Origin of the sequence: Xanthomonas sp. LF06-19 (assembly GCF_034105425.1) — a bacterium.
GTDB classification, from domain to species: domain Bacteria; phylum Pseudomonadota; class Gammaproteobacteria; order Xanthomonadales; family Xanthomonadaceae; genus Xanthomonas_A; species Xanthomonas_A sontii.
Genome location: NZ_JAXGGH010000010.1, coordinates 55,750 through 109,486 on the forward strand (window position 1 = coordinate 55,750; position 53,737 = coordinate 109,486).

General features: G+C 69.6%; 38 protein-coding genes and 2 pseudogenes (1 of these 40 cut by a window edge). 21 read left to right on the top strand and 19 right to left on the bottom strand.

Annotation, left to right across the window (positions count from 1 at the left end; translation table 11 throughout):
- From SLW55_RS18435 to SLW55_RS18460, 6 genes are all read right to left on the bottom strand, one after another.
- Window positions 1-90, bottom strand: partial view of a VacJ family lipoprotein gene (locus SLW55_RS18435; RefSeq protein WP_267093233.1) — the beginning only. It extends 996 nt beyond the left edge of the window; 90 of the gene's 1,086 nt are visible here — the first part of the coding sequence; the start codon lies at window positions 88-90; its stop codon lies beyond the left edge, outside the window.
- 3 nt (window positions 91-93) lie between these two features.
- Window positions 94-411, bottom strand: coding sequence for an STAS domain-containing protein (locus SLW55_RS18440; RefSeq protein WP_320745524.1), 318 nt, complete (start codon window positions 409-411; stop codon window positions 94-96).
- On the bottom strand, window positions 401-1,069 hold the full coding sequence (locus tag SLW55_RS18445; protein WP_017909943.1) for an ABC transporter substrate-binding protein: 669 nt from the start codon (window positions 1,067-1,069) through the stop codon (window positions 401-403). Before SLW55_RS18445 ends, SLW55_RS18440 begins: the two co-directional genes overlap by 11 nt.
- The gene (gene mlaD, locus SLW55_RS18450; protein WP_017909944.1) at window positions 1,066-1,605 is read right to left on the bottom strand and encodes an outer membrane lipid asymmetry maintenance protein MlaD; all 540 of its coding nucleotides are present in this window, start codon (window positions 1,603-1,605) and stop codon (window positions 1,066-1,068) included. Before mlaD ends, SLW55_RS18445 begins: the two co-directional genes overlap by 4 nt.
- Before the next feature lie 103 nt (window positions 1,606-1,708).
- Window positions 1,709-2,458, bottom strand: coding sequence for an MlaE family lipid ABC transporter permease subunit (locus tag SLW55_RS18455; RefSeq protein WP_017909945.1), 750 nt, complete (start codon window positions 2,456-2,458; stop codon window positions 1,709-1,711).
- The gene (locus SLW55_RS18460; RefSeq protein ID WP_152237765.1) at window positions 2,458-3,249 is read right to left on the bottom strand and encodes an ATP-binding cassette domain-containing protein; all 792 of its coding nucleotides are present in this window, start codon (window positions 3,247-3,249) and stop codon (window positions 2,458-2,460) included. The genes SLW55_RS18455 and SLW55_RS18460 overlap by 1 nt, the downstream gene beginning before the upstream one ends.
- A gap of 329 nt (window positions 3,250-3,578) precedes the next feature.
- Here SLW55_RS18460 and SLW55_RS18465 point away from each other — a divergent pair, with 329 nt between their 5' ends.
- Window positions 3,579-3,866 (top strand): hypothetical protein, encoded by a 288-nt coding sequence (locus SLW55_RS18465; protein WP_017909947.1) that lies wholly within the window; start codon window positions 3,579-3,581, stop codon window positions 3,864-3,866.
- Here the strand turns inward: SLW55_RS18465 and SLW55_RS18470 are convergent.
- From SLW55_RS18470 to SLW55_RS18485, 4 genes are all read right to left on the bottom strand, one after another.
- Entirely contained in the window at window positions 3,859-4,428 is a 570-nt protein-coding gene (locus tag SLW55_RS18470; protein WP_267084931.1) for a GNAT family N-acetyltransferase, read from the bottom strand. The genes SLW55_RS18465 and SLW55_RS18470 overlap by 8 nt on opposite strands.
- 10 nt (window positions 4,429-4,438) lie before the next feature.
- On the bottom strand, window positions 4,439-4,975 hold the full coding sequence (locus SLW55_RS18475) for a tail fiber protein (protein WP_267098978.1): 537 nt from the start codon (window positions 4,973-4,975) through the stop codon (window positions 4,439-4,441).
- Window positions 4,976-5,034: 59 nt separating this feature from the next.
- Complete coding sequence (locus SLW55_RS18480; RefSeq protein ID WP_267098979.1) at window positions 5,035-5,562, bottom strand: tail fiber protein; 528 nt, start codon at window positions 5,560-5,562, stop codon at window positions 5,035-5,037.
- A gap of 68 nt (window positions 5,563-5,630) precedes the next feature.
- Window positions 5,631-6,176 (bottom strand): tail fiber protein, encoded by a 546-nt coding sequence (locus SLW55_RS18485; RefSeq protein WP_267098980.1) that lies wholly within the window; start codon window positions 6,174-6,176, stop codon window positions 5,631-5,633.
- Between the two features lie 266 nt (window positions 6,177-6,442).
- Between SLW55_RS18485 and SLW55_RS18490 the strand changes: the two genes are divergently transcribed.
- From SLW55_RS18490 to SLW55_RS18510, 5 genes are all read left to right on the top strand, one after another.
- The gene (locus tag SLW55_RS18490) at window positions 6,443-11,482 is read left to right on the top strand and encodes a putative Ig domain-containing protein (protein ID WP_320745525.1); all 5,040 of its coding nucleotides are present in this window, start codon (window positions 6,443-6,445) and stop codon (window positions 11,480-11,482) included.
- A gap of 406 nt (window positions 11,483-11,888) precedes the next feature.
- Window positions 11,889-15,296 carry an exodeoxyribonuclease V subunit gamma gene (gene recC, locus SLW55_RS18495; RefSeq protein WP_320745526.1) on the top strand — a complete coding sequence of 1,136 codons (3,408 nt, stop codon included), beginning with the start codon at window positions 11,889-11,891 and terminating at the stop codon, window positions 15,294-15,296.
- The gene (gene recB / locus SLW55_RS18500) at window positions 15,293-19,153 is read left to right on the top strand and encodes an exodeoxyribonuclease V subunit beta (protein WP_320745527.1); all 3,861 of its coding nucleotides are present in this window, start codon (window positions 15,293-15,295) and stop codon (window positions 19,151-19,153) included. The genes recC and recB overlap by 4 nt, the downstream gene beginning before the upstream one ends.
- Entirely contained in the window at window positions 19,150-21,141 is a 1,992-nt protein-coding gene (recD, locus tag SLW55_RS18505) for an exodeoxyribonuclease V subunit alpha (protein WP_320745528.1), read from the top strand. Before recB ends, recD begins: the two co-directional genes overlap by 4 nt.
- A 21-nt stretch (window positions 21,142-21,162) precedes the next feature.
- Complete coding sequence (locus tag SLW55_RS18510; protein WP_320745529.1) at window positions 21,163-22,221, top strand: virulence RhuM family protein; 1,059 nt, start codon at window positions 21,163-21,165, stop codon at window positions 22,219-22,221.
- 101 nt (window positions 22,222-22,322) lie between these two features.
- On the opposite strand, the gene SLW55_RS18515 is transcribed toward SLW55_RS18510, so the two are convergent.
- Complete coding sequence (locus SLW55_RS18515; protein ID WP_010341478.1) at window positions 22,323-22,655, bottom strand: hypothetical protein; 333 nt, start codon at window positions 22,653-22,655, stop codon at window positions 22,323-22,325.
- 254 nt (window positions 22,656-22,909) lie between these two features.
- Between SLW55_RS18515 and SLW55_RS18520 the strand changes: the two are divergent.
- The 3 genes and pseudogenes from SLW55_RS18520 to SLW55_RS18530 all read left to right on the top strand — a co-directional run.
- Window positions 22,910-23,191, top strand: a pseudogene (locus SLW55_RS18520) (HigA family addiction module antitoxin); the annotation flags it as partial.
- A gap of 27 nt (window positions 23,192-23,218) precedes the next feature.
- Complete coding sequence (locus tag SLW55_RS18525) at window positions 23,219-23,542, top strand: type II toxin-antitoxin system Phd/YefM family antitoxin (RefSeq protein WP_295911712.1); 324 nt, start codon at window positions 23,219-23,221, stop codon at window positions 23,540-23,542.
- Window positions 23,543-23,545: 3 nt separating this feature from the next.
- Window positions 23,546-23,917 (top strand): type II toxin-antitoxin system RelE/ParE family toxin, encoded by a 372-nt coding sequence (locus SLW55_RS18530; RefSeq protein ID WP_295911598.1) that lies wholly within the window; start codon window positions 23,546-23,548, stop codon window positions 23,915-23,917.
- Between the two features lie 100 nt (window positions 23,918-24,017).
- On the opposite strand, the gene SLW55_RS18535 is transcribed toward SLW55_RS18530, so the two are convergent.
- Both SLW55_RS18535 and SLW55_RS18540 read right to left on the bottom strand, forming a co-directional pair.
- Window positions 24,018-25,571: an AAA family ATPase gene (locus tag SLW55_RS18535; RefSeq protein WP_295911596.1), complete on the bottom strand. Its 1,554-nt coding sequence runs from the start codon at window positions 25,569-25,571 to the stop codon at window positions 24,018-24,020.
- A 173-nt stretch (window positions 25,572-25,744) separates the two neighbouring features.
- Complete coding sequence (locus tag SLW55_RS18540) at window positions 25,745-26,572, bottom strand: restriction endonuclease (RefSeq protein ID WP_320745530.1); 828 nt, start codon at window positions 26,570-26,572, stop codon at window positions 25,745-25,747.
- Window positions 26,573-26,845: 273 nt separating this feature from the next.
- Here SLW55_RS18540 and SLW55_RS18545 point away from each other — a divergent pair, with 273 nt between their 5' ends.
- Window positions 26,846-27,547, top strand: coding sequence for a DUF2306 domain-containing protein (locus SLW55_RS18545; protein WP_320745531.1), 702 nt, complete (start codon window positions 26,846-26,848; stop codon window positions 27,545-27,547).
- A gap of 300 nt (window positions 27,548-27,847) precedes the next feature.
- Here the strand turns inward: SLW55_RS18545 and SLW55_RS18550 are convergent, their stop codons facing one another.
- The 4 genes from SLW55_RS18550 to SLW55_RS18565 all read right to left on the bottom strand — a co-directional run bounded on the left by SLW55_RS18550 (window position 27,848) and on the right by SLW55_RS18565 (window position 34,115).
- Window positions 27,848-29,110, bottom strand: a complete 1,263-nt coding sequence (locus SLW55_RS18550; RefSeq protein WP_320695369.1) for a lipase family protein — start codon at window positions 29,108-29,110, stop codon at window positions 27,848-27,850.
- A gap of 598 nt (window positions 29,111-29,708) precedes the next feature.
- The gene (locus SLW55_RS18555; RefSeq protein ID WP_267096322.1) at window positions 29,709-30,164 is read right to left on the bottom strand and encodes a hypothetical protein; all 456 of its coding nucleotides are present in this window, start codon (window positions 30,162-30,164) and stop codon (window positions 29,709-29,711) included.
- A 713-nt stretch (window positions 30,165-30,877) separates the two neighbouring features.
- Window positions 30,878-31,783 carry a hypothetical protein gene (locus SLW55_RS18560; RefSeq protein WP_043094003.1) on the bottom strand — a complete coding sequence of 302 codons (906 nt, stop codon included), beginning with the start codon at window positions 31,781-31,783 and terminating at the stop codon, window positions 30,878-30,880.
- A 223-nt stretch (window positions 31,784-32,006) separates the two neighbouring features.
- Window positions 32,007-34,115: a methyl-accepting chemotaxis protein gene (locus SLW55_RS18565; RefSeq protein WP_320745532.1), complete on the bottom strand. Its 2,109-nt coding sequence runs from the start codon at window positions 34,113-34,115 to the stop codon at window positions 32,007-32,009.
- Between the two features lie 340 nt (window positions 34,116-34,455).
- Here SLW55_RS18565 and SLW55_RS18570 point away from each other — a divergent pair.
- The 6 genes and pseudogenes from SLW55_RS18570 to SLW55_RS18595 all read left to right on the top strand — a co-directional run.
- Window positions 34,456-35,000: pseudogene (locus tag SLW55_RS18570) on the top strand (DUF1905 domain-containing protein); the annotation flags it as partial.
- Window positions 35,001-35,115: 115 nt separating this feature from the next.
- The gene (locus tag SLW55_RS18575; RefSeq protein WP_320745533.1) at window positions 35,116-36,465 is read left to right on the top strand and encodes an MFS transporter; all 1,350 of its coding nucleotides are present in this window, start codon (window positions 35,116-35,118) and stop codon (window positions 36,463-36,465) included.
- Window positions 36,466-36,631: 166 nt separating this feature from the next.
- Window positions 36,632-37,231 (top strand): GTP cyclohydrolase I FolE, encoded by a 600-nt coding sequence (folE, locus tag SLW55_RS18580; RefSeq protein WP_152237055.1) that lies wholly within the window; start codon window positions 36,632-36,634, stop codon window positions 37,229-37,231.
- 31 nt (window positions 37,232-37,262) lie between these two features.
- On the top strand, window positions 37,263-38,732 hold the full coding sequence (locus SLW55_RS18585) for a DUF3375 domain-containing protein (protein WP_267124212.1): 1,470 nt from the start codon (window positions 37,263-37,265) through the stop codon (window positions 38,730-38,732).
- Window positions 38,719-39,408, top strand: coding sequence for a DUF4194 domain-containing protein (locus tag SLW55_RS18590; RefSeq protein ID WP_152237057.1), 690 nt, complete (start codon window positions 38,719-38,721; stop codon window positions 39,406-39,408). The genes SLW55_RS18585 and SLW55_RS18590 overlap by 14 nt, the downstream gene beginning before the upstream one ends.
- 95 nt (window positions 39,409-39,503) lie before the next feature.
- Window positions 39,504-43,328: an SbcC/MukB-like Walker B domain-containing protein gene (locus tag SLW55_RS18595; RefSeq protein WP_320745534.1), complete on the top strand. Its 3,825-nt coding sequence runs from the start codon at window positions 39,504-39,506 to the stop codon at window positions 43,326-43,328.
- A gap of 94 nt (window positions 43,329-43,422) precedes the next feature.
- Here the strand turns inward: SLW55_RS18595 and SLW55_RS18600 are convergent, their stop codons facing one another.
- A complete protein-coding gene (locus tag SLW55_RS18600) occupies window positions 43,423-44,196 on the bottom strand; it encodes a TSUP family transporter (protein WP_017912277.1) in 774 nt (257 codons plus the stop codon).
- 96 nt (window positions 44,197-44,292) lie between these two features.
- Between SLW55_RS18600 and SLW55_RS18605 the strand changes: the two genes are divergently transcribed.
- The 5 genes from SLW55_RS18605 (at window position 44,293) to bphP (ending at window position 51,975) form a co-directional block, all read left to right on the top strand.
- Window positions 44,293-44,685, top strand: coding sequence for a YchJ family metal-binding protein (locus SLW55_RS18605; RefSeq protein WP_320745535.1), 393 nt, complete (start codon window positions 44,293-44,295; stop codon window positions 44,683-44,685).
- Window positions 44,686-44,955: 270 nt separating this feature from the next.
- The gene (locus SLW55_RS18610) at window positions 44,956-47,235 is read left to right on the top strand and encodes a lytic murein transglycosylase (RefSeq protein ID WP_320745536.1); all 2,280 of its coding nucleotides are present in this window, start codon (window positions 44,956-44,958) and stop codon (window positions 47,233-47,235) included.
- A gap of 831 nt (window positions 47,236-48,066) precedes the next feature.
- Window positions 48,067-49,317 (top strand): TCR/Tet family MFS transporter, encoded by a 1,251-nt coding sequence (locus SLW55_RS18615; RefSeq protein WP_209248015.1) that lies wholly within the window; start codon window positions 48,067-48,069, stop codon window positions 49,315-49,317.
- A 157-nt stretch (window positions 49,318-49,474) separates the two neighbouring features.
- Window positions 49,475-50,074 (top strand): biliverdin-producing heme oxygenase, encoded by a 600-nt coding sequence (locus SLW55_RS18620; RefSeq protein WP_295911578.1) that lies wholly within the window; start codon window positions 49,475-49,477, stop codon window positions 50,072-50,074.
- The gene (bphP, locus tag SLW55_RS18625; protein ID WP_267112390.1) at window positions 50,071-51,975 is read left to right on the top strand and encodes a bacteriophytochrome BphP; all 1,905 of its coding nucleotides are present in this window, start codon (window positions 50,071-50,073) and stop codon (window positions 51,973-51,975) included. Before SLW55_RS18620 ends, bphP begins: the two co-directional genes overlap by 4 nt.
- 21 nt (window positions 51,976-51,996) lie before the next feature.
- Here bphP and SLW55_RS18630 read toward each other — a convergent pair whose 3' ends face one another.
- Window positions 51,997-53,175, bottom strand: coding sequence for a benzoate/H(+) symporter BenE family transporter (locus SLW55_RS18630; RefSeq protein WP_295929006.1), 1,179 nt, complete (start codon window positions 53,173-53,175; stop codon window positions 51,997-51,999).
- Window positions 53,176-53,737: the final 562 nt, after the last annotated feature.

A 53,737-nucleotide genomic window follows, 5' to 3' on the forward strand; every position in this document is an offset into this window, starting at 1 on the left:
CGGCGGCGGTGGCGTGCGCTTGGGCGCGCCAGCGCAGGCACCCAGGGCGGCGGCCAGGGTCAGGGAGGTGAGGATACGCAGCACGTTCATGTGTCAGCTCGCCGCAGGGGGAGAGTGGAAGTCCAGGGTCGAGGCCAGCCGGTAGGCGGCGCTCAGGTCGGTCAGGCCGGCCGGGGCGCCATGGATGGCGACCTCGGCCTGGCCCTGGGCGCGCAGGCGCGCGGCAAGTTCGGCGAGCAGCGCCAGGCCGGCGCTGTCCACCCGCGAGACGGCCTGCAGGTCCAGCGCGCGTGCGCCCGGCAGCACGCGCAGCGCTGCCGGCCACAGCGCGGTGGCCGCCGTACGGTCGAGCACGCCGCTCAGCGCGAGCGTGTCGCCGTCGCGGCGCAGCTGCGGCGCATCACTTGCCACTGTTGCCCGCCGGTGCCGCCTGCAGCGTGCCGTTGCGCAGCTCGGCCGCAACCTCGGGGATCGACTTGTTGCGCAGCGGGGTGTCGAACTGGTTGCGGAAGGTCTGCACGTAGGACACGCCCTCCACCATCACGTCGAAGATCTTCCAGCCCGCGCCGGTGTTGCGCAGCAGGTAGTCCACCGGCACCGGGTCGCCGCCGCTGCGCAGCAGTTCCGTGGAGACCTTGACGCCGCGGCCGCCGGGCAGCGGGGTTTCCGACTTCACCCGCACCTGCGGCTTGCCTTCGAAGGTCAGCAGCGAGGTGCCGTAGCGCTGCATCAGGTTGTCGGCCATCGCGTCGCCGAACAGCTTGACGTCGGCGTCGGAGGCGCCGCGGCCGTGCACGCCCAGCACCAGGCGGGCGGCGTAGTCGCGGTCGAAGGACTTGTTCATCTCGCTGTCGATGAACTGGCGCAGCGCGGTCGGGTTGCTCTTGAACTCGCTGCGGCGCTGTTCCAGCGTGGTCAGGATGCGCGTGCTGTTCTCCAGCACCACCTTGCTGGCCGAACCGGCCTGGGTGGCGGCGGCGGCCGGCGCGGCGGCCTGGGCCAGGGCGGCGGAGGGCGCGGCCACGGCCAGCGCGGCGGCGAGAGCGGCGGAAAGCAGTTTGATCGTCATGGCTTGGGTTCCGTTGCGGGCGTGGTGGGGTCGGCAGAGGGTGCGGCAGCGGGTGTTGCGTTCTTGTCGCCGCCGGCGCTGCCGCCGCCGAACATGTACTTGCCGACCAGCTGGATCAGGTCCACCGCCGGCTGGGTGAAGGCGATTTCCTGGCCGGGCTTGAGCGTGTCGGGGTCGCCGCCGGGCTGCAGGCCGACATAGCTCTCGCCCAGCAGACCGCTGGTCAGGATCGCCGCCGAAGTGTCGGCCGGCAGGTCCTTGTACTTGTCGTCGATGGACAGGGTCACCACCGAGTCGAACTTGGTCGGGTCCAGGTCGATCTTGGCGACCTGGCCGATGATGACGCCGCCGATCTTCACCGGCGCCTGCGCACGCAGCTGGCCGATCTGCGAGAAGCGCGCGACCAGATCGTAGCGGTGGCCGCCGAAGCCCCACTGGCGGTTGGTGGAAGCCAGCGCCAGCACCAGCAGCGAGGCCAGGCCCAGCAGCAGGAAGGCGCCGACGGCGAACTCGAGACGGGGACCACGGAGAGCCATAACGTGTCTACCTTGTTGATTCAGCGTGGCCGCGGCGCCAGTGCCGCGACCGGGATGTTGCCGCGGAGCCTGCCGTCGCCGGCCGGTCCCGCGTTGGCGCCGCTCAGCGGAACAGCAGCGCCGACATGACGAAGTTGAACATCAGCACCAGCAGCGAGGCGTTGACCACGGCGCGGGTGGTGGCCACCGAAGTGCCCTCGATGGTCGGCTCGGCATGGAAGCCGACATAGGCCGCCACCAGCGCCGCCGTGCCGCCGAACACCGCCGACTTCAGCATCGCCACGCCGAAGTCGTCCCAGAAATCCACGCTGCTCGACAGCGCCGACCAGAACGTGCCGCGGTCAAGGCCGAGCGCCGCCACCGCCTCGAAATAGCTGGCGCTGATCGCCAGCGAGCAGAAGATGCCGGTCAGCAGCGGCACGGTCAGCACCGCCGCCCAGAAGCGCGGCGCCACCGCCTTGGCCACCGGGTCGATCGCCATCAGCTCCAGCGCCTTGATCTGGTCGGTCGCACGCATCAGGCCGAGCTCGGCGGCGATGGAACTGCCGGCGCGGCCGATGAACAGCAGCGCGGTCAGCACCGGCGCCAGCTCGCGGTACAGCGACAGGCCGAGCAGCGTGGACAGCGCATCGGAGGCGCCATAGGTCTGCAGCGTGCGGTAGCCCTGCAGGGTCAGCACCAGGCCGACGAAGGCGCCGCCCACGGCGATGATCGGCAGCGAACGCGCGCCGACCTTGTAGATCTCGCGGATCAGCTCGGCCAGCAGGTCCCGGGTCGGCAGCGAGCCGCGCAGCACGGTCAGGAAGAACAGCCCGGCACGGCCCAGGGAACGGATCGGGGCAACGATGGCCATCAGGCGGCGCTCCGCGCGCGCTGCGGCGCATCGAACGGGATCGGGCCGTCGGGACGGCCGTGCAGGAACTGCTGCAGCAACGGATCGCTGCTGGCCTGCAGGTCCTGCGGGGTGCCGGCGAAGACCACGCCGCCGTTGGCGATGGCCACGGCCTGGTCGCAGATCGGCAGGGTCTCGTGGACGTGGTGGCTGACGATGATGCTGGTCAGGCCCAGGGTGTGGTTGAGGCGCTGGATCAGGCTCATGATCACGCCGGAGGCGATCGGGTCCAGCCCGGTCAGGGGTTCGTCGTAGATCATCAGCGGCGGGTCCAGGGCCAGTGCCCGCGCCAGCGCCACGCGCCGCGCCATGCCGCCGGACAGCTCGCGCGGCCAGGCGTCGGCAGCGGCCAGCAGGCCCACCGCGTGCAGCTTCAATGCGACCAGCCGCTGCAGCACCGGTTCGGGCAGGCGGGTGTGGGCGCGCAATGGCAGCGCCACGTTCTCGGCCACGCTCAGGTCGGTCAGCAGGCCGTTGCCCTGCAGCAGCACGCCGATGCTCTTGCGCGTCTCGCGCAGCGCACGGCTGCCGCGCGGCAGCGGCTTGCCGAACACCTGCAGCGTCCCCGCGGCCGGCTCCAGTTCGCCGGTCAGCGCCGCCAGCAGCGTGGACTTGCCGCTGCCGGAGGGGCCGAGCACCGCGGTGATGCTGCCGCGCGGCACGCTCAGCGAGACGTCGCGCAGGATCGCCCGGCCGCCGCGGTCGATGCGCACGCCCGACAACTGCACCAGATTGGATTCGGAAGACGCCATCGCGACCTTTAACGAAAATACAACATAGGATCGATCCGTTCGGCTGAACTTAACCGAACTGGCCCGTGCAGTATTGTGGCACCGCGCGGGCCGGTGTGCGCGCCCGCTTCACCCCGTTCATGCAACAGCGTGTCATGCGGCCGCGCATTGGTCGTCGGCGACGCCGCATCGCCTCGGGATGGCCGCCACCGCGCCAGCGCCTCGCAGCTGCACTTGAGGGGTGGACAAAAGGCGGTGTGGACAAATGCCCGCACAGCGCTTGTGCGCGTCGCGACGGCACGCGACGATGCCGGCATGGCGACCGTGCCGAACCACACCTGGAGTCAAGGATGGAGCTGTTGAGCTTGGAACACTTCGCTGGAAGCGTGAACGAGACGTTCTCGGCGCAGTTGAACGAAGGCGAGGTCGCATTCGTGCTGGTCGAAGCGCGGCCGCTGCCGACGCCGCCCGCGGCGCGGCGCGCCCCGTTCTCGCTGCTGTTCCGCAACGGCTCGGCGTTTCTGTTTCCGCAGCAGACCTACCAGATGCGCCATCCGCGCCTGGGCGAGATCGGCATCTTCCTGGTGCCGGTCGCGCGCGAACGCGACGGCTTCCTGTATCAGGCGGTGTTCAACTGACGCGCGCGTCCGGCTTCGTGCCGGCGCCATCCCAGCGCATGGCCAGATGGGTCTGGCCGGCCTCGCCGGCAACGAAGCCCAGCCGCGCGTAGAGCCGCTGCGCTGCGGGATTGGCATGCAGCACGTGCAGCGTCAGTGCGCGCCCATCCGCATGCGCGAGCGCCTGTGCCTGCGCGATCAGCGCGCCGCCGATGCCGTGGCTGCGGCAGTCCGGCAGCAGGCTGATATCGACCAGGACGTGCGGATCCGTGCTGCGGTCCAGATACAGCCGGCCCAGCCGCGCGTGCGCGTCTTCCACGATCAGGAAGTCCGCGCCGGGAAAGTGCTGCAGATAGTGCGCATGCTGCAAGGCGAACTGCTGGTCGAGAAAGGCGCGCTTGGTTTGTTCCGGCCACGGCACCGCGGCCAGTTCGTCGCGCCGCGTGCTGGCGTACAGGTCGCGCAGCCAGGGTAGATCTTCCGCCCGCGCCGGACGCAAGACGATGCCGCGAGCCCGCAGCGCCGCGGGCGCTGCGAGCCCGGCGTCCCGCGGCGGGAAGCCGGGCGACGCGGCGATCGACATCGCGCCTGCCTCAGTTGAAGGCCGGATAGTCGCCCTGCAGCGCGATGCAGAAGTTCACCGCCAGATACGGCTGGCGGTTCTCGTGCGGCTGGCCGGTGCCGGTGGGCAACAGCATGGTCGGGGAGAACTGCTTGTCCGGCGCGACGGCAAGAAAAGGGCGCTCGGTATTAACGTTCAGCGAAGACAAGCCCACACCGCTTGCTGGCGTGCCGGTCTTCTTGGTTGCGTCGGACTGCGAGAACGCATTGACACCATGCTGATGCAGTGGAATTTGCGTGCTCTGCAGACTTACCGAGGCCGAGCCGAAGTTGCTCCCCAGCGTGTGCGGGGTCAGGCCCGGCCCCGCACCTTGCTGACAGCCGGCGCGTGCCGAGAAATTCGGCAACTGGAAGGTGGTGGTGCCATTGCCGCCATAGGCCGCGCCCAGCAGCGAGAACAAGGCGGTGTTCTGGGCGACCGGCAGGACGGCGCCATTACAAAAGGCCCAGCCATAGGGGTTGTAGTCGAAGCCGAACAGCTGGATTTCGCCGAGATAGGGTTCGGTCATGAGCGGAGTCCTCCGATGGAGCGGATGCGGGCCGCAGCCACGTCGGCGCGGCGCTGGGGTCAGGCCTGTTGCGGGAAGATGCCGGTGGTGGCGATGCAGTACTGCACCGTCAGTGTCGGCATGGTGTTGTCGTGTGGCTGGTTGCCGCCGGCGTACGAAGTGCTCTCCCCGGACATCGCCAGCGTGGTGGCGCCGGTGAGGTCGCTGGCATAGAAGAGACTGCCGTTGACCGCACCCGGCAGTAGGCCTGCGGGTGCTGTGGCGGTCGCTGCGGCGGTGGTGGCCTGAGCGGTGTGCGTATGCGCCGGCATCTGCAGGTCGGTCAACGTCACCGTCTCGGTGCCGGCCTTCTGGGCGAGGGCATAGTTGCTGAGTCCCGGTCCCTGGCCCTGATGGATCGGCAGGCGTCCGCGCAGATCCGGCACCGCGAAGGTGCTGGTGCCATTGCCGCCGTAGGCGGTGCCGAGCAGCACGTACAACGGTTCGTATTCGGAGATCTGCAGCAGCGTGCCGTCGCACGCCTGCCAGCCCAGAGGGGTGCGGCCGAAGCCGAACATGCGGATTTCGCCGATGAAGGGAGTACCCATGAGATGCTTCCTGGTCGATGAGACGCCACGCGCACCAATGCGCGCTGTGCGCCCGAATGCGGATGCGCCTAGCTGCGCGAAGGGAAGATGCCGGACAGCGCGATGCAGAAATTGAGCGTGGTGTACGGCTGCACGTTCGGATGCGCCTGGCCCCCGCCACTGTTGGCGATGGTGGACTGCGCCAGCGGCACCATCGCGCCGGGGGCGGCATACAACGCGTGCGGTGTCCCGGTATTCACGCTGTTGTTTGCGAAGAGGCGACCGGTTGGCGTGCGGTTGTCACCTTTGACGCTGCTGCAATCCATCAGGTGAGTATGCGCGGGCAGGTTGTTGCCCACCAGCGTCACAGTCTCCGCACCGGCGGCCTGGCCCATCGGCATCGCAGCCGGCTGCCACGCCGGATCGGCCGACGGTCCATAGCCCATCGGCGTGCGCCCGCGCATGTCGGGCAAGCCGAACGTGATCTTGCCGTCGCCGCCGAAGCGGGTGCTGAGCAGGCTGAACAGGGCCTGGTTCTGATTGATCGGCAGCAATTGCCCGTTGCACTGCGCAAAATACTTCGGCGCAAACGCGAAACCGGTCAGCATTATCTGACCGATGAAGAACTCGCTCATGCGGATCTCCCCCCGGAGTGGATAGCGCCAGACCTCGTGTCTGGCACCGGACTACTTAATCACGACTTCGGCGACTTGCAAGAGACGATTTCGCTGAACCAGACAGACGTGACGCATTTGTTGCTTTACGCAGCGCCGAATTTGTTGTTCCAATAGCGGCGCGACGCGCATGGCCGATGCTTGCTGGGCCGATGTTCCGCGAAGTCCGAGGCACCAGGATGGCTGCCAGCGCCCATGGGGTGGCGCGTTTTGGGGGGAATCAAAATATGTCTACGAATTGCACCGCTTCGAGCGGTATGCGACTGACGTTGCGTTGGCTGATGGCGCTGCTTTGGCTGGCGATCTCGCCAGTATGTCTGGCCGCCTACTGCCCGACTCCGCAGACCGCTACAGTGAACTCTGGAGGGTCGACGACATTCGACGTCACCAATTGCGACGGTCCGTCCAATACCGGTATGACCGATGACGGCGTGCCGCCTGCGCATGGCAGCTATGTCCTTAGCGCTCAGTCTGGTCCTGGTACCCAAACAGTGACCTATACCAACAACGGTGATGGCGCGACCTCGGACTCGTTCTATCTCCTGGACGAGGACAACAACCAAGTCGTCTTCAACATCACCATCAACCCCTCGCGCACCGCCAGCATCACGGTCTCCCCGTCCAGCGCCAACGAGGACAGCGGCACGCCCTTCGTCTACACGGTGACGCTGAGCTCGACCAACAGTTCGGCGACCACGGTGAACCTGACCCGTAGCGGCACGGCGGGCAGCGGAACCGACTACACCGGCGCGGTCAGCAGCATCGTGGTGCCGGCCAACGCCACCTCCGCCAGCTTCAACATCACCCCGATCGCCGACACCACGGTGGAAGCGGACGAGACGGTGACCTTCAACGTCGCCAACGGCACCGGCTATTCCATCGGCAACCCCTCCAGCGCCACCGCCACCATCGTCAATGACGACTATCCCTCGGCAAGCATCGCGGTGTCGCCGGCCAGCGTCGCCGAAGATGGCAGCGCCAACCTTGTCTACACCGTCACCCTGAGCCAGGCGTCGCCGTCGGCGCTCTCGATCGGCTTCAGCGTGGGCGGCACCGCGACGTCCGGTACCGACTACGCAGCGGTCAACTCGCCGCTGGTGATTGCGGCCGGCCAGACCAGCGGCACCATCACCGTCGATCCCACCCCCGACACCACGGTGGAACCGGACGAGACCGTGGTGATCAGCCTCAATGCGGGCAGCGGTTACACCGTCGGCTCGCCGTCCAGCGCCACCGGCACCATCCTCAACGACGACCAGCCGGCGCTGTCGGTCAACGACGTGTCGCAGAACGAGGGCAATTCCGGCAACACCGCGTTCACCTTCACCGTCTCGCTCAGCCAGCCGGCCGGCAGTGGCGGGGTCAGCTTCGACATCGCCACCGCCAACGGCACCGCGACCGCGGGCACCGACTACATCTCCTCCAGCGTGAACGGGCTGACCATTCCGGCCGGCAGCAGCAGTGCCACCTTCACCGTGCAGGTGATCGGCGACACGCTCAACGAACCCGACGAAACCTTCTTCGTCAACGTCAGCAACGTCAGCGGCGCCACCGTCGCCGACGGACAGGGCCAGGGCACCATCGTCAACGACGATGCGCAGCCGTCGCTCTCGATCGGCGATGTCAGCGTCATCGAAGGCAACAGCGGCAACACCACGGCGACGTTCACGGTTACCCTCAGCGCCGCCAGCGGCCAAACCGTCATGGTCAACTACGGGACCGCCGACGGCACCGCCACTGCCGGCAGCGACTATGTCGCCACCTCGGGTCCGCTGGCCTTCGCGCCCGGCACCACCGTGCAGAGCATCGCAGTGACGATCATCGGCGACACCACCGTCGAGCCGGACGAGACGTTCACGGTGACCCTGTCCGCTGCCAGCAACGCCACCATCGCCCGCGCCACCGCCACCGGCACGATCCTCAACGACGATGCGGTGGTGACGATCTCGCCGACGTCGCTACCGGCGGCCACCGCCGGCACCAGCTACAGCCAGACCTTGACGGCAAGTGGTGGGACGGCGCCATATGGCTTCGCGATCACCACCGGCACATTGCCGGTGGGCATGCTGCTGAGTTCCGCCGGCGTGCTGACCGGCACGCCCAGCGGCAGCGGCAGCTTCAATTTCACCGTGTCCGCGACCGACAGCGGCGCGTCGCCCATCAGTGGTAGCCGTGCCTATACGTTGACGGTGGCTGCGCCAACCGTGACGCTGCCGGCGACGACCCTGCCAAACGGCACCGCCGGCCAGGCCTACAGCGCGGCGATCACCCAGGCCAGCGGCGGCATCGCGCCGTACACCTATGCCGTCACGGCCGGCGCCTTGCCGGCAGGCGTGACCGTCAACAGTGCGACCGGTGCGCTCAGCGGCACGCCCACCGTGACCGGCAATTTCAGCTTCACCCTGGTCGCGACCGACAGTACCTCCGGAACGCCGGGCCAGGCGTCGCGCAGCTATACGCTGGCGATCGTGGCGCCGACCTTGACCGTCGCCCCGTCCACCCTGCCGTCCGGGACCGCGGGCACCGCCTACAGCCAGACGTTGAGCACCAGCGGCGGGACGGCGCCCTACACCTACGCGCTCAGCTCCGGTGCCTTGCCTGCGGGCCTGAGCCTGAGCAGTGCCGGTGTCCTATCCGGCACCCCGACCGTGGCCGGCAGTTTCACCTTCGTCGTCGGCGTCACCGATGCCGGCAGTTTCGGCGGCTCGCACGCCTACACCCTGTCCATCGCCTCGCCGACCCTGGCCATCACCCCGCCGACGTTGCCGGCAGCGGCGATCAACGCCAGCTACAGCCAGGCGCTGAGCACCAGCGGCGGCACCGCACCGTACAGCTATGTGCTCAATGCCGGCGCCTTGCCGAGCGGGATGAGCCTGAGCGCGGGCGGCGTGCTGTCCGGTACGCCGACCACGGCCGGCAACTTCGCGTTCACCGTGGGCGTTACCGACGCCAACGCCTTCACTGCGGCGCAGGCGTTCACCCTGACGGTGGCCTCTCCGACGCTGACGCTGTCGCCGCCGGCGCTGCCGGCCGGCACCGCGGGCAGCGCCTACAGTCAGGCGCTCAGCGCCACCGGCGGTACCGCGCCCTACAGTTACAGCCTCGCTACCGGCGCGTTGCCGGCCGGGCTGAGCCTGAGCGCGGCCGGCGTGCTGTCCGGTACCCCGACCCAGGCGGGCAGTTTCGTCTTCACCGCCACCGTCACCGACAGCACCGCCGGCGTCCCCGGCCAGGCCAGCCGCAGCTACACGCTGAGCATCGCGGCGCCGACCCTGACTCCGGGGCAGCCGACCTTGCCTGCCGGCACCGCGGGCACCGCGTACAACCAGACCCTGAGCACCAGCGGCGGCACCGCACCGTACAGCTACAGCGTGGTCAGCGGCGCGCTGCCGACCGGGCTGAGCCTGACCCCGGCGGGCGTGCTGTCCGGCACGCCCGGCGCGGCCGGCAGTTTCGCCTTCAGCATCAAGGTGAGCGACGCCAACGGCTTCTCGGCCACGCAGCCCTACACCGTGACCATCGCCTCGGCGGTGCCGGCACCGGTGGCGGCGAACGACACCGGCGCCACGCTGGTGGATACCCCGCTGACCCTGGAGGTGACCGGCAACGACACCGGCAGCATCGACAGCATCGCCATCGCCACGGCCCCCAGCCATGGCACTGCGACGGTCGAAGGCCGGCGCCTGGTGTACACGCCGGCGGCCGGCTACGTGGGTGTGGACAGCGTCGCCTACACCGCCGTCGGCGCGGGCGGCAGTTCGGCCCCGGCGACCGTCACCATCACCGTCAACGCCCGCCCCATCGCGGTGTCGGTGACGGTCCAGGCAGTGATCGGGCAGGCCGAGACCCTGGACGTCACCCGCAATGCCACCGGCGGCCCGTTCGTGGCCGCCGCCGTGGTCGCGGTGTTGCCGGCCAATGCCGGCACCGCGACGATCACCCGCGCGGCCGCCAAGGCCGCCGGCGTGCCGACCGCGGCCGCGGACGAGGGCCCGGGCTTCCTGCTGACCTTCGTGCCGAACCCGGCCTTCTCCGGCAACGCCACGGTGCGCTTCACCCTGTCTAATGCATACGCGACCTCGGCCGCGGCGGACATCGTGTTCGTGATCGCGCCGCGCCGGGATCCGACCCAGGATGCGCAGGTGCGCGGCCTGATCGACGCGCAGGCCGAGTCGACCCGGCGCTTCGCCAAGGCGCAGATCGACAACTTCCAGCGCCGCCTGGAGGCGACCCACCGTGGTGCGCGCGGCTTCGACAACGGCGTGAGCTTCCAGGCCACTTCGCATTGCCGCCAGCGAGACCGCACGCTGCAGAGCGACCGTAACCTGGACGCGCAAGCGTGCGACCCGGCCAATCGCGACCTGCGCGACAGTGCCATGGACGGCGGCGCCGACACCGCAGCGGCAGCGCAGCGCGATACCGGCACGGCGGCGGGCGACCTCGGCCTGTGGGTGGGCGGTGCGATCCGCTCCGGCAGCCTGGACAAGCAGTCGCAGCGTGCCGGCGTGGACTTCCAGACCGATGGCCTGAGCCTGGGCGCCGACTATCGCGTGTCCCCGGTCTTTGCGCTGGGCGCGGGCGTGGGCTTCGGCCGCGACGACAGCGACGTCGGCCGCGACGGCAGCCACAGCAAGTCCACCGCGTACACGCTGGCGCTGTATGCCAGCTACCACCCGGGCCAGACCCTGTTCTTCGACACCTTGGTCGGCTACCAGTTGCTGTCCTACGACCTGCGCCGCTACGTCACCGACAACGGCGCGCTGGCCGAAGGCGACCGCAGCGGCCACCAGTGGATCGCGTCGCTGTCGGCCGGTGCCGACCTGCAGCGCGGCGATTGGCAGATCACCCCGTACGCGCGGGTGGATGCCGCGCGCGCCACGCTCGACGCCTACAGCGAAGCGGCGATGGCGCCGTATGCGCTGCGCTACGAGGACATGGACGTGGCCACCACCACCGGCAACCTCGGCTTGCGTCTGGAATGGCGCAGGCAGACGTCCTGGGGACGGCTGACGCCGCAGTTCCGGCTGGAGTACCAGCACGACTTCCAGGGCCGTGGCGACGCCACGCTGGGCTATGCCGACATCGTCGGCGGCACCCTGTACCGCACCGGGCAGAGTGTCTACGACCGCAACCGGCTGATGCTGGGCGTCGGCGTGGTGTTCAGCACCGACCAGGGCTTGTCCACGCGCGTGGAATACCGCGGCGTGACCGACGGCGACAGCGGCAGCGACCAGACCTGGATGTTCAACGTCGAGAAGAAGTACTGACGCTTTGAGCCCCTCTCCCCCGGGAGAGGGGGTGGGGTGAGGGTCCGACGCGCAGCGACTCGCGATGTTTGGGTGCACGAGGCTGCGCCCGTACCCTCATCCGGCCCTTCGGGCCACTTTCTCCCGGCGGGAGAAGGGAGCGGCTAGCCCCTCTCCCCCCGGGAGAGGGGGTGGGGTGAGGGTCCGGCGCGCAGCGACTCGCGATGTTTGGGTGCACGAGCTGCGCCCGTACCCTCATCCGCCCCTACGGGGCACCTTCTCCCGAGGGGAGAAGGAACAGCTAGCCCCTCTCCCATCGGGAGAGGGGTTGGGGTGAGGGTCCGGCGCGAAGCGACCCGCGATGTTTGGGTGCACAAGGCTGTGCCCGACAGCGCCGCCTGCCCGCATCCGGCACAATGCCCGGCACATGCCTGCCCCGTCCGCGCCCGATTTCCGGCTATATCCCTCCAACGCGCTGGATACCCTGGCCGCCCTGCTCGCCGAAGAACTGCGCCGGCCGCCGCCGGGGCAGCCCTTGCTGGCGCCGGAGGTGGTGCTGATCCCGCAGGTGGCGATGCGGCGCTGGCTGCAGTCGACCCTGGCCGCGGTGCACGGGGTGGCGGCGAACCTGGAATTCCTCACCCCAGGCGAGTTCGTCGCGCGCGCGCTGGAGCGCAATCTCGGTGCCGCGGCCGACGACCTGGACATGGCGACCATGCACTGGCGCCTGTACGCGGCACTGCAGGGCGACCTGGGCAGCGATGCGGCGCTGGCGCCGCTGGCCGGCTATCTGGCCGATGGCGATGCGCTCAAGCCGTGGAGCCTGGCCGGCGAGCTGAGCAACGTGTTCGAGAAGTACCAGGCCTGGCGTCGCGACTGGCTGCTGCGCTGGGAAGGCGGCGCCGACCCGGACGATCCGCAGGCGCGGCTGTGGCGGCGCATCGCCACGGGCCGCGCCTACCGCGCACGCCGCATCGGCCAGTACCTGGACCGCTACGCGCGCCCGGACGGGCCGTTACCGCAGGGCCTGCCGCGGCGCTTGTTCGCCTTCGCCGTGCTCAACATCTCTCCGGATGTGCTGCGCGTGCTGGCCACGCAGGCGCGCGCCGGCACGCTGCACTTTTACCTGCCGACGCCGGCGCAAGGCTACTGGGGCGATCTGCAGACGCTGTGGCAGCGCCGCCGCGAGGGTGGGGCGGTGGAGCTGTTCGCCGAGCAGGTGCAGGAGAACCCGCTGCTGCAGGCCTGGGGCGCTGCCGGGCGCGATTTCATGGCGCTGATCGGCGACTACGAGGTGGTGCATCCGCTGGCCGAGATCGCGGTCTATGCCGATCCGCTGGAGTCGGGCCGGCGCGCGCTGGCCGATGGCGGCCTCGGCGACAGCCTGCTGCGGCGCATGCAGAGCGATCTGTTCCATCGCCGCGCGCCGGCGCGGCCGGCGCCGCTGGCCGCGGTGGACCCGCACGATCCCAGCCTGCAGGTGCATGCCTGCCACACCCGCCTGCGCGAACTGCAGGTACTGCACGACCAACTGCGGGCGCTGCTGGACGACCCGCGCTTCGAACCGCCGTTGCAGCCGCGCGAGATCGCGGTGCTGTCGCCGGACATCGATCCCTACGTGCCGTATCTGGACGCGGTGTTCGGCGGCCACGCCGGCGACGACGCCTTGCCCTATGCGCTGGCCGACGCCAGCCCGCTGGCCAGCGAGCCGCTGGCCGAGGTGTTCCTCGCGCTGCTCGGCCTGCCGATCGCACGCTTCGGCCTGCACGAGATCCTGGACCTGCTCGCCAGCGCGCCGATCGCCGAGGCCGCCGGGCTGGACGAGGCCGGGCTGGAACGTCTGCGCGCCTGGCTGCACGCCGCCGGCGCGCGCTGGGGCCTGGACGCAGCGCACCGGCAGCGCCACCAGGCGCCGGCCGACGACGCCTACACCTGGCGCTTCGCCCTGGACCGGCTGCTGCTCGGCCACGCCAGCGGCGCCGAGGACGACATCGACGGCGTGGCGCCGTGGCCGCAGCTGGAAGGCAGCGCGCTGGCCGCGCTGGACACGCTGCTGCGCCTGCTGCGCGTGCTCGATCGCCACCAGGCCGCGCTGGCCGAGCCGATGCCGCCGGCGCAGTGGCGCGAAGTGCTGCTGGGCCTGCTCGAGGCGCTGCTGCCGCAGAGTCCGTCGGCACCGCGCCAGCAGCGCGCGCTGGAGCGGCTACGCGCGCTGATCGACCAGTTCGCGCGCGACGCTGCCCGCGCCGACTACACCGAGGCGGTACCGGCCGAGGTGGTGCGTGCGCACTTTGCTGCGGTGCTGGGCGAATCGGACACGCGCGCGCCGCTGCTCACCGGCGGCATCAGCTTCGGCCGCATGGTGCCGATGCGGCTGCTGCCGTTCCGGGTCATCTGCCTGCTGGGCATGAACGACGGCGATTTCCCGCGCCGCGATCCGGCCGCCGGGCTCAACCGCCTCACCGCCGAACTGGGCACCATGCGCCGCCGCCACGGCGACCGTTCGACGCGCGAGGACGATCGCTTCCTGTTCCTGCAGCTGTTCGCCTCGGCGCAGGAGGTGTTCTACCTGAGCTACCTGGGCGCCGACGCGCGCGACGGCAGCGTGCGCGAACCCTCGCCGCTGGTCGGCGAACTGCTGGCCTGCGCCGCCCAGTACCACGCCGACCTGGCTGCGGCCGCAGCGCTGGTGGTGCGGCATCCGCTGCAGCCGTTCGCCGCCGCCGCGTTCGGCGCCACCGGTGCCGAGGATGCCGACCCGCGCCGGTTCAGCTACCGCCGGCAATGGCGGCCGGCGGTGGACAGCCTGGTCGGCCAGCGCCAGCCGCTGGCGCCGTGGATCGACGCGCTGCCCGCCGCGGCCGACGACGCGCTGCCGGCGCAGCTGTCGATCGACGATCTGCGCCGGCTGCTGGTCGATCCGGCCGGGCAGTTCCTGCGCCAGCGCCTGGGCCTGCGCCTGCCCGATCCGGCGCAGGCCGACAGCGATCTGGAACCGCTGCTGGCGCCCAGCCGCGGGATCGACCAGTACGGGCTGCAGCAACAGGTGTTCGAGGCGGTGCTGCGCGAGGACACCGAGGCCCTGTACGAACGCCTGCGCGCCCGCGCGTTGCTGCCGTCCGGGCCGCTGGGCCGGCGCCAGCTCGACGAGCGCGTGCGCCAGTTGCGCCCGTACGCCGAGGCGTTCCGGCAGTGGCGTGGCGGCGACGCCGCGCCGCTGGCGCCGCGGCTGCAGGTGGACCTCGACGGCACTGCGCTGCATGGCCGCCTGCCGGGTTGGTACGCGCCCGGCGTGGCACGCGTGCAGGTGGGCGCCTTGAGCGGGCGCAGCGCGATCCGCCACGGCCTGGAATGGCTGCTGCTGCGCGCCGCCGGCGAACGCGCGCCCTACGTGCGTTTCTTCGACCACGACGACAGCCTCGGCCCGCATCCGATGGACCGCGAGCCGCTGCCCGCCGCGCAGGCGCAGCAGGCGCTGGGCGAACTGCTGCAGCTGTACCGGCATGGCCGGCAGGCGCCGTTGGCGTTCGCGCCGTACAGCAGTTGGAAGTACTACCAGGCCGCGCGCGCCGGCGATCTCGACAAGGCGATCAAGGAGGCTGCCGCGCAATGGCAGGCCAGCTTCGGCTGGAGCGAGGCGGACAGCCCGGAACTGCGCCTGGTCGGCCGCGGCCGCGACCCCTTCGCCGATGCGCAGCGCTTCGCCGACTTCGCCGCCACCAGCCAACGCGTGTTCGGCCTGCTCGAACAGGGCGACGCCGGCCCCGCACTCGATCCCGACCGACTGAGCGAGAGCTGGCAGCGCTGGCGCGGCACCCAGGAAGACGCCGAATGAACGCCGCACCCGACCGCGACCCCTACCTGCAGCTGCCGCTGCACGGCGTGCGCCTGATCGAGGCCAGCGCCGGCACCGGCAAGACCTTCACCCTGGCCACCTTGTTCACCCGCCTGGTGGTCGAACGCGGCTTGCGCCTGGGCCAACTCCTCGCCGTCACCTTCACCGAGGCCGCCACCCAGGAACTGCGCCGGCGCATCCGCGAGCGCCTGGCGTTGGCGGCCAGCCTGGTCCCCAACCCTGATCAGGACCTCGTAGGAGCGGCTTTAGCCGCGACCGACCTCGCGACCGACCCATCGCAGTCAACCCCGCAACAAGACCCACCCGACGTCGCCCTCACCCGCGCCATCCTCGCCGCGCACCTGGCCGCCAGCACCGAAACCCCAGCGGCCCTGCGCCGCCGCCTGCAGCAGGCCGCTGAGGACATCGACCTCGCCGCCATCTTCACCATCCACGGCTTCTGCGCGCGCGTGCTGCGCGAGCATGCGCTGGAAAGCGGCCAGGCCTTCGCCGCACCGCAACTGCTCACCGACGATCGCGAACTGCTGCGCGACGTCGCCGCCGACCTGTGGCGGCAACGCGCCGCCGATCCGGCGATGGCCGAGGACCTGGTGGCACTGTGGCCGGGCGGTCCGGACGGCATGGCGATCGATCTGCGCGAACTGGTGCGGCATCCGACGCTGTTGCCGGCCGCGCCGGTCTTTTCCGCCGAGGACGGCGCCGTGTTGCAGCAGGCCGCGCAGCGCGCCGGCGTGGCGCTGGCCGAGGCGTTCCGCACGCACGGCACCGCCTGTTTCGAGGCGATCGCCGCGGCGATGGATGCCGGCGTGCTGAGCAAGGTCAGCTACAAGCCCGACTGGCTGACCGCGCTGTGGCACTGGCTGGACGCCTTCGCCGCGGCACCGACCGCGGACGCGCCGCCGCATCCGAAGCTGGTCAAGCTCACCGCCGCCGAACTGGCCGCCGGCACCAACAAGAAGCACGCCGAGCGCACCCCGGCCTCGCCGCTGGGCCACGCCATCGACGGTTACCTGGCCGCATTGGCGCAACTGTCGCAGTGGCGCACGCAACGCCGCATCTGCCTGCTGCACGAGTTGCGCGCCGACGCGGGGGAGCGGCTGGCCTATCTCAAGCGGCAGCGCCGCGTGCAGACCTACGACGACCTGGTCGAGGGCGTGGCGCGCGCGCTGGAAGGCCCGCACGGCGCCGCCCTGGCGCAGCGGCTGCGCGCGCAGTACGCGGTCGCCCTGGTCGACGAATTCCAGGACACCGACGACCGCCAGTGGACGATCTTCCGCAAGGTGTTCGCCCCGGCGACGGCCGATGCCAACCTGGCGCAGGACGATGCGGCGATCGCGCCATCGCTGTCGGCGCCGGACGACACGCCGCCGCTGCTCGCCCTGATCGGCGATCCCAAGCAGGCTATCTACGGCTTCCGCGGCGGCGACGTGCGCACCTACCTGGCCGCTGCCGCGGACGCCGAACGCGCGCCGCCGCTGGCGCACAACTTCCGCTCGCGCCCCGCGCTGCTGGCGGCGATCGACGCGCTGTACGCGCAGGCCGGCTACGCCGATGCGTTCCTCACCGACGGCATCGCCTTCCACCCGGTGCAGCCGGGCAGCAAGCGCGTCGATGCCGACCTGCAACGCGGCGGCGTGCCGGCCCCGGCGCTGACCGTGTGGCGCGCACCGGAACCGCCGCCGCCACCGGCCACCGCCAAGGCACCGGGCAAGCCCAAGCCGTGGAGCGCCGGTCGCGCCCGCGAGTTGTGCACCGCCGCCTGCGTGGCGGCGATCCGCGGCTGGCTGGCCGATGCGCGCGACGGCCGCGCGAGCTTGCTCGGCCGCCCTGTGCAGGCCGGCGACATCGCCGTGCTGGTGCGCAGCCATGGCGAGGCCACGCGCATCCAGCAGGCGCTTGCCGCCGCCGGCATTCCCGCGGTCGCCGCCGGTCGCCGCAGCCTGTTCGCCACCGACGAGGCGCTGGAGCTGTTGGCCCTGCTGCAGGCGCTGCTCGATCCCGGCGACGACGGCCGTTTGCGCGCGGCACTGGCCACCGTGCTGATCGGCGAGGACGCCGCGGCCATCGCCGCACTCGACCACGACGGCGAGCGCCACCGCCGCTGGCAGCAACAGGCGCTGGACTGGCGCGAGCGCTGGCAGCGCGGCGGACCGCTAGCCCTGATCGGCGACCTCGGCGCCGCACACGGGCAGCGCCTGCTGGCATTGGTCGATGGCGAGCGCCGCCTCACCAACTACCTGCAACTGGCCGAACTGCTGCAGGAAGCCGACACCCGCGCGCTCGGCCCGCATGGCCTGGTCGACTGGCTGGCGCGGCGCATCGCCAATGCCGACGACAGCGACGAAGCGCAGCAACTGCGGCTGGAGTCGGACGCACGCCGCGTGCAGATCGTCACCCTGCACAAGAGCAAGGGCCTGGAGTATCCGCTGGTGTTCCTGCCGTACGCCGGCATCGGCCGCAGCGAGCGCAGCCCCGGGCGCCACTGCGTGGTGCCGGCGCCGCAGGGTGGGCGCCAGTTGCAGTGGAACACCAGCCGCAGCGGCGGCGAGTCCGACCCGGCCTGGGACACCGCTGAGGCCGCGTGGAAACAAGAGCAGCGCGCCGAGGACGCGCGCCTGCTCTACGTCGGCCTGACCCGCGCCGAACACGCACTGTGGACCGCCACCGGCGCCTTCCCGCAGCACGAGCGCACCGCGTTGGCACCGATGCTGCGCGATCTCGATGCCTTGCAGGCCGCCGCTGCTCCCGGCGCCATCGCCATCGACAGCACCCCGCCGCCGGCGCAGTTGCCGCGCCTGCCGCCCGAGCCGGCGCCGCCGGTGCCGCCGGCGCGCGTGCCGCAGCGGCGCGTGCTGCCGGAGTGGTGGGTGTACAGCTTCACCCAGCTCGCCAATGCCGATGCCGGCAGCGACCCGATGGCCAGCGCCACCGTGCCCAGCAGCGGCGGCAGCGACGAACCCGCCGCCAGCGAGCCGGTCAGCGCCGCGGTGGAAGTGGACATGGTCGACCGTCGCTTCGTCGGCAACCGCTTCGGCGTGGCCATGCACGACGTGTTCGAGCGCTGCGACTTCGCCGCCTGGCGCGACTGGCACCCGGGGCAGCCGGCGCCAGCGGGGCAGGCCACCGCCATCGTCGAAGCGCTGCAACGCGGCGGCTATGCCGAGGACGAACTGGAAGACGGCACCGCCATGCTCACCGCCCTGGTCGGCAACACCCTCACCGTGGCGTTACCCGAAGGTACCTGCCTGGCTGCGGTGCCGGAAGAGCAGCGGCGCAACGAAATGGAATTCCACTTCGCCATGCGCCCGACGCGCGTGGACGCATTGCTGGCGCTGCTGCACCGCTTCGGCGTGGCCGGCGAGCGCCAGGCGTTCGGCGCGCGGCAGCGCCTGGAGGGACTGATGACCGGCCTGATCGACCTCACCTACCAGCACGACGGCCGCTGGTACGTGCTCGACTACAAGTCCAACCGCCTGCCGGGCTACGACCCCGACGCCCTGGCGCGGGCGATGGCGCACAGCGAATACACCTTGCAGGCGCTGATCTACACCGTGGCGCTGCACCGCTGGCTGCGCTTCCGCCTGGGCGGTGCCTACGACTACGCCCGCGACTTCGGCGGCGTGCGCTACCTGTTCTGCCGCGGCCTGGACGCCGCCCGCGACCCGTCGCCGGGCGTGCACGCCTGGCGCTTCGACCCGGACCTGATCGAAGGCGTCGACGCCCTCTTCGCCGGCGCTCCGCTTGAGCCCCTCTCCCCCCGGCGACCGCAGGAAGTCCCCGTGGGAGAGAGGGGTTGGGGTGAGGGTACGTCCGCCCACGGAGCCCCCACCCCGTGAGCCAATCCAACCTCCTCGCCACCCTCTACCGCACCGGCACCTTGCGCACGCTGGACCACGCCTTCGCGCACAGCCTGAGCCGCCTCGACCCGAACACCCCCGACCTGGTCCTGGCCGGCGCCGCCCTGGCCTCGCTGGCAGTGGCCAGCGGCCACGCCGGCCTCGACCCGGCACGCGCCAGCCTCCTGCTCGACAGCCGCGACGGCGCTGCCCCCACGCTGCCCACCGCAGACGACTGGACCCGCGCCCTGGCCGCCTCGCGCTGGGTCGCACAACCTGCTGCCGAAGACCCGGCCAGCCCCGACTGCCCACTCGTACTCGAACACGGCCTGCTCTACCTGCGCCGCTACCGCGAATACGAACGACGCCTGGCCCTGGGCCTGCGCCGCCTCGCCGCACAGCCGCTGCCGCATAGCGACCTCGCCGCCCTCGCACCCCTGTTCGCCCAGCTCTTCCCTCTCCCCCCGGGAGAGGGTGCCCGCAGGGCGGGTGAGGGTACGACTGCTAACGATCCATCCGACCGCCAAGCCCAAGCCGCCGCCCTCGCCCTGCGCCGCGCCCTGCTGCTGGTCACCGGCGGCCCCGGCACCGGCAAGACCACCACCATCGCCCGCCTGCTGCTGCTGCGCCTCGCCCAGGCCCGCGCCGCCGGCCTGCCGCCGCCGCGCATCGCCCTGGCTGCGCCCACCGGCCGCGCCGCCGAGCGCATGGCCGAGAGCCTGCGCGCCGCGGTGGCGCGCGCACTCGCCGACGGCGTCGACCCGACCCTGGCCGAGGCCCTGCCGGCCGGCGCCAGCACCCTGCATCGCCTGCTCGGCGTCATTCCCGACCTGCCGCGCTTCCGACACGACGCCGACAACCCGCTGCCGTTCGACCTGATCGTGATCGACGAAGCGTCCATGGTCGACCTGCCGCTGATGTGCAAGCTGGTCGAAGCCGTGGCCGACGGCGCGCAACTGATCCTGCTCGGCGACGCCGACCAGTTGCCCTCGGTGGAAGCCGGCGACGTGCTTGCCGCGATCCTGCAGGCCGCCGGCCCCGGCGACGCGCTGCAGCCCGACGACGCCAAGGCGCTGCAGCCGCTGCTCGGCCACAGCGCGGTCGCGCACGACCATGGCGGCCTGGCCGGGCACCGCGTGCACCTGCTGCGCGGTTACCGCCAGGCCCAGGACTTCGCCCTGGCGCCGCTGGCCGACGCCGTGCGCAGCGGCGATGCCGACGGCGCCCTGCGCCTGCTGCGCGACGGCCAGCTCGCCGGCGTGCACTTCCATGACGGCGTCGACGACGCGCTCGCCGCCGGCGGCGACGCCCTGCTCGCGCACTGGCGCGCCCTCGGCGACACCGACGATCCGGCGCAAGCCCTGCGCGCCGCCGCGCGCCTGCGCCTGCTCACCGCCGTGCGCGCCGGTCCGCAGGGCGCGCGCGGACTCAACGCGCGCATCGAACAACTGCTGGCCGAGACCGCCAGCGGCGCGCGCCGCCTCGGCGCCGCCGCGCCCTGGTTCCACGGCCGCCTGCTGCTCATCACCGAGAACAGCTACCGCCACGGCCTGTTCAACGGCGACGTCGGCATCTGCCTGAAGGACGCACAGGGCACCCTGGTCGCCTGGTTCGACGGCGCCGGCGACGGCCAAGTCCGCGGCTTCCACCCGGCCGCACTGCCCGCGCACGAAAGCGCCTTCGCCATGACCGTGCACAAGGCCCAGGGCAGCGAATTCGAGGAAGTCTGGCTGCAGTTGCCGGCCCGCGACGCCCGCGTGCTCAGCCGCGAACTGGTCTACACCGGCATCACCCGCGCCCGCCGCGCGCTGCACATCGCCGCCAGCGAACCGGTGCTGCGCGCCGCGCTCGCCCGGCACGCGGCGCGGATCTCGGGGTTGGCGTGGCGGTTGGGTGGGGCGCAGCAGCCACAGTCGCAGCCGATGCGGCCTGCAGCCGATATCCTTCCCGCACCCTCCGGCACGCCGATCCAGGGCGCGCTGTTTTGACGAACCGCATCAGGAGCCGGCATGCGTAGCGACGACAAGGACGCCCCCACCTCGGAATTGATCCTGTATCGCAGCGAGGATGCGCAGACGCGGATCCAGGTGCGGCTGGAAGGCGAGTCGGTGTGGTTGACGCAGGCGCAGATCGCGGAGCTGTATCAGACGACCCCGCAGAACGTCACCCAGCACCTCAGAACGATCTACGAGGAGGGCGAACTGCGTGAAGAGGCAACATGTAAGGATTACTTACAAGTTCGCCAGGAGGGGACGCGTGAGGTACGCCGGAACCTCAGGCACTACAACCTCGACGCCATCCTCGCCGTCGGCTACCGGGTCCGCTCCGCGCGCGGCACCCAGTTCCGCCAGTGGGCGACGGCGCGGCTGTCCGAGTACCTGGTCAAGGGCTTCGCGCTGGACGACGAGCGGCTCAAGCGCGGGCCTGACGATGGCTATTTCGAAGAACTGCTGGGCCGCATCCGCGACATCCGCTCGTCGGAGAAGCTGTTCTGGCGCAAGGTGCTGGACATCTACGCCACCAGCGTGGATTACGACCCGTCGGCCGAGGCCAGCCAGCGTTTCTTCGCCACCGTGCAGAACAAGATGCACTGGGCAGCCCATGGCCACACCGCCGCCGAACTGCTCATGGAGCGCGCCGATGCCAGCAAGCCGCACAGCGGCATGACCAACTGGGTGGGCGCCGCGCCGCGCGCGTCCGATGCGGTCGTCGCCAAGAGCTACTTGAATGCGGAGGAACTGGAGGCACTGAACCGCATCGTCACCGCCTACCTGGAGTTCGCCGAGCTGCAGGCCATGAACCGCAGGCCGATGACCATGGACGCTTGGATCGCCAAGCTGGACGATTTCCTGCGCCTGAGCGACCGCGAGGTGTTGACGCATGCCGGCCGCATCGGCCGCGAACAGGCGCTGGAATTTTCCAAGGTCGAGTTCGCTCGTTACAGACAGCGCACGTTGGAAGAACCGTCGCCGGTAGAGCGCGATTTCGAAGAGGCAACGCGCAAGCTGAAAGCGCTCGAGAGCGATAAGCGCCGATCCACGCGGACCAAGGGTCCCACTGGCGAGTAAGCGAAGCGGCGTCCCGGGAACCGGCGAACTGCCGGGCCCGCAGCAACCTTCCGATGCGCGCAGGCCAGGCGAGCCCGGGGTCCGGGCTCGACGTCGCAGGACTACTTGGCCGGAACCCGCTGGTACTCGTCGCTGCCGGTGTTGAGGTGCCCATCGGCCTCGTCGATGGCGAAGTTCACCGTCTCGCCGTCGTTGGTCACCTGCAGCACGCCGTCCTTGTAGATGGCCGGGTAGCTCTCGGTCTTGGGCTTGCGGGTGAAGAAGCGCGGGGTGGTGTTGCGCACCATGAACGACTCCCCGTTGCGCTCGATGTCGATCGTGTCGTCCTTCGACTCCACGTTGACCCAGTGGCCGACGAACTTCTCGCCCTCCACCCGGGCGCAGCCGGTCACCAGCATCGCCGCGGCCAGCGCCGCCCCCATCCACTTCGTCATGTCCCCGCCTCCGGTGTTGGAATCGGGGCGAGGATGCGATGGGTTGGATGTATGGGAGGTCAAGAATGGGGAGGAGTTCCCCATCGTGCGCAGGCTCGCCCCAATCCGCCGCCGCGTCGCGTTATTGGCGTGCTTCCAACACTTGAGCAGAGGGGCCTTGCGCAACGCCGTAACGGATTGCGTCGTATGACGGGCGCCGTTATGGTCGCTGGATGAGGTCGCCATCGCCGACCCACCAATTCAGGCATCCTGTCATGGCCTCCTTGCCCAACATCCATCCTGGCGACGTGCTGCGCGACGAGTTCCTCGTCCCGCTGGGCATTAGTCAGAACGCACTTGCCCGCGTCACCGGCGTGCCGCCGCGCCGGATCAACGAAATCGTGCTGGGCAAGCGAGGCATCACCGCCGACACCGCCGTGCGCCTGGCTGCGGCGTTGGGCACGACCGAACGCTTTTGGCTGAGTCTGCAGGCGGACTACGAACTGGAAGAGGCGCGTCGCTTGCTTGGTGACTTTCCGGAGCGGATCAAGCGGCTGGTACCAACGGGTTTTTCCGTTACCAACGTGGAGTCTGTCACCCTGGCGCGCGCCAATCTCTCCGAACTGGCCGACCAGGCGAAGGCCGGCGCCGAGAAGATCATCACCAAGAACGGCGAGAGCTACGTCGCGCTGATCGACGCCGACCGGCTGGACTACTACCACCGGCTCGAGCGCGAGCGCATCCATCTGCTGTTGCTCGACGATGCGAAGCGCAGCTTGGCCGACGTCGCCGCCTGCCGCACGGTCGATGCCGATGGCGCAATCGATCAACTGCAGCAGCGGCGCGCGGCGATCAAGACACCCGATGGGGTTAGCCCAGGCAAGCGCGCGACCAAGAAGTTGGGTTGACCATTGCATCGCGTCGAACTGACGGAGAGCTTCATCGCGTGCCTCGACGCGATCGAAGCGTTTCTGCTGGACGCTGATGCTGCTGCGGCCTTCGATGACCTGCTCGCCGAATCGCGGGCGGCCGTGATCCCGAACCTGCGGCGTTTCCCGCGCATCGGCCGGCCCTACCTGGACACTCCGCCGCAATCAGCCGAGGCGCTGGCGCAACTGGCCGCATTGCCGGCGGGAGCGCCGGATGCGTTGAGCATCCACCAGCACGGCGACTACGTGATGCTGTACACGGTGACGGAGGCATCCACCACCGTGTATCTGCTCTCCATCCGCCACGACCGGCAGCTTTCGTTCGATTTCGCTGGGCTGTGGAGCCGAGGGTGAAGATGCAATTATTGAACTCCCACCCCGATTTCCGAACACGTCCTCAACCAGATAGTTGCCCCTTCAGAAAACGTGGGGATACCTCAGGCTCTGATCCCTGTTAAAATAAGTTAATTATTTTATCTCTCAGTTCATCAAATTCATTTGAGAAATGATGAGAAATTACGCTGCAAATTCTATCCATGCACTGATCCTTAGGCAATCCTACGTGCGTGGATATTTCATAAAATTCTTTATGCTTTCCAGCTTGTAGCGCATATTCCATGATTTCAGGTATTTCTCCCTCTTCAGTGTTCAGCGCGATGGCGACTGCGGCTGGAATATCTTTACACTTTTGAATCATCCATGACTCTGGCCATATAGCCCCGGGCAAGTAAGATATATGTTCGCCGAACCATTTAGAGATGGTCTGAATTTTAGTTTCAGCCATCTTGGCGGCGTGATTTAAATTGTCCTTCTCTTTCATGCGTTGATCGCCATCAAATATTGCAATTACCGGCGTGGCTTCCTTTCTTAGATATGATGCCGCGAGTTGGCGCGAAAGGGCTGAGGCGGAACCTATTACACAGATCTCAATTCGTGATCGTATGTTGGCAGGTAGGATTGCTTGTACTATTGATCGTGCAATTTCATCTTCCGCAAAAATGATGGCGCCAGGGGGCGTTTTGTTCCCCATTTTGGAGAACGCAAATTCGGCCGACATTCCTGACGTAACCTTGGTTTTTCCGGAGACTGATTCAACAAAAAATCGTGCGTCGTCCGGCAACGATTCAAATATCTCTTTGGAATGAGTTGTGCATAACACCTGTGTCTTTGTTTCTTTGCACACTTCTTTGAGCTTATTCATAAAAAGTTTTTGGGCACGAGCGTGTAGTCCAAGTTCTATTTCATCCATTACTAAAAGCGCGCCTTCTCCTGCCGAGTACATGTTTGAAAATATTTCGAAAAGCGCATTCTCACCAGCTCCCATGTTGAAGCCAGAATAAGTAACGCCGTTGCATTGAACAATTGGGAGGCTATATTTCGTATGTTCCAAATACCTGAACTGATCATAATTTTTTCCAAGGACATAGCCTACCGCATCTTTGACTTTAGATTCCCACCCTTTTTGAGGAACGTCTTTGAATGACCTTGAATATGATCTGGATTGACTGCGCTCGCTATGAGGGACTATTCTTTCAATTCCAAGAAAAACGACGTTTCTAAATACCCTGTCGGAATAATTATTCCATTTTCCACCTTTGGCTTTCCATCTTTTCTGCCAAGCTAAGCCTTTACCCTCTGGAAGATGAGGTGTGGGCTTCCACTTGTCATAAGCTATCTGATATCGGATGTCTACGCCTTGTGGAGCAATTTCATTTACATGTTGAACAAAAAAATCAGAAAAAGTGTAATAGGTTGTTTTCCGACGAGGCGGCTTAAAGCCTTTGCTGCGGTTATGATATGCGCAACACGCCATTGCTAGGATTGTTGACTTCCCTGCACCATTCACTCCGGCGATTGCTGTTATGGGGTAATCAAAGTTAAGGTCTAACGAGCTTATTCCGCGAAGTTTTCCTGCTTGCAGGTATATTTTTCGTAGAAGTGCCTTGCTGAGATCATTTGCAAACCATGACCTAAGTTCTTTGTCTGTTTGGCTTTCTCGATATTTCATTTATCACGCCATTGAAAATTATGTTTAAAAAGATTCGATAAAATTGTATTTTTGGAAGATTTCAAAAAGTAGATTTTACATTTAGCATGAAATCACTTTGCGAAAGTTTGTTGAATCCACTTTTGAATTCGCCCAAATTTTTGTTTTACAAAAGAGCGGTGGTCCAGTTTCATCTAAGCGGATCCTCTGCATTTTGGAAATTCATTACAATCAAGAAAGCCCTTGCCTGTACGCCTATTGATTCGACGTACCATTGCGCTTCCCCATCGGTGGCATATAGGCGCAGTTGGATTGGCGGTAACCCCCATCTTCACAAGATCGGGTTCTATCTGTGATTTGGCATAGCTTTGCGCAGCGCTAACGCGTTGCGTTGCCTGGATCATTCTCAGGAGATTCTCTGCGCCGATCAGTTCAAGAAGCTTTCCTTGTGCAAACTGGGTGGCATCTGATGTAAAGCTACCAACACAAACAATCTTCACCGCATCGGCCTGGTGATGTGCCAGCAATCCATACATCTCGCGCACGACGCAGACGCCGACCTGCTGCCGCTTCCATTGCTTGCATTGCACTATCGTGCGGCGGCCGTCCTTGCGCAGGATTAGGTCGATGCCGCCGTCGGCGCCGCCGAGGCCGGTTTCTTCTACCGCGTAGCCCTGGCGGTGGAAGGCTTCGCCGACCAGGCGTTCGAACTGGTGCCAGCCGCCGGCGGCCAGACTTTCCAGGGTCGTGCGGGTGTCCAGCAGGCGGCGGCGGTGCCGCGCCTTGAGGAATGAGGCGAGCGCTGCGATCCAGCAGAGCAGCAGCAGGATCCACGCCAGGGGCGCGAATGCGCCTTGCGCTTGCTGGGCGATGGCCTGCGACAGCGCGCCGTCGTGGCGGGAGAACCACCAGGGGATGCCGTCGCGCACGGCGAGGAAGCCGGCGATGCCGGCCATGATTCCCACTGGCCACGGCAGTGCCGCCAGCGCGTCGAATCCGGTTTTCCCCTGTCTGCGTCCCATGCGACCCCCGTCCCCGGATCGACCATAGACCTGTGTGCGGCAGATGTCTGTACTGTTAACTGTGTCGTCTACAAAACGAGACGCGATTTGCATTTAAGGCTGGGTGGCGGCGTCGCGATCGGTAGCCGGATCGCCTGTGCCGATCGGCGAAGCGACGTGTGCGGCAGTGTTCTCGGACGCGCCTGTCCGCCGCCCGTCGCCGCCTTCCGTGGCGCCGAGACGTCCATGTTAGTGTCGCGCTGCCGATGGTCCGGCGCAGCGTTGGGGCAGGGAATGAATAGCGAGCCGACGCGCCGCCAACTGGCGCCACCACGCACCACGCCGGTCGTGCGTTTGGCGTGGTGGCTGCTCTGGCTGGCCCTTGCCCTGAGCGCCACCGAGTTCGTGCATTCGGTCTATCTGAAGTACGCCTCGCTGCAGTCGCCGGCCTATGCGATGTTCCTGACCCGGCGCGGCTGGCTGTGGTGCCATTTCGGTGGCGGGGCGGTCGGTCTGTTGCTGGGGGCGCTGCAGTTCGCGACGCAGCGGTGGCGGCGCTGGCCGCGGTTGCATCGTTGGGTGGGGCGGGCGTATTTCGCGGGGATGGTGGTGGCGATGGTCGGGGCGGTCGGGCTGATCGCGACCTCGCCGGCGCCGTTTGCGATCCGGGTGGCGTTCGCGGCGACGGCGCTGGCGTGGCTGGTGACCGGGTCGGTCGGACTGATGGCGATCCGGCGCGGGCAGGTGCTGCGGCACCAGCGCTGGATGGTGCGGGCCTATCTGACGACGCTGGCGCCGGTGGTGTTCCGGGTGTCGTTGCCGTCGGCGATCGGTCTGGGCATGACGCCGTCGCCGGGCTTGATCGCGCTGTTGCTGTGGGCCAGTTGGGTGGTGCCGCTGTCGGTGTATGGCGTGGGCCGCGCGCTCGCCGATGCGCGGGGCCGACGAAAGCAGGTGTCGATGTCGCCGCGTGGTGCCGATCTGGGCGCGGGATGATGTCAGGCGTTCGGGAATGTGTGGCGGCGTGCGAATGCCGCTGCGGCATCGCCACGCTGCTCTGCCGTCAGCCCGCTACCTGAGCCCGTTGTCGGCAACGTCCGCTTGCCCACGGTCGCGTCGCTGCGTACAACGCGCGGTCGTCCTCGTCGCCGATCGGCGACGGCCTCGCACAGCAGGCCGTGTCCGCACCGCACGGAAAAACGCTGCCACGCCTGCGCCCAGGCGTGGCAGCCAGCGGGACGGACGATCGCAGGCGCCGGGGGAGGGAGTGCGCCTGCGTTGTCGTCCGCCGCGACCTCAGCGAAGTGTGTCGAACAGTTGCTGGCGTACGGCCACGGCGCAGGCGTCTTCGGTCGCCAGGTGCTCCAGCGCGCTGTTGTCGCTGGGCTTGCCGGTGCCCAGGTCGAGTACGGTCGCCTGGTGGCTGCCGCGGGCCTTGAACGCGGCGATGGCGGTGGTGGCGTTCTTCAGCGGCACGGTGGCGTCGTTGTCCGAGCCGCACAGCAGGGTCGGGGTGCGCGGCGCCCAGTCGAGCAGGTCGTTGCGCTCCAGGTCGCGCAGGAACGGGTCGTTGGCGTTGCTGGCGAAGTCCTTGTAGAAGCCCGGCTGGAAGTACTGGCGGATCTTGTCCACGCCCGGCAGGGTGTCGCCGAGCACCAGGTCGGTCAGGCTCTGGTTGCCGGGGAACAGCTTCTCCACCTTCTTCGCCCACGGATCCTGGAACACCTGCGACGGGTCGAGGTAGAGGTTCTTGTAGGTGTGCTGCATGCCGACGATGGCGTAGCTGGCCAGCACGATGCCGAAGGTGTTCTCGCCCACGGCGTTGCGGCCGCTCCAGCTGTCGCGGAACGTCTGGCTGAGCGCATACGGGCCGGAGATCGGTGCGCTGGCGACCAGGTTGAATTCGTTGGACAGGTGCGCTTCGATCTCGCGCTGGGTGGCCATGGCGGCATGCCCGCCCTGCGAGAAGCCGGTCAGCATGACCTTGCCCGACAGCGGGGTGTTGAGGCGCTGCAGCACCTGGCGCGCGGCGCGCATCGCATCGATGGTGGCACTGGCCTCGGACGCGGCGTGCAGGTAGGGGTGGAACGCGTAGGTGGACTGGCCGATGCCGAGGTAGTCGCTGCTCACCACCACGTAGCCCTGGGTGGCGAGGTGGGTGACCATGGTGTCGTCGCCCTTGTCGTCGCGGATCTCCTTGGCCTGCTCGGCGCGGCGTTGCGACTCGGTGCCCTGGCTGTAGCTCACCAGCGGGAACGGACCGGGGCACTGGCTGCCGCCCGGCACCAGCAGCGCGGCCGACGCCGTGGTGGGTTCGCCATCGACGCCGATGGTGGCGTAGGTGAACTCGGCCACGCGTACGTCGCACTTGGCCTGGTCAGGGGATTGGTCGTTGGCCAGCAGCGTGGCGATCGCCTGACGGGTGTAGCTGGTCAGGACACTGCTCTTGAGCACGGTGCCACGCGCCGGTGCCGCCGTGGCGGCGATGGGCAACAACGCGCCCGCGATGCCGATGAGGGAAAGTGCGCGCAGCGCCAGCCGATTCCGCTGTGTGGCCATGGAAACATCCTCGTGTCGAATCCCGGTCGCCCGGGGGGTGGGGGAGGGCGCAAACGCTACTATGTCGTCCGCATTATTTTTGCGACACGCCGAGATAATATTTAGCTGCGGTATTGATTCGCATCGCGCCTGACGGAATTTCACGACACATCGCGTTGGATAATGCCGAGATCCGTCGATGCTGCGGCGTGCGCTGCGCCACAGTGGCGCCGAGGAAAGGATGAAAGATCCGCATGGTTTCGCGCGAATCCAGCCGAACTCCGCTGTTTCGGCTGGCTGCGTGCACGTCACAGGAATTTGTCTACGTTTCTGAAGCGGACTTTTCAGAAGTCAATAATCTTGATTTCAAGATAATCGGAGGTTGGCGATAGATAATCGCGCCAGATGATCCGGATATTGTCCGCCGCCACGAAACGCGTGGGCGGCGCAAGGACAGGAGCAGGACATCATCGACGTCGTGCGCGTCACGGCGTGTCTTGTCTGTCGCCGTGCGCGGTCGCGATGGAATTCGCACTGCGGCATAAAAAAGCCGGCGGACCTTGCGGGCCGCCGGCTGCGATCGACGTTGCTGGCCCGCGCGCGAGCCAGCGGAACGGGGTCAGCGCACCTGGTACAGCACGGTGGCGCCGGGCTTGGGTTCGAACGCGGGCACCGTTTGCTGCTTCAGCGCGGTGCCCTTGGCATCCCACACCAGGGTGTCGGACGGATACTCGTCCTTGCGGGTCATCGCATCGATCTGCTTGACGATCACGCTCGCGCCGGCGGGAACCTCGGGGTTCCAGGCGAACACGCCGAGCCTGCCGTAGAACACGGCCGGGGCGGTGGCGTCCAGGCGACGGTCGGGGCACATCACCAGGCCGCGATCGAGCATCACCCGCAGCGCGCCCACCGGCACGGCCTTCACCGCCGGCGATGTGCGGTCGGTGCTATGGCCCGGGCAGACGTTGGCCGAGCGGGTCAGCATGTCCTCGACCACCTGCCGGTCGGACTGGGCCAGCGCGGGCAGCGCGACGGCGGCGAGGGCGAGCGTTGCGAGAGGGAATTTCCAGGGCATGTCGAGACTCCTTCAATGGAGGAAAGACGCCGGGTTTTGCGGGACCTGCAAATCGGGGGGCAGGCGGCCGCGGCGGCGCGGGCCGACTCTAGCAACGGTGCCGGCGGCGAATGCAAAGCGGGCGTGAGGGCGCTGGCTGGGCAGCCGCTTCGGGCGTCGGGCGCTGCGCCGCGTTCGCTCCGCGTTGCCGCAGGGTCGCGGATGGAACCGCTCCGACGGTAGCGGCGCCGCTCGCTGTGTTGTCCAGCATGCCGCCAGCGCGGAAAGCGGGCAATCGCGTGGCAAGGGATTCAGTCCGATCGCAATGGAACCCCGCATGTGCCGATGGCTTCACTCGTCGCGGCTGAAGCCGCTCCCACAGGTGCGGCGCCCGCCTCGCTGGAGGATCACGGTGGGAGGGACTTCAGTCCCCACGCATTGCGCCATCCGACAGCACACCACTCCACGCGTCGCGGCTGCATGACAGTTGACTCCCACAGGTGCGGCGCCCGCCTCGTCGGAGGATTACGGTGGGAGGGACTTCAGTCCCGACCGCAGGGATGTCGGATCGGCCGACGGCTTCGCTCGTCGCGGCTGAAGCCATTCCGCAGGGATGAAGCCTGCGTCTCCAACGAATGCTGACCACCGCGCTGAAGGCTCGCCGCTCCTTGTGGGAGGGACTTCAGTCCCGACTGCAGCGAGGGTGGACGCACCGATCGCCCGCTCACAGCAACTCAGCGATACGGCCCCGGCCCGCGCCAGACCAGTTCGCCCTGGTGGTAGACCTGCAGCATGGTGATGACCTGGCGGGCGTCGCCGATGCTCTTCAGCTCCGGCGAGTCCGGCGGCAGGGCGCGGCACTTGCCGGAGCCGCGGGTCAGGGCGATTTCCAGCGGGCAGACCATGCGGTACTCGGTGCCGGGCAGCAGGATGAACATCTCTTTCATGCCCTGCTGCTGCCAGGTGCGCAGCTGGCTCTCGCTGCCCAGGTCGTAATAGACCAGGTAGCCGCCGACTTCGAGGCTGGGCTGGGCCGCGTCCATGTCGTGGCGGTTGCCGCGGCTGCCGGGGCCGGCGGCCAGGCCGCTGTTGTCCGGCGCGGTGTCGGTGTCGAGCGCGCCGGGCGGGCGCCCGGTCCAGGTCTGCGGACGGCGCTCGGTCGGCGGCGGCGGATTGCTGTCGGCGGTCTGCGCCGGACTCGGCGCCGGGGCGTCCGCGGGCGGGGTGGGCGCCGGCGGTGCCGGACGCGGTTGCGGCACCGGGGCGGGCGTGGGCGTGTCCGCCGCTTTCGGGGTGTCGACGCGATCGGGCGGCGGCACCGGGTCGTCGGACTGGGCGACCAGGGTGGATTGCACGGTGGTGGTGGCGCGCGTGCGCTTGGGCGCGGCGGACGCCGGCGGCGGGCTGGGCTTGGGCGGCAGCGGCTTCGCCGGCTTGTCGCTGTCGCCGAGGAAGTCCACGCGGATCCGGCTGCCGCCGGCCGCGCCCTGCGGCGTGGACATGGTGGGCTTGGCCGCGTACAGCAGGGCGAGCGCCATCAGCACGTGCAGCAGCGCGCTGAGCAGCCAGGCGATCCAGCGCTGCCAGCGTTCGCTGCGGGTCTCGGCGGCGACGGGCGCGCGGTGCGACGCGCGGCTCATGCCGTCGCGGCGGCGTCGGGGAGGCCAGCCTTCATGCGGTTCCGGGGAGGGGGCGAACGTGGGAGGCCGCCATCGTACCGCTTGCGCCGGCAACGGCCATGGCAGCCGATGCGATGGCCGGCACCGGCCGACACCTGGCGTTCACGCGCTGGGTTGCCGGCCGACCACCGTCGCCGGCCGGCGGGACGAACCGAAGCGGCACGGCCGCCGCCGTGCGCGTGGATCAGACGTAGGCGCCGACCTTGAACACTTCCACCGCCTGGGTGAGCTGCGCCGACTGCTCCTCCAGCGAGCGCGCGGCGGTGCTGGCTTCTTCCACCAGCGCCACGTTCTGCTGGGTGGTCTCGTCCATGCGCGCGATGGTCTGGTTGACCTGGGCGATGCCGTTGGCCTGCTCGTGCGAGGCGGCGGAGATCTGGCCCATCAGGTCGGTGACGTGCTGCACGCTGGCTACGACCTGGTCCATGGTGGCGCCGGCCTGGTGCACCAGCGTGGCGCCGTGGGCGACGCGCTGTACCGAGTCGTCGATCAGGGTCTTGATCTCCTTGGCGGCGCCGGCCGAACGATGCGCGAGCGTGCCGACCTCCGCGGCCACCACCGCGAAGCCCTTGCCCTGTTCGCCGGCGCGTGCGGCTTCCACCGCGGCGTTGAGGGCGAGGATGTTGGTCTGGAAGGCGATGCCGTCGATCACCGCGATGATGTCGGCGATGCGCCTGGAGGCCGCCTGGATGCCGTCCATGGTCGCCACCACCTGGCCCACCACGTCGCGGCCTTCGCTGGCCACGCCGGCCGCGCCCAGCGCCAGCTGGTTGGCGCGCTGGGCGTGCTCGGCGTTCTGCTTCACCGTGGAGGTCAGTTCCTCCATCGAGGCGGCGGTCTCTTCCAGGCTGGCCGCCTGCTGCTCGCTGCGCTTGGCCAGTTCCTGGTTGCCGCTGGCGATGTCCTCGGCGGCGAAGCCGATGCTGTTGGTGGTGCGCTGGATGTGCGCGACGATGTCGGTGAGGCGGTGCACGGTGCTGTTGGCGTCGTCGCGCATGGCGGCGAACACGCCGTGGAAGTTGCCGCTCATGCGCACGGTGAGGTCGCCGTCGGCGATGCAGCGCAGCAGCGCGGAGAGCTTGGCCAGGTTGGCGTCGGCGGTGGCCATCATGGTGTCGAGGTTCTCGACCATGGTGCGGAAGGCGTGCTCGAACTTCTCCGGCTGGCCGCGGTGGGCGAAGTTGCCGGCGCAGGCGGCTTCGGCCAGGGTCTGGATCTGCACGTTGATCGCGTGCAGGTTCTGCTTGACCTGCTGCATCGCCGCGGTGATCGCGGCCTTCTCGCCGGGGTAGTGGGCGATGTCCTGGCTAAGGTCGCCGATGGCGTAGCGGCCCATCACCTCGGTGATGCGCAGCTGGGTCTGCACGTGCGCATCCACCAGGGCATTGGTGTCGGCGACCATGCGCCCGTACTCGCCGGGAAAGCGCTGCGCATCCATGCGATAGCTGATGGCGCCGGCGTCGTGGCGCGCGGCCATCTCGCGCTGCGCGGAAATCACCTCGTGCAGGCGCCGCTGCATCTGCTGCATGGCGCGCAGCAACTGCCCGGCCTCGTCGCGGGTGGTGACGGTGTCCGGGCTGCTCAGGTCGCCGGCGCCGATGCGCTCGGCCAGGCCCAGCGCCTGCCGCAGCGGCCGCACCACGCGGCGGGTCAGCAGCAGGGCGATCAGCGTGCCCAGCAGCAGCGCCAGCACGGTGCAGCCGACCATCAGCAGGGCGAAGCCGCGCGCAGTGGCCATCGCTTCCTTGGCGGCCTGGCGGTTCTTGGCTTCCTGCAGGTCGATGAAGGCGTTGATGCTGGCCAGCCAGTCGACGAAGGCCGGGCGCGCTTGCTGCAGCAGCAGCGCCTGCGCCTGCACGGTGTCGCCGGCATCGCGCAGCTGCCGCACCTGCGCGATCAGCGGCATGGTGCGCGCTTCGATGCCCTGGATGCGCTGCAGGATGGTTTTCTCCTGGGCGTCGCTGGAGACGGCGAGCAAGGCATCGAGCGGCTGCGCGGCGCGCGCGTAGTCGCCGGCCAGCTTGTCGATGGTCTGCTCGGTCGCCTTGCGGCTGGCCGCATCGTCCAGCAGCACCACGTCGCGCAGGGCGATGGCGCGGTCGTGCACGCTGCCGCGGAAGTTGATCGCGTAGCGCTGCTTGACGCTGTTGACCTCGTTGATCGCGGTCAGCCGCCGGTCGATGCTGTGCACGCGCTGGATGCCGACCACGGTGAGCAGGACCATCAGCACGATGAGGGTAAGGAAGCCGAGTGCGAGGCGCTGGCCGATGCGCAGATTCGAGAGGACGTGCATGGGATCGGGGGACTGAGGGAAGGAAAGAGGGATCGACGGTGGGTGACGGCGGACGGGCAGGCAGGTTGCCTGCGCCTGCGTGACGCGCGCATGGCGCGGGTCCCCCGGGCCGGCGCATGGATAGCGGCGATGGCCTGTCGAACTGAAGGGATCGGGCCCTGGGGGCAGCTGCGCAGTGTGGGGAACGTGACGCGATGCCGGTCTGCAGCGGCGATGGCCGCTGGCCTGGTCAGGCGGCGCGTGGCGTGCGGTGACCGGCACGGCCGCAGCGCGCCGCGCCGCCGCCGTCGCCGCGCAGGCGCAGCATGGCCCCGCCCGCGGCCGGTGCCAAGCTCCGCGCATGGCCCGTGGCAGCGACCCGATCCGCGCACCGGCGAGCTTGCTGCGTCCGGCTTCGCCGCCGGACGCGTCCTGGGGGTTCCTGCCGCTGCCCGCGGCGGCGAGCGCCGCCCTGCCCACGCGCGGCCGGCCTGGTCAGCGTGGAGGGCCGGTTCGCCGGGCATCCGTTGCAGGCCACGCTGCCGCCGGATGGGCGAGGTGGCCACCGGGTGCGGGGGCAGGAGGCGGTGCGCGCGGCCGCCGTCGTCGGCACCACGGTGGCCCTGGAGATCGCGCCGGTGGCGGTGGAACCGGAACCGGTGCTGCCCGACGACCTGGCCCGCGCGCTGTCCGCGCATCCGCCCGCGCGCGCCGCCCGGGACACGCCGCCCGCGGTGCCGCGTCGCCGCCGGATCTTCTGGATCGGCTCGGGCAAGCAGGCGCAGACGCCGGGCGTGCGCATCGCCAGCACCTGCGCCCTGCCCGCCGCGGGCAAGCGCCGCGGGAAAGCGCTGGGTCTGCTGCTTCGATCGCGCGGGCGTGTACAGCAAGGCCTTCGCCGCGCCGCAAGCGCAATGCGCACGATGGCGCGCGCGCCTGTGCCGGACAGGGCCGCCATCGCGACAGGATCCTCGCAAGCGCCTGCCTATACTCCGTGACGTCCATCCATGAGGCCCACTGAATGAGTGCATCCACCTCTTCGTCCGCCGCCGCCGCACCGGGCAGCCTGCGCCGCTCGGTGTCCAACACGCTCAAGGGCTCGGCCGGCAACCTGGTGGAGTGGTACGACGTCTACGTCTACTCGGTGTTCGCCACCTACTTCGAATCGCAGTTCTTCTCCAAGGAGGACAAGAACGCCACCCTCTACGTGTGGGCGATCTTCGCGGTGACCTTCCTGATGCGCCCGATCGGCGCCTGGTACTTCGGCCGCTTCGCCGACCGCTACGGCCGCCGCCTGGCGCTGACCGTGTCGGTGTCGGTGATGGCGGCCTGTTCGTTCCTGATCGCGGTGACGCCCACCGTGGCCAGCATCGGCGGCGCCGCGGCGGTGGTGCTGCTGCTGGCGCGCCTGCTGCAGGGTTTCGCCACCGGCGGCGAGTACGGCACCAGCGCCACCTACATGTCCGAGGCGGCGATCCCGGGGCGGCGCGGCTTCCTGTCCTCCTTCCACTACGTCACCCTGGTCGGCGGCCACGTGCTGGCGCAGGCGGTGCTGTTCGGGATGCTGCACTTCTTCGACAAGGGCCAGATTTCCGAATGGGGCTGGCGCGTGGCCTTCGGCCTGGGCGGCATCGGCGCGCTGGTGGTGTTCTGGCTGCGGCGCACGATGGACGAGTCGCTGACCTCCGAGTCCATCGCCGCGGCCAAGCAGGGCAAGGACAGGTCCTCCGGCTCGCTGCGCGAGCTGTTCGTGCACCAATGGCGCCCGCTGCTGCTGTGCTTCCTGATCACCGCCGGCGGCACCGTGGCGTTCTACACCTACTCGGTGACCGGGCCGAAGATGATCCAGACCGCCTTCGCCGGCGACGACGTCATGGCCGGCACCATCATCAACCTGGCCGCGCTGATCGTGCTGATGCTGATGCAGCCGATCGGCGGCTGGCTGTCGGACCTGATCGGGCGCAAGACCCTGCTGGTGTTCTTCGGCATCGGCGGCGTGCTCTACACCTGGTTCCTGGTGCTGGAGCTGCCCAGGCAGAGCGACTGGCTGAGCGCCTTCGCCATCCTCACCGCCGGCTTCGTCATCCTCACCGGCTACACCTCGATCAACGCGGTGGTGAAGGCCGAGCTGTTTCCCACCCACATCCGCGCGCTGGGCGTGGGTCTGGGCTATGCGCTGGCCAATTCGGCCTTCGGCGGCACCGCGCCGCTGCTGTACCAGGCCTCGCTGAAGACCGGCCACGTCACCACCTTCGTCTGGTACGCCACGGCGGTGATCGCGGTGTCGCTGGTGGTGTACATGTTCTTCCTGACCAACAAGGGGTCCAACTGGCTCGACCACGAGGACGAGATGCACGCGCGCCGGCGCTGACCGGCGCGGGCCCGCCTGGGCGATGGGCATGTGGCCAGGGCGCGGGGCAGGCGGACGCTGAACGCGCGCCCCGCGTCGGCCGGCTCGCCCCGCCGCGTCGGTGCCGCGCATGCGACGGCGGCGAGGCGACTCGGGTACCATGCAGCCCCCTCACGGGCGTTCCCCCATGGCCGATTCAGACAACAGCTCCACTCCCCCGGTGACCCAGGCGCAGGCCGAAGACGCAGTGCGCACCCTGCTGCGCTGGGCCGGCGAGGACCCTACCCGCGAGGGTCTGCTGGACACCCCGCGGCGCGTGGCCGAGGCCTATGGCGACTGGTTCAGCGGCTACCGCGCCGATCCGCGCGCCTACCTGCTGCGCACCTTCGAGGAAGTGGCCGGCTACGACGAGCTGATCGTGCTGCGCGACATCGAATACGAAAGCCATTGCGAACACCACATGGCGCCGATCATCGGCAAGGTCCACGTCGGCTACCTGCCGCGCGGCAAGGTGGTGGGCATCAGCAAGCTGGCGCGCGTGGTCGAGGCCTATGCGCGGCGCTTCCAGGTGCAGGAGAAGATGACCGCGCAGATCGCCCAGTGCATCCAGGACGTGCTGCAGCCGCTGGGCGTGGGCGTGGTGGTGGAAGGCGCGCACGAGTGCATGACCACCCGCGGCATCCACAAGCGCGGCGTCAGCATGGTCACCTCGAAGATGCTCGGCACCTTCCGCGAGGACGCGCGCACCCGCGCCGAGTTCCTGCGCTTCATCGAGCGCGTGCGCTGAGTCTGCGGATGCGGTGGCGGTCGGTTCCTGCATGAAGCCGCATGTCCGGATCGCCGGCTACCGCCAGTTGCGCGAACAGCCGTTGTGGAAGCTGCTCGCCGCCGACCATGCCCCGGAGCTGATCGGCCTGCTGCAGACCCTGCTCGGCGACGCCCAGCGGCGGCTGCCGGCCGACGTGCTGCACGAGCGCCTGCAGCGCCAGCTCGATGCGCTGAAGGACGACGAACTCTCGCGCGAACTGCCGCGCACCGCGCAGGCCTACGTGGCGCACTGGCTGGCGCAGGGCTGGCTGGAACGGCGCCTGCCCGAAGGCGATGCGCAGGAAGAATACGAACTGTCGCGGCAGGCGGCGCAGGCGATCCGCTTCATCGCCGGCGTGCGCGACAGCGCCAGCGTGGCCACCGAGAGCCGGCTGTCGCTGGTGATCCAGCAGCTGGTGCAACTGGCCGGGCAGACCGAGACCGATCCGGACGCGCGCCTGGCTGCGCTGCGCGCCGAGCGCGAGCGCCTGGACGCGGAGATCGAGCGCGTGGCCGCCGGCAAGCTGGCGGCGCTGGACGGCAAGCGCGCGCTGGAACGCACCCGCGACATCATCCGCCTGTCCGACGACCTGACCGAGGATTTCCGCCGCGTCCGCGACGATTTCGAACGGCTCAACCGCGAGTTCCGCGAGCGCATCATCGACGACGAGGGCGCGCGCGGCGACGTGCTGGAGAAGCTGTTCGCCGGCATCGACGTGATCGGCGAGAGCGAGGCCGGGCGCACGTTCCAGGCGTTCTGGAGCCTGCTCAACGATGCCGAGCAGAGCGTGCAGCTGGATGCGGCGCTGGAGGCGCTGCTGGCGCGCGGCTTCGCCCGCCGCCTGGACCGCCACGAACGCGCCTTCCTGCGCGGGCTCACCGGCACCCTGCTCGAGCGCGGCGGCCAGGTGCACGAGGTGATGCAGCATTTCGCGCGCAGCCTGCGCGGCTTCGTGCAGAGCCGCGGCTACCTGGAACAGCGCCGGCTCAACCAGCTGCTGAAGCAGGCGCAGGGCGAGGCGCTGCAGTTGCGCGACCAGCTGCATGCCACCGCGGCCACCGGCTACGTGCTGCCGCTGAGCAGCGCGCGGCTGCGCTCGCCGTCGCAGTGGCGCCTGCACGACCCGCGCAGCCAGCTGGTGGACGGGCGGGTGCAGGCGGCCGAGGCGGCGACGATCTCGCTGGACAGCGTCGGCGACCTGGTGGCGCAGTCGGAGATCGACCTGCGCGGCCTGCGCAACGACCTGCACGACCTGCTCGGCCGGCAGCCGCAACTGAGCATCGGCGAGGCGCTGCGGCAGCGCCCGGCGGCGCAGGGCCTGGGCAGCGTGATCGGCTACCTGGCGCTGGGCACCCGCCATGGCGTGGTGGTCGACGGCGAATGGGAAGCGGTGCAATGGGAGGGCGGCGACGGCCAGGTCCGGCGCGCGCGCATCCCGCTGGTGTGGTTCACCAAGGAAAAACGCAATGAGCTGGTCTGACGAATTCCATGGCCACGACGCCGATGCCGGCGATGTCGCCGCGGCCGCCGCCACGTCCGCTGCGGCCGATGGCGGCACCGCGCTGTTCGCCGGCGACAGCGGCAGCCTGCCGCTGGAGGCGCGGCGCGCGCTGTGCCAGCTGCTGTCCGGCCCCAGCGTCGATGCCTACCGGCACGGCCCGCTGTGGCAGGCATTGCTGCGCCACGAGGCCGCGGTCCGCCGCGTGCTGAGCGAGCTGTTCCTGGAGCTGGTGCTGGACCGCGATGGCGGCGTGGCGTTCGCGCGCCAGGCCGATACCGGCGAGCTGGAGACCCCGGCGTTGCTGCGCACCGCGCCGCTGACCTTCATCGAGTCGGTGCTGCTGCTGTTCCTGCGCCAGCAACTGGCCGAGGCCGACACCCGTGGCGAGCGCGCGGTGGTCGACGAGGCGCAGCTGCTGGAGGTGCTGTCGGTGTACGAGAAGAACGTCTCCACCGATCGCGCCGGTTTCGCCCGGCGGGTGCTGGCGGCGATCGCCAAGATGCGCGACAACCACCTGCTGTCCAAGCTGCGCGGCAGCGAGGACCGCTACGAAGTCTCGCCGGCGCTGAAGCTGCTGTTCTCGGCCGAGGACGTGCAGGCGCTGTCGGCGGCCTATCGCGGCCTGCGCGACGGCGTGGCCGAGGCGGCGCCGTGACCGGCCCGCGCCCGCACGTCGCGCACGCCTAGCGCCCGCTTTGCACCGTGCGCCGGCCGCCGTGGCGGCCGTCCCCGTTTTCCGATGAGTTTCCGATGACGTCCCTGTCCGAATCGTCCACCGTCCCCGTCGCCCCGTCCCTGTTCGCCGAGACCCTGGCCGAGCAACGCGCGCAGCAGTACCGCATGCGCCGGCTGCAGGTGCACAACTGGGGCACCTTCAACGGCCTGACCGACGTGCCGATCGCCGAGAAGGGCTTCCTGTTCGTCGGCCGCTCCGGTTCGGGCAAGTCGACCCTGCTCGATGCGATGTCGGCGCTGCTGACGCCGCCGAGCATCGTCGATTTCAACGCCGCCGCGCGCGAGGCCGAGCGCAGCGGCCGCGACCGCAGCCTGGTGTCCTACGTGCGCGGCGCCTGGGCCGACCAGCAGGACAGCGCCTCCGGCGAGATCGCCACCCAGTACCTGCGCAAGGGCGCGACCTGGTCGGCGCTGGCGCTGGAGTACCGCAACGCGCAGGGTCAGGCGGTGAGCCTGGTGCGGCTGTTCTGGATCGCCGGCAGCGGCACCGCCGCGGCCGACGTGCGCAAGCACTACATGGTGGTGCCGCGCGGCTTCGACGTGGCCGCCGAACTGGACGGCTTCGACCTGGACCTGCGCCGGCTCAAGCTGCGCCTGGGCGAGGACGTGCACCACTTCGACAGCTTCGCCGGCTACGCCGAGCGCTTCCGCCACCTGCTCGGCATCGGCAACGAGATGGCGCTGCGGCTGCTGCACAAGACCCAGTCGGCGAAGAACCTGGGCGACCTCAACGCCTTCCTGCGCAGCTTCATGCTCGACGAGCCGCGCACCTTCGAGGCCGCCGACCGCCTGGTCGAGGACTTCGCCGAACTCGACGGCGCGCACCACGCGGTGGTGACCGCGCGGCGCCAGGTGGAAACCCTGACCCCGGCGCGCGACTACCACGCCGAGCTGCTGGCGCTGCGCCACAGCGTCGGCGAGCTGCGCGAACTGCAGCTGGGCATCGACGGCTACCGCGAGCAGCGCCGCCTGGGCCTGCTGGACGCGCGCCTGCAGGAACTGGACACGCAGGACCGCGGCCTGGCCGGCGAGGAAGGGCAGCGCCGCGAAGCGCTGGACAACCACGAGCAGACCCTGGCCGAGCTGGAGACGCAGCAGCGCGCGCAGGGCGGCGAGCAGGTCGAGGCGCTGGAGCGCGAACGCGGCCGCGTCGAGCGCGAGCGCGACGAGCGCATGCGCCGCCGCAGCCAGGTCGAACAGGCCTGCCGCCAGCTCGGCATGGGCCTGGCCGGCAGCGCCAGCGGCTTCGCCGAACAGGTGGCGCAGGCGCGTGCGCTGCGCGACGGCGTCGCCGGCGAGGCCAGCAGCCTGGACGAGGCGATCGCCGAACGCATGGCCGAGCGCCGCGAGGACGAACGCCGTTTCGCGGTGATCCGCACCGAGATCGAGGCGCTGCTGAAGGCGCCCTCGAGCATTCCCGCGCCGATGCAGGCGCTGCGCGCGCGGCTGTGCGCCGAGACCGGCCTGTCCGAAGCCGCCCTGCCGTTCGTCGGCGAGCTGGTGCAGGTGGAGGCGGACCAGGCGGCCTGGCGTGGCGCCATCGAGCGCGTGCTGCACGGCTTCGCGCAGTCGCTGCTGGTCGACGAACGCCACTACGCCAGCGTCGCCGACTGGGTCAACAAGACCCAGCTCGGCACCCGCCTGGTGTACTTCCGGGTGCGCCACAACGCGCCGCTGCAGCACCGCGAGCCCGACGCCAGGTCGCTGCTGCGCAAGCTGCAGCTGCGCGACCATGCCTATGCGCCGTGGCTGCGCCAGGAGCTGGCCCGGCGCTTCGACTACGCCTGCGTGGATACCGTGGCGCAGTTGCGCGACGCCGAGCGCGCGATCACCCGCGAAGGCCAGGTCAAGCATCCGGGCGACCGTTACGAGAAGGACGACCGCCACGCCGTCGGCGACCGCAAGCGCTGGCTGCTCGGCTACGACAACCGCGACAAGCTCAAGGTCTACGAGCGCGAGGGGCAGACCCTGGCGCAGCGCATCGCCGCCTGCGATGCCGACGTCGCCGCTCTGCGCAAGCAGCGCGAGCAGGACCAGGGCCGGCAACTGGCCGCGCACACCCTGGCCGAGCGCGAGTGGGACGAGATCGACGTGGCGCCCAAGCTGCAGCGCCTGAGCGACATCGCCGAGCAGTTGCTGCAGTTGCGCGAGGGCGACACCGCGCTGCGCGCGCTGGGCGAGCAGATCGCCACCGTCCGCGCGCGCCGCGACCAGGCGCGCCGTACCTACGAGGACGTGCGCCTGGAGCGCGCGCAGGTGAGCCGCGAGCGCGCGCGCCTGGAAGCGCAGCGCGAGACCTGCGCCGCACGCGTGGCCACCGCGGTGATCGGCCCGGCGCAGGTCGCAGGGCTGGACGCGCGGCTGGCCGCGCTGCCGCCGCTGAGCCTGGACAACCTGGAAGCGCATCTGCGCAGCGTCGAGCGCGGGCTCGGCGAACAGCTGGCGCAGAGCCAGGCGCAGGACGCGCGGCTGAGCCAGCAGGTGCTGGACTGCTTCCGCCGCTACTGCCAGCAGTGGCCGGAGGACAGCGGCGACTTCACCGTCAGCCTGGCCAGCGCCGACGACTTCCTGGCGCGCCTGCAGCGCCTGGAGAGCGACGGCCTGCCGCGCCACGAAGGCCGCTTCTTCGACCTGCTGCAGACCCAGAGCAAGAACAACCTGCTGGCCCTGCAGCGCTACACCGCCGAAGCGCACAAGGCGATCAAGCAGCGCATGGACGAGGTCAACGCCAGCCTGGAACAGGTGCCGTTCAACCGCGGCACCCTGCTGACCATCGAGGTCAGCGACCGGCGCCTGCTCGAGGTGCAGGAGTTCCAGCAACAGTTGCGCGCCGTGCTCGGCCATCAGCAGACTGAGGATCGTGCGTTGGCCGAGGCGCAGTTCGCCATGCTGCGCGGCCTGGTGCAGCGGCTCGGTGCGCAGGAGCCGGAGCTGCGGCGCTGGCGCGAGCAGGTGCTGGACGTGCGCCAGCACGTGGAGTTCGTCGGCGTGGAACTGGACGCGGACAGCCGTGCGCAGGTGGAGATCTACCGCAGCGGCGCCGGCAAGTCCGGCGGCCAGCGCCAGAAGCTGGCCACCACCTGCCTGGCCGCGGCGCTGCGCTACCAGCTCGGCGGCGAGGACGGCGAACTGCCGCGCTATGCCGCAGTGGTGCTGGACGAGGCCTTCGACAAGGCCGACAACGAGTTCACCGCGCTGGCGATGAACATCTTCGAGAACTTCGGCTTCCAGATGGTGGTGGCCACGCCGCTGAAGTCGGTGATGACGCTGGAGCCGTTCATCGGCGGCGCCTGCTTCGTCGAGATCAGCGGCCGCCACAACTCCGGCGTGCTGCTGATCGAATACGACGAGCAGGCGCACCGGTTGAAGCTGCCCGAGCGCAGCCGCAACGAGGCGGCGACGCCTGCGGTGGAATCCGGCGTGGCGGTGGAACAGGCTGGCGCCGATCTGCCACCGCCGGCCGCGGACGCAGCGGCCACCATCGCCGAGCCCGGCGCAGCGACTGTGGCAGACACCGTTGCCACGCCGGCGCGTGCCTCCGCCAAGGCGCGCGATGGCCGCGGCAATGGCGCCAAGTCGACCCCGCGCAAGGCGTCGCCAGCGGCGCCGGGCAAACGCGCCGGCACGCGTGCCGCGCCGTCCTCGGCCATGGCCACCTCGGCGAAGGCGCCACGCACGTCCACCGCGGCTGCGGCAGCTGCGTCCGCGGCAACGCGGCCAGCCGCGCGGTCGGCGTCGGCGAAGCCGGTGAAAGCAGGCACAGGCAGCAAACCTGCGAAGCCGGCCAAGGCTGCAGCAGCCAAGACGGCGCCTGCGAGCGGCAAGCGCCGCGGCCACTGAGCGGCACTTGCGGTCGCGCGTGCCGATCGGCCGCGCGCTGCACCATCGTTGGGAGGGATGGCACGCGGCAACCACACGGTACCGCGCACTGCGCTCAGTGCAGCAGATCCCAGCCCATCTTGCCGATCAGCACCACCACCAGCACCAGGAACAACTGCCGGATCAACGGCGTGCCGCCGCGCAGCGCCAGCCGGGTGCCGGTCACCGCGCCGGCCACGTTGGCCACGGCCATCGGCACCGCCGCGGCCAGCAGGATCTTGCCGCTGGGCACGAAGAAGCACAGCGCGGCCAGGTTGGTGGCCAGGTTCACCACCTTCGACGCGGCCGAGGCGCGCAGGAAATCCAGACCGAAGAAGCGGATGAACAGGAAGATCAGGAAGCTGCCGGTGCCCGGCCCGAAGAAGCCGTCGTAGAACCCGATCGCCGCGCCGATCGCCAGCGCGATCGCCAATTCGCGGCGGCCGATGTGGCGCGGGCGGTGCAACGCGCCGAAGTCCTTCTTGACCAGCGTGTAGCCCAGCATCGCGATCAGCAGCACCAGGATCAGCGGGCGCACCGCCTGTTTCGGCAGCAGGCTCACCGCCGTGGCGCCGAGGAAGGCGAACACGAACGCGGCGGCGGTCGCATACAGCACCGGCCGCCACGGCAGGCGCACGTGGCGCGCATAGCGCCAGGCGGCGGTGCCGGTGCCGGCCATGGAACTGAACTTGTTGGTGCCCAGGATCACCGCAGGCGCCTGTTGCGGCAAGGTCGCGAACAGCCCGGGCAACTGGATCAGGCCGCCGCCGCCCACCGCCGCGTCCACCAGCCCGGCGACGAAGGCGATGCACAGCAGCCAGGGCAGTTCGGTGGGGATCGACTCGAGCACGCCGGCGCTCCGCGCAAGGGGCCGCAAGCATAGCCGCCACCGGCCGCGACGCGTGCGCGGCGTGCGCCGTGTCGCCGCAGCCGGCACAATCGGCGCATGTCTCCGTCCGCCCCGCGCCTTGCCGATCCCTGCCCCTGCGGCCGTCCGCGCGAGTACGCGCAGTGCTGCGGGCCGTACCACGCCGGCACCCCTGCGCCGGATGCCGAATCCTTGATGCGCTCCCGCTACAGCGCCTACGTGCGCCAGGACGCCGATTACCTGCGCGCGAGCTGGCATCCGTCGACCTGTCCGCCGCAGGTGGAGATCGATCCACGCACGGCGTGGCTCGGCCTCACCGTGCAGCGCGTGCTGCAGACCGGCGCCGACAGCGCCGAGGTCGCCTTCCTGGCGCGCTATCGCATCGGCGGCAGCAGCGCCGTGCGCATGACCGAGCACAGCCGCTTCGTGCGCGAGGATGGGCGCTGGTACTACCTCGACGCGCTGGACTGAGCCGGCGCGCGTCGCGCCGACGGGGCGCACGCCTGCACACCGCCGTTCGTTGGCGGGGCAAGCGTTGGCCCTCTGGCGCTTCGAACGGAATGCCGCAGTGGCCGGAACGCCATGCGTGTCGCGGCCGCGACGTCGTGCCGCGCGATCCGCCAACCAGGCCACGCTCGGAACGCGCTGCCGGTCGCGTGCCGGCCGCCCGCGCCGCGTGAGCGGAGCGCACACGCGGCGGTTGTTTATGATGTCGGCCCTGCCGTCGGCGAGGAAGTTTCGATGATGCGTTTGGCCTGGATCCTGCTGCTGGCGGCCCCGTGCGCGCTCGCGCAGACCCCGCCCGCGGCGGCGCCGTCCGCGCCCGATCCGGCCTTCGCCAGCTGCGTGACCGGCCTGCGCACGGCTGCGGCGAAGGCGGGTGTCGCCGAGGCGTCCTTCGACCGCTTCACCGCCGGTCTGCAGCCGGACCCGAGCGTGCTGCCGCTGCTCGACGCCCAGCCCGAGTTCACCACGCCGATCTGGGACTACCTGGCCGGCCTGGTCGACAGCCAGCGCATCGACGATGGTCGCGCCATGCTCGCCGCGCATCGCGACCTGCTCGCGCAGGTGGCGCAGCAGTACGGTGTCGACCCGGAGACGGTGGTCGCGGTGTGGGGCGTGGAGAGCGACTACGGCCGCATCTCCGGCAAGCGTCCGCTGCTGGTGTCGCTGCTGACCCTGTCCTGCGAAGGCCGCCGCCAGCCGTTCTTCCGCAGCGAACTGTTCGCGCTGCTGAAGCTGCTGCAGGCCGGCGACCTGCGCCCCGAAGGCCTGACCGGGTCCTGGGCCGGCGCCTTCGGCCATACCCAGTTCATGCCAAGCACCTACGCCCGCGTCGCCGTGGACGGCGATGGCGACGGCCGCCGCGACCTGGTCGCCAGCATTCCCGATGCGCTGGCCTCCACCGCCAACTATCTCAAGCTCGCCGGCTGGCAGAGCGGCCAGCCGTGGGGGCTGGAGGTGAAGCTGCCGGCGGGCTTCGACCCGGCGCTGGCCGGGCGCACCCAGCGCCGGCCGCTGTCGGACTGGCGCGCGCGTGGCCTCACCGCCGCCGCCGGCGGCGCGCTGCCGGCGCTGGCCGCGCAGACGCCGGCAGCGGTGCTGATCCCGGCCGGCGTGCATGGCCCGGCGTTCCTGGTGTTCCGCAACTACGACGCGATCTACGCCTACAACGCCGCCGAAAGCTATGCGCTGGCGATCGCGCTGCTGTCCGACCGGCTGCGCGGCAAGCCCGGGCTGGTCGCGGCCTGGCCGACCGACGATCCGGGCCTGGGCCGCCCCGAGCGGCGCGAATTGCAGACCCTGCTGCTGGCGCGCGGCCACGCCATCGGCCAGGCCGACGGCGCCATCGGCACCGCCACCCGCCGTGCGATCCAGGCCGAGCAGCAACGCCTGGGCCTGCAGCCGGCGGACGGTCGCGCCGGGCAACGCATCCTCGATGCGCTGCGCCGCGAGGCCGGCAGCGCGCCTGCGACGCCCGTGCCGACACCGGCCACGCCGCCGCAATCGCCTGCACCGGCATCGTCGCCAGCACCGGCACCTACACCTACACCTACAAAGACGCCGTTCGGCGGCACGCCGCCCACCGCATTCCGGCTGCCGGCCGCCTACCCGGCCTTCGCCCAATCCCCCGCGCCACGGAGCATCCACCCCATGTCCGACGTCCCCGGCCTGAGCACAGGCGATTTCCACGGCTATCCCTCGCTGCTGGTGGAGACCCCGCAGTCCACCGCCGCGATCAGCCTGTTCGGCGGCCAGGTGCTGTCGTTCGTGCCCAAGGGCGGCACCGACGCGCTGTGGCTGTCGCCGGACGCGCAGCCCACGCCGACCCCGATCCGCGGCGGCACCCCGGTGTGCTGGCCGTACTTCGGCCGCCAGGGCCAGAGCGACGCCGTACCCGCGCACGGCTTCGTGCGCACCGTACCCTGGCAACTGAAGGACGCGCGGCGCGAGGCCGACGGCACGCTGGTGCTGACCCTGGCGCCGCCCGACTTCGACGACCTGCCGCTGCGCCTGCGCATGCAGTTGCGCATCGGCGCCACCCTGGAGCAGCGCCTGGTCACCGACAATGTCGGCACCGCGCCCGCCCGCTTCACCCAGGCGCTGCACAACTACTTCCGCGTCGCCGACGCTACCCAGGTGCGGGTGCAGGGCCTGGACGGCCTGGAGTACCTGGACAAGTTCGAGAACTACGCCACACCGCATCGCCAGCACGGCGACTGGAGCCTGCAGGATCCGCGCGACCCCGGCCGCAGCGACCGCATCTACACCGGCGCCGGCGGCCGCTACACCCTGCTGGACCCGGGCCTGCAGCGCCGCATCGAGATCGCCACCACCGGCAGCCGCACGCTGGTGGCCTGGAACCCGGGCGAGGCCGGCGCACAGAAGATGGCCGACGTCGGCCCGCACTGGCGCCAGTTCGTGTGCCTGGAAGCGGCCAACGCCGGACCCGAGGTGATCGAACTGGCCCCGGGCGCCCAGCACGTGCTGCAGCAGACGATCTCTGTCGCGGCGTTGTGACCCCGGCCGAGTGACCCCGGCCGGACGGCGGCAACACGTGTTGCGGCCCGGCAGTCGGCATTGGTGACGGTCCGGCCGTCACTGCTGCGCCGCCGCGCCTTGGTGGCATGAGTGGCGCCGCTGCCTCCGCCGTACCCTCACCCCCGACCCCTCTCCCGACGGGAGAGGGGAGTCGCTCGGTGTAGAGCACCTCGGTTCCGACACAATCCGCCAAGCCTCGACCCTGTTGTGGGAGGGACTTCAGTCCCGACGCCTCGGTCCCTCAGGTCGCGGTTGAAACCGCTCCTGCGACAAGCGGCCTGGCTGCGCCGCTGGTGCAGGAAGGGGGCTTGGGCTTCGAGTCGCAATCAGCAAGCCCGGACGCTTCTGTGGGAGGGACTTCAGTCCCGACGCCTCGGTCCCTCAGGTCGCGGTTGAAACCGCTCCTGCGACGAGCAGCCTGGCTGCGCCGCTGGTGCAGAAAGGGTCGAGCCCTGACCCGCAATTGGCCAACCCCCGATGCTTCTGTGGGAGGGACTTCAGTCCCGACACCTCGGTCCCTCAGGTCGCGGTTGAAACCTCCCCTACGGCAAGCGGCCTGGCTGCGCCGCTGGTGCAGAAAGGGTCGAGCCCTGACCCGCAATTGGCCAACCCCGATGCTTCTGTGGGAGGGACTTCAGTCCCGACGCCATGACCCCACCGGTCGCGGTGCAAGCGCTCCCGCGACGGCCAGCCGAGCCACCACGGTGTCGCAGGCACGCCGCCCGTTCAAATCGGCCACCTCCCACACCCACGGGTGCGCCGATGACCAGGTACGCCGATTACACTGCCGCGTCCGCCAGGAGGCCTGCCGTGCACGCTCCGACTCCCGCTGTCCGCTCACGCCGCGCCGCGGTCGCCTTCATCTTCGTCACGCTGCTGATCGACGTGCTGTCCTTCGGCGTCATCATCCCGGTGCTGCCCACGCTGGTACGCGGCTTCACCGGCGGGGACTTCGCTGCCGCGGCCCGCTGGGTCGGCTGGTTCGGCTTCCTGTTCGCCGCGCTGCAGTTCGTCAGCTCGCCGCTGCAGGGCGCATTGTCCGACCGCTACGGCCGGCGCCCGGTGATCCTGGCCTCGTGCCTGGGGCTGGGCGTGGACTTCATGGTGATGGCGCTGGCGCAGAGCCTGCCGGTGCTGCTGCTGGCGCGCATGGTCTCCGGCGTGTTCTCGGCCAGCTTCACCTCGGCCAACGCCTACATCGCCGACATCACCCCGGCCGACAAGCGCGCCCAGGCCTACGGCATCATCGGCGCCGCGTTCGGCGTCGGTTTCGTGGTCGGTCCGCTGCTGGGCGGCTGGCTCGGCAGCCTGCACCTGCGCGCGCCGTTCTGGTTCGCCGCTGGGCTGGCCCTGCTCAACTTCCTCTACGGCCTGTGGGTGCTGCCCGAATCGCTGGCCCCGGAACGGCGCACCGCGCGCGTGGACTGGGCCCATGCCAATCCGTTCGGCGCGCTGCGCCTGCTGCAGCGCTATCCGCAGGTGTTCGCGCTGGCCGCGGTGATCTTCCTGGCCAACCTGGCGCACTACGTCTACCCGAGCATCTTCGTGCTGTTCGCCGATTACCGCTTCGGCTGGGGCCCGAAACAGGTCAGCTGGGTGCTGGCCCTGGTCGGCGTGTGCAGCATCGTGGTCAACGCCGTGCTGGTGGCGCGGGTGGTGCGGCGCTTCGGCGAGCGCGGCGCGCTGCTGTTCGGCCTGGGCTGCGGCGTGATCGGTTTCGCCATCTACAGCGTCGCCGGCAGCGGCGCGCTGTTCCTGCTCGGCGTGCCGATCAGCGCGCTGTGGGCGGTGGCCGGGCCGGCGGCGCAGGCGATCGTCACCCGCCACGTCGGCGCCGATGCGCAGGGGCGCATCCAGGGCGCGCTGATGAGCCTGGTCAGCCTGGCCGGGGTGATCGGGCCGTTGCTGTACGCATGGGTGTTCGCGGCCTTCATCGGCCCGCATGCGCTGCTGCACTTCCCGGGCGTGCCATGGCTGCTGGCGGCGCTGCTGCTGGGCGGCGGCTGGATCGTGGCCTGGCGCCGTGCGCGAGTGCCGGCTGCCGGGGTGGCCGCCGGCTGAGGTGCGGCGCAGGCGGCGCGGCCGGCGTGAACGGCTCAGCTTGCTGGGATGGGCGTCGCGGCTCCCGCGCTGCCTCGCCTGGCACCGCGCGGTCGCGATTGTTACGCTGTGTCCTCTCTTTCGTCGCGGCCGGCCGGCTGCTGTACCAGTCGCCTGCATGATGTCCCCTCCCGACGGAACCGCCCTGCCGTTGACCGCTGCGCGCCTGCTGCGCGAGGCCACTGCGCAGCAGCACCAGGCGGTGGAAGACCTGCCGGCGATGCGCGCGCTGATGGACCCGGCGCTGTCGCTGTCCGCCTACGTGCAGGTGCTGCGTCGCCATCACGCGGTGCTGGCCGGCTGGGAACAGCGCGAAGCGGCCTGGCTGCGCGACTGCGGCGATGCGCAGTGGCAGTACCAGCCGCGCACCCCGCTGCTGGCGCAGGATCTGCATGCCCTGCAGGCAACGCCGCCAGCGCCGCAGCCGCTGCCGCCGGCCGTCGACGTCGGCGCGCGTTGGGGCATGCTCTACGTGGTCGAAGGCTCGCGCCTGGGCGGCCGGGTGATCGCCCGGCACCTGCGGCAGACCCTGCCCACCGCCGCGCCGGCCCTGTCCTATTTCGAACTCGGCCATGCCGACCCGGCCGCCTGGCGACACTTCCAGCAGCGCCTGGAGCGGGCCTTGCCGAGCGCGCCGCTGCAGCAGGCCGCGGTCGACGGCGCCCGCGCCATGTTCGCGCACTTCCATACCCACTTCGCCCTGGAGATCGCCGCATGAGCGACATCGTCGTGCCCCTGGACATGGACGCCTGCGCACGCGAGCCGATCCATATCCCCGGCTCGGTGCAGCCGCACGGCGTGCTGCTGGTGATCGAGCCGCAGGACGGGCGCGTCGTCCAGGCCAGCGCCAGTGCCGCCGACCTGTTCGGCCGGCCGCTGGACGAACTGCTCGGACAGCGCTACGACGCCCTGCTCGTGCTGGAGGATCCGCGCACGCGTCTGTTGCCCGACGCGGCCGAGCGCAGCGACCTGGCCTATGTCGAAGTGGGGTTCAAGGACGCGGCCGCCACGCAGCGCTGGGTCGGCGCCTGGCATCTGTATCCGGAGCAGTGGTTGCTGGAACTGGAGCCACGCGACGCGCCGCTGGCCGATGCCACCCTGCGCGAAGCGCTGCCGGTGCTGCGCCGGCTGGAGGCCGACCACAGCATCGAGGAGGCCTGCCAACGCGCCGCCAAGAGCCTGCGCAGCCTGATCGGCTACGACCGGGTGATGATCTACCGCTTCGACGACGACTGGAACGGCGACGTGGTCGCCGAGGCGCGAGCGGCGGAACTGGAGCCGTATCTCGGCCTGCACTATCCGGCAAGCGACATTCCGGCGCAGGCCCGCGCGCTGTACCTGCGCAACCGCGTGCGCCAGATCGCCAACGTCGGCTACGTGCCCTCGCCGATCCAGCCCACCCTGCATCCGCGCCTGCGCGCGCCGGTGGACCTGAGCGACGTCAGCCTGCGCAGCGTCTCGCCGGTGCACCTGGAATACCTGGCCAACATGGGCGTCACCGCCACCCTGGTGGCCTCGATCGTGGTCAACGACGCGCTGTGGGGGCTGATCGCCTGCCATCACTACCGCCCGTATTTCTGCAACCACGAGATGCGCGACGTCGCCGATGCATTGAGCCGTGCATTGGCCGGGCGCATCGGCGCGATCACCGCGGTGGCGCGCGCGCGCACCGAGTCGGTGCTGCTGACCGTGCGCGAGAAGCTGATCACCAACTTCAACGACGCCGAGATGCTGACCGCGTCGATGCTCGACGAGATGGCCTCGGACCTGCTCGACGTGGTCGATGCCGACGGCGTGGCGGTGTTCCATGGCGACCACGTCACCCGCCACGGCATGCTGCCGGCCACCGAGGACCTGGCGCGGATCCGCGAGCAGATAGAGTCCACCCATCACGAAGCGCTGCGCCACGACGCGGTCGGCGCGCTGCACTCGGACCAGATCGGCGAGACCTTCCCGGCGCTGGCCGATCTGGCCCCGCTGGCGGCCGGCTTCATCTTCGTGCCGCTGATGCCGCAGGCGCGTAGCGCCCTGCTGTGGACCCGCCGCGAACAGGTACGCACGGTCAACTGGGCGGGCAATCCGCAGTTGGCCAAGCTGCAGGACATCGCCGGCTCGCGGCTGTCGCCGCGCAAGAGCTTCGACCTGTGGCAGGAGACTGTGCGTGGCCGCGCACGGCCCTGGTCGCCGATCAGCCTGGAATCGGCACGCAGTCTGCGGGTGCTGATCGAACTGATGGAGCGCAAGCGCTTCCAGCAGGATTTCGCCCTGTTGGAGGCCTCGCTGTCGCGGCTGCGCGAGCCGGTGGCGATCGTCGAGCGCGGCGAGGGCGCGCGGCGCAGCCGCCTGGCCTTCGTCAACGAGGCCTTTGCCGCCCTGTACGAGCGCGAGGTCGCAGAATTGATCGGCTGCGACCTGGAGCGCCTGTATGCCAGCGAGGCGGTGCTGGCGGAGACACAGCGCATCGACACGCTGCTGCGGCAGGGACGGGCCGCCTACGTCACCCTGCCGCTGCGCGTGGACGGCACCACGGCCGTGCACCGCCAGTTCGATTTCGAACCGCTGCCCGATCACTCCGGCGTGCCCAGCCACTGGCTGCTGCAGTTGCGCGACCCGCGCTGAGTCCGGTGCGGCGGCGCGGCCTCAGCGGCTGCGCCGCCACAGCGCCAGCGTCGCCGCACCGGCCAGCAGGCCCCACAGCGCCGCGCCGATACCGAACAGCGACAGTCCCGACGCGGTGACCAGGAACGCGATCAGCGCCGGCTCGCGCTCATGTTCCTCGCGCAGCGCCGAGGCCAGGCTGTTGCCGATGGTGCCGAACAGCGCGATGCCGGCGATGGCCATCACCAGCTCCCGCGGAAAGGCCGCGAACAGTGCGGCCACGGTGGCGCCGAACACGCCGATCAGCAGATAGAAGACCCCGGCGAACACCGCGGCCATGTAGCGCCGCTGCGGATCCTCCTGCGCCTCGCGGCCCATGCAGATCGCCGCGGTGATCGCCGCCAGGTTCAGCCCGTAGGCGCCGAACGGCGCCAGCAGCGTGTTGACCACGCCGATCCAGCCGATGGTCGGCGAGATCGGCACCGCATAGCCGGACGCGCGGATCGCTGCCACTCCGGGTAGGTTCTGCGAGGTCATCGTCACCACGAACAGCGGCAGCGCGATCCCGAACAGCGCCTGCCACGACAGCGTCGGCCACACCAGCACCGGCTGCGCCAGGCGCAACCGCGCCGCCTCCAGGTGCAGCGTGCCGCTGCCCGCGGCCACGGCGATGCCGACCAGCAGGGTGGCGATCACCGCATAGCGCGGGAAGGTGCGGCGCCCGAGCAGATAGGTGGCGAACATCGCCAGGGCCATGGCCAGTTGGTGCTGCATCGCCACGAACACGTCCAGGCCGAAGCGCAGCAACACGCCGGCCAGCATCGCCGAGGCCAGCGACAGCGGAATGCGCCGCAGCAGGCGTTCGAACAGGCCGGAAAACCCGGCGAGTGCAGACAACACCGCCACCACCACGAAGGCGCCGATCGCATCGGACAGCGGCAGTCCGCCACCGCTGCCGATCAGCAAGGCCGCGCCGGGCGTGGACCAGGCGGTGACCACCGGCATCCGGTAGCGCAGCGACAGCCCGATGCAGGTCAGGCCCATGCCCAGCCCCAACGCCCACATCCAGGACGCGATCTGTGCCTGCGAGGCGCCGACGCTGCGCGCAGCCTCGAACACGATCGCCGCCGAACTGGTGAAGCCGACCAGCACGGTGACGAAGCCGGCGATCAGCGCGGGCAGCGAAGCGTCGCGCCAGAGCGCGCGGGCAGCAGCGGTCATGCGGAGTTCCATGGTGGAGCGCAGCCTGCATTCTCGGGCAAACGCCGGCGATCGGCTGTGCCGCCCCCTTACCAATAGAGAGGAGAGCGTGGCAGCACGCAGCGCTGCAAGGGCGCGCAAAAAAACGGTTGACCTTTTTTTCGGTGCCATTAAACTGCGCGGCCCGCTACGCAACTGCCGAGCTTCGGCGCGACAGAGGCAGGCGGGAGCGGAAACACCTAGCGAACATCGGGTGTTGACAGCGTGAAAAAGTCGGCTAATATGGCCGGCTCGCTTCGAGGAAAAGCCTTCGGGTTTGGAAGAAGAAGCGGCGTCAACCACCTGATCAAAAAGGTGTTGACGGCAAGAAAAAAGCCGCTATGATGGGCGGCTCGGTTCGACGAAAAGCCCTCGGGTTTGAAGACGAACCAGCGTCAACCGCCTCGAAATGAGGTGTTGACGGAAACAAAAAGTCCGCTATAATGGGCGGCTCACTCGGACGGAAACGTCGGGGCGAAAAAGGGAAAGGCGCTGAGGCCGGCCCCGAGGTTCTTTGACAGTGTGCGCAGGTAACTTGTGAGGA

Excerpts from the sequence above, each read along its gene's own strand:
- SLW55_RS18445 (WP_017909943.1), bottom strand. The coding sequence starts at position 1,069 with ATGACGATCAAACTGCTTTCCGCCGCTCTCGCCGCCGCGCTGGCCGTG.
- mlaD (WP_017909944.1), bottom strand. The coding sequence starts at position 1,605 with ATGGCTCTCCGTGGTCCCCGTCTCGAGTTCGCCGTCGGCGCCTTCCTG.
- SLW55_RS18455 (WP_017909945.1), bottom strand. The coding sequence starts at position 2,458 with ATGGCCATCGTTGCCCCGATCCGTTCCCTGGGCCGTGCCGGGCTGTTC.
- SLW55_RS18460 (WP_152237765.1), bottom strand. The coding sequence starts at position 3,249 with ATGGCGTCTTCCGAATCCAATCTGGTGCAGTTGTCGGGCGTGCGCATC.
- SLW55_RS18465 (WP_017909947.1), top strand. The coding sequence starts at position 3,579 with ATGGAGCTGTTGAGCTTGGAACACTTCGCTGGAAGCGTGAACGAGACG.
- SLW55_RS18470 (WP_267084931.1), bottom strand. The coding sequence starts at position 4,428 with ATGTCGATCGCCGCGTCGCCCGGCTTCCCGCCGCGGGACGCCGGGCTC.
- SLW55_RS18475 (WP_267098978.1), bottom strand. The coding sequence starts at position 4,975 with ATGACCGAACCCTATCTCGGCGAAATCCAGCTGTTCGGCTTCGACTAC.
- SLW55_RS18480 (WP_267098979.1), bottom strand. The coding sequence starts at position 5,562 with ATGGGTACTCCCTTCATCGGCGAAATCCGCATGTTCGGCTTCGGCCGC.
- SLW55_RS18485 (WP_267098980.1), bottom strand. The coding sequence starts at position 6,176 with ATGAGCGAGTTCTTCATCGGTCAGATAATGCTGACCGGTTTCGCGTTT.
- SLW55_RS18490 (WP_320745525.1), top strand. The coding sequence starts at position 6,443 with ATGTCTACGAATTGCACCGCTTCGAGCGGTATGCGACTGACGTTGCGT.
- recC (WP_320745526.1), top strand. The coding sequence starts at position 11,889 with ATGCCTGCCCCGTCCGCGCCCGATTTCCGGCTATATCCCTCCAACGCG.
- recB (WP_320745527.1), top strand. The coding sequence starts at position 15,293 with ATGAACGCCGCACCCGACCGCGACCCCTACCTGCAGCTGCCGCTGCAC.
- SLW55_RS18510 (WP_320745529.1), top strand. The coding sequence starts at position 21,163 with ATGCGTAGCGACGACAAGGACGCCCCCACCTCGGAATTGATCCTGTAT.
- SLW55_RS18515 (WP_010341478.1), bottom strand. The coding sequence starts at position 22,655 with ATGACGAAGTGGATGGGGGCGGCGCTGGCCGCGGCGATGCTGGTGACC.
- SLW55_RS18535 (WP_295911596.1), bottom strand. The coding sequence starts at position 25,571 with ATGAAATATCGAGAAAGCCAAACAGACAAAGAACTTAGGTCATGGTTT.
- SLW55_RS18540 (WP_320745530.1), bottom strand. The coding sequence starts at position 26,572 with ATGGGACGCAGACAGGGGAAAACCGGATTCGACGCGCTGGCGGCACTG.
- SLW55_RS18545 (WP_320745531.1), top strand. The coding sequence starts at position 26,846 with ATGAATAGCGAGCCGACGCGCCGCCAACTGGCGCCACCACGCACCACG.
- SLW55_RS18550 (WP_320695369.1), bottom strand. The coding sequence starts at position 29,110 with ATGGCCACACAGCGGAATCGGCTGGCGCTGCGCGCACTTTCCCTCATC.
- SLW55_RS18555 (WP_267096322.1), bottom strand. The coding sequence starts at position 30,164 with ATGCCCTGGAAATTCCCTCTCGCAACGCTCGCCCTCGCCGCCGTCGCG.
- SLW55_RS18560 (WP_043094003.1), bottom strand. The coding sequence starts at position 31,783 with ATGAGCCGCGCGTCGCACCGCGCGCCCGTCGCCGCCGAGACCCGCAGC.
- SLW55_RS18565 (WP_320745532.1), bottom strand. The coding sequence starts at position 34,115 with ATGCACGTCCTCTCGAATCTGCGCATCGGCCAGCGCCTCGCACTCGGC.
- SLW55_RS18575 (WP_320745533.1), top strand. The coding sequence starts at position 35,116 with ATGAGTGCATCCACCTCTTCGTCCGCCGCCGCCGCACCGGGCAGCCTG.
- folE (WP_152237055.1), top strand. The coding sequence starts at position 36,632 with ATGGCCGATTCAGACAACAGCTCCACTCCCCCGGTGACCCAGGCGCAG.
- SLW55_RS18585 (WP_267124212.1), top strand. The coding sequence starts at position 37,263 with ATGAAGCCGCATGTCCGGATCGCCGGCTACCGCCAGTTGCGCGAACAG.
- SLW55_RS18590 (WP_152237057.1), top strand. The coding sequence starts at position 38,719 with ATGAGCTGGTCTGACGAATTCCATGGCCACGACGCCGATGCCGGCGAT.
- SLW55_RS18595 (WP_320745534.1), top strand. The coding sequence starts at position 39,504 with ATGACGTCCCTGTCCGAATCGTCCACCGTCCCCGTCGCCCCGTCCCTG.
- SLW55_RS18605 (WP_320745535.1), top strand. The coding sequence starts at position 44,293 with ATGTCTCCGTCCGCCCCGCGCCTTGCCGATCCCTGCCCCTGCGGCCGT.
- SLW55_RS18610 (WP_320745536.1), top strand. The coding sequence starts at position 44,956 with ATGATGCGTTTGGCCTGGATCCTGCTGCTGGCGGCCCCGTGCGCGCTC.
- SLW55_RS18620 (WP_295911578.1), top strand. The coding sequence starts at position 49,475 with ATGATGTCCCCTCCCGACGGAACCGCCCTGCCGTTGACCGCTGCGCGC.
- bphP (WP_267112390.1), top strand. The coding sequence starts at position 50,071 with ATGAGCGACATCGTCGTGCCCCTGGACATGGACGCCTGCGCACGCGAG.
- SLW55_RS18630 (WP_295929006.1), bottom strand. The coding sequence starts at position 53,175 with ATGACCGCTGCTGCCCGCGCGCTCTGGCGCGACGCTTCGCTGCCCGCG.